The sequence below is a fragment of the Lysobacter yangpyeongensis genome (genome assembly GCF_042655745.1).
GTDB lineage: Bacteria > Pseudomonadota > Gammaproteobacteria > Xanthomonadales > Xanthomonadaceae > Agrilutibacter > Agrilutibacter yangpyeongensis.
Genome location: NZ_JBHSNM010000003.1, coordinates 1 through 56,015, shown reverse-complemented (window position 1 = coordinate 56,015; position 56,015 = coordinate 1). Strand labels below are relative to the sequence as shown.

The 56,015-nt window shown below is 68.5% G+C and carries 54 protein-coding genes and 1 riboswitch (1 of these 55 running past the window's edge); of the genes, 18 read left to right on the top strand and 36 right to left on the bottom strand.

What is annotated here, in order from left to right; all coding sequences use genetic code 11:
* On the top strand, positions 1-372 hold the 3' portion of the coding sequence (locus ACFPN1_RS10575) for a glycosyltransferase (RefSeq protein ID WP_386754929.1). The gene continues 360 nt to the left of window position 1, outside the view; 372 of the gene's 732 nt are visible here — the last part of the coding sequence; its start codon lies off the left edge, out of view; the stop codon is at positions 370-372.
* A gap of 131 nt (positions 373-503) precedes the next feature.
* Positions 504-1,523: a patatin-like phospholipase family protein gene (locus ACFPN1_RS10570; protein ID WP_386754928.1), complete on the top strand. Its 1,020-nt coding sequence runs from the start codon at positions 504-506 to the stop codon at positions 1,521-1,523.
* Between the two features lie 10 nt (positions 1,524-1,533).
* On the opposite strand, the gene thiL is transcribed toward ACFPN1_RS10570, so the two are convergent.
* The 11 genes from thiL to glyA form a co-directional block, all read right to left on the bottom strand.
* A complete protein-coding gene (thiL, locus tag ACFPN1_RS10565; RefSeq protein WP_386754927.1) occupies positions 1,534-2,502 on the bottom strand; it encodes a thiamine-phosphate kinase in 969 nt (322 codons plus the stop codon).
* 25 nt (positions 2,503-2,527) lie between these two features.
* Positions 2,528-2,989 (bottom strand): transcription antitermination factor NusB, encoded by a 462-nt coding sequence (nusB, locus tag ACFPN1_RS10560; protein WP_386754926.1) that lies wholly within the window; start codon positions 2,987-2,989, stop codon positions 2,528-2,530.
* On the bottom strand, positions 2,986-3,453 hold the full coding sequence (gene ribH, locus ACFPN1_RS10555; protein ID WP_386754925.1) for a 6,7-dimethyl-8-ribityllumazine synthase: 468 nt from the start codon (positions 3,451-3,453) through the stop codon (positions 2,986-2,988). Before ribH ends, nusB begins: the two co-directional genes overlap by 4 nt.
* A gap of 68 nt (positions 3,454-3,521) precedes the next feature.
* Positions 3,522-4,643, bottom strand: coding sequence for a 3,4-dihydroxy-2-butanone-4-phosphate synthase (ribB, locus tag ACFPN1_RS10550; protein WP_386754924.1), 1,122 nt, complete (start codon positions 4,641-4,643; stop codon positions 3,522-3,524).
* 107 nt (positions 4,644-4,750) lie between these two features.
* A complete protein-coding gene (locus tag ACFPN1_RS10545) occupies positions 4,751-5,368 on the bottom strand; it encodes a riboflavin synthase (protein ID WP_386754922.1) in 618 nt (205 codons plus the stop codon).
* Positions 5,369-5,499: 131 nt separating this feature from the next.
* A riboswitch (FMN riboswitch) is annotated at positions 5,500-5,659 on the bottom strand.
* Between the two features lie 157 nt (positions 5,660-5,816).
* Positions 5,817-6,569, bottom strand: a complete 753-nt coding sequence (locus ACFPN1_RS10540) for a class I SAM-dependent methyltransferase (RefSeq protein ID WP_386754921.1) — start codon at positions 6,567-6,569, stop codon at positions 5,817-5,819.
* 94 nt (positions 6,570-6,663) lie between these two features.
* Positions 6,664-7,767 carry a bifunctional diaminohydroxyphosphoribosylaminopyrimidine deaminase/5-amino-6-(5-phosphoribosylamino)uracil reductase RibD gene (gene ribD / locus ACFPN1_RS10535; RefSeq protein ID WP_386754920.1) on the bottom strand — a complete coding sequence of 368 codons (1,104 nt, stop codon included), beginning with the start codon at positions 7,765-7,767 and terminating at the stop codon, positions 6,664-6,666.
* Between the two features lie 25 nt (positions 7,768-7,792).
* Entirely contained in the window at positions 7,793-8,197 is a 405-nt protein-coding gene (locus ACFPN1_RS10530; RefSeq protein ID WP_386754919.1) for a hypothetical protein, read from the bottom strand.
* On the bottom strand, positions 8,194-8,712 hold the full coding sequence (gene nrdR, locus ACFPN1_RS10525; RefSeq protein WP_386754918.1) for a transcriptional regulator NrdR: 519 nt from the start codon (positions 8,710-8,712) through the stop codon (positions 8,194-8,196). Before nrdR ends, ACFPN1_RS10530 begins: the two co-directional genes overlap by 4 nt.
* A 2-nt stretch (positions 8,713-8,714) precedes the next feature.
* Positions 8,715-9,122 (bottom strand): four helix bundle protein, encoded by a 408-nt coding sequence (locus tag ACFPN1_RS10520; protein ID WP_386754917.1) that lies wholly within the window; start codon positions 9,120-9,122, stop codon positions 8,715-8,717.
* A 68-nt stretch (positions 9,123-9,190) separates the two neighbouring features.
* Positions 9,191-10,459 (bottom strand): serine hydroxymethyltransferase, encoded by a 1,269-nt coding sequence (glyA, locus tag ACFPN1_RS10515; protein ID WP_386754916.1) that lies wholly within the window; start codon positions 10,457-10,459, stop codon positions 9,191-9,193.
* A gap of 439 nt (positions 10,460-10,898) precedes the next feature.
* On the opposite strand from glyA, the gene ettA reads away from it, so the two are divergent.
* Positions 10,899-12,566 (top strand): energy-dependent translational throttle protein EttA, encoded by a 1,668-nt coding sequence (gene ettA / locus ACFPN1_RS10510; RefSeq protein ID WP_386754915.1) that lies wholly within the window; start codon positions 10,899-10,901, stop codon positions 12,564-12,566.
* A gap of 539 nt (positions 12,567-13,105) precedes the next feature.
* A complete protein-coding gene (gene pyrF / locus ACFPN1_RS10505; RefSeq protein ID WP_386755247.1) occupies positions 13,106-13,918 on the top strand; it encodes an orotidine-5'-phosphate decarboxylase in 813 nt (270 codons plus the stop codon).
* An 8-nt stretch (positions 13,919-13,926) separates the two neighbouring features.
* Here the strand turns inward: pyrF and ACFPN1_RS10500 are convergent, their stop codons facing one another.
* From ACFPN1_RS10500 to xerD, 17 genes are all read right to left on the bottom strand, one after another.
* Positions 13,927-14,781, bottom strand: a complete 855-nt coding sequence (locus tag ACFPN1_RS10500; protein ID WP_386754914.1) for a glycosyltransferase family 2 protein — start codon at positions 14,779-14,781, stop codon at positions 13,927-13,929.
* Between the two features lie 16 nt (positions 14,782-14,797).
* Positions 14,798-15,634 (bottom strand): glycosyltransferase family 2 protein, encoded by an 837-nt coding sequence (locus ACFPN1_RS10495; RefSeq protein ID WP_386755246.1) that lies wholly within the window; start codon positions 15,632-15,634, stop codon positions 14,798-14,800.
* Positions 15,635-15,670: 36 nt separating this feature from the next.
* Complete coding sequence (gene gspD, locus ACFPN1_RS10490; RefSeq protein WP_386754913.1) at positions 15,671-17,962, bottom strand: type II secretion system secretin GspD; 2,292 nt, start codon at positions 17,960-17,962, stop codon at positions 15,671-15,673.
* 9 nt (positions 17,963-17,971) lie between these two features.
* On the bottom strand, positions 17,972-18,775 hold the full coding sequence (locus tag ACFPN1_RS10485) for a hypothetical protein (protein ID WP_386754912.1): 804 nt from the start codon (positions 18,773-18,775) through the stop codon (positions 17,972-17,974).
* A complete protein-coding gene (gene gspM / locus ACFPN1_RS10480) occupies positions 18,765-19,406 on the bottom strand; it encodes a type II secretion system protein GspM (protein WP_386754911.1) in 642 nt (213 codons plus the stop codon). Before gspM ends, ACFPN1_RS10485 begins: the two co-directional genes overlap by 11 nt.
* A complete protein-coding gene (locus tag ACFPN1_RS10475; RefSeq protein WP_386754910.1) occupies positions 19,399-20,574 on the bottom strand; it encodes a PilN domain-containing protein in 1,176 nt (391 codons plus the stop codon). Before ACFPN1_RS10475 ends, gspM begins: the two co-directional genes overlap by 8 nt.
* Before the next feature lie 46 nt (positions 20,575-20,620).
* Positions 20,621-21,496 (bottom strand): type II secretion system minor pseudopilin, encoded by an 876-nt coding sequence (locus ACFPN1_RS10470; protein WP_386754909.1) that lies wholly within the window; start codon positions 21,494-21,496, stop codon positions 20,621-20,623.
* Positions 21,493-22,143 (bottom strand): prepilin-type N-terminal cleavage/methylation domain-containing protein, encoded by a 651-nt coding sequence (locus ACFPN1_RS10465; RefSeq protein ID WP_386754908.1) that lies wholly within the window; start codon positions 22,141-22,143, stop codon positions 21,493-21,495. The genes ACFPN1_RS10470 and ACFPN1_RS10465 overlap by 4 nt, the downstream gene beginning before the upstream one ends.
* A 1-nt stretch (position 22,144) precedes the next feature.
* A complete protein-coding gene (gene xpsI, locus ACFPN1_RS10460) occupies positions 22,145-22,573 on the bottom strand; it encodes a type II secretion system protein XpsI (RefSeq protein WP_386754907.1) in 429 nt (142 codons plus the stop codon).
* Positions 22,570-23,025, bottom strand: coding sequence for a type II secretion system protein XpsH (gene xpsH / locus ACFPN1_RS10455; RefSeq protein WP_386754906.1), 456 nt, complete (start codon positions 23,023-23,025; stop codon positions 22,570-22,572). Before xpsH ends, xpsI begins: the two co-directional genes overlap by 4 nt.
* Before the next feature lie 39 nt (positions 23,026-23,064).
* Complete coding sequence (locus tag ACFPN1_RS10450) at positions 23,065-23,499, bottom strand: type II secretion system protein GspG (protein ID WP_386754905.1); 435 nt, start codon at positions 23,497-23,499, stop codon at positions 23,065-23,067.
* A gap of 253 nt (positions 23,500-23,752) precedes the next feature.
* Positions 23,753-24,970: a type II secretion system protein XpsF gene (gene xpsF / locus ACFPN1_RS10445; RefSeq protein WP_386754904.1), complete on the bottom strand. Its 1,218-nt coding sequence runs from the start codon at positions 24,968-24,970 to the stop codon at positions 23,753-23,755.
* 354 nt (positions 24,971-25,324) lie between these two features.
* A complete protein-coding gene (locus ACFPN1_RS10440; protein WP_386754903.1) occupies positions 25,325-25,663 on the bottom strand; it encodes a GIY-YIG nuclease family protein in 339 nt (112 codons plus the stop codon).
* A 62-nt stretch (positions 25,664-25,725) separates the two neighbouring features.
* Entirely contained in the window at positions 25,726-27,444 is a 1,719-nt protein-coding gene (gspE, locus tag ACFPN1_RS10435; protein ID WP_386754902.1) for a type II secretion system ATPase GspE, read from the bottom strand.
* Positions 27,445-27,655: 211 nt separating this feature from the next.
* Positions 27,656-31,684 (bottom strand): phosphoribosylformylglycinamidine synthase, encoded by a 4,029-nt coding sequence (gene purL / locus ACFPN1_RS10430; RefSeq protein WP_386754901.1) that lies wholly within the window; start codon positions 31,682-31,684, stop codon positions 27,656-27,658.
* A 142-nt stretch (positions 31,685-31,826) separates the two neighbouring features.
* A complete protein-coding gene (locus tag ACFPN1_RS10425; RefSeq protein ID WP_386754900.1) occupies positions 31,827-32,705 on the bottom strand; it encodes a DsbC family protein in 879 nt (292 codons plus the stop codon).
* A gap of 317 nt (positions 32,706-33,022) precedes the next feature.
* Entirely contained in the window at positions 33,023-33,976 is a 954-nt protein-coding gene (gene xerD / locus ACFPN1_RS10420) for a site-specific tyrosine recombinase XerD (RefSeq protein ID WP_386754899.1), read from the bottom strand.
* Positions 33,977-34,000: 24 nt separating this feature from the next.
* Between xerD and ACFPN1_RS10415 the strand changes: the two genes are divergently transcribed.
* On the top strand, positions 34,001-34,468 hold the full coding sequence (locus ACFPN1_RS10415; RefSeq protein ID WP_386754898.1) for an RDD family protein: 468 nt from the start codon (positions 34,001-34,003) through the stop codon (positions 34,466-34,468).
* Positions 34,469-34,775: 307 nt separating this feature from the next.
* Here the strand turns inward: ACFPN1_RS10415 and lptG are convergent, their stop codons facing one another.
* Together lptG and lptF are read right to left on the bottom strand one after the other, a co-directional pair.
* Positions 34,776-35,876: an LPS export ABC transporter permease LptG gene (lptG, locus tag ACFPN1_RS10410; RefSeq protein ID WP_386754897.1), complete on the bottom strand. Its 1,101-nt coding sequence runs from the start codon at positions 35,874-35,876 to the stop codon at positions 34,776-34,778.
* A 13-nt stretch (positions 35,877-35,889) separates the two neighbouring features.
* A complete protein-coding gene (gene lptF / locus ACFPN1_RS10405) occupies positions 35,890-36,975 on the bottom strand; it encodes an LPS export ABC transporter permease LptF (RefSeq protein WP_386754896.1) in 1,086 nt (361 codons plus the stop codon).
* 176 nt (positions 36,976-37,151) lie between these two features.
* Between lptF and ACFPN1_RS10400 the strand changes: the two genes are divergently transcribed.
* The 3 genes from ACFPN1_RS10400 (at position 37,152) to ACFPN1_RS10390 (ending at position 42,361) form a co-directional block, all read left to right on the top strand.
* Positions 37,152-38,630: a leucyl aminopeptidase gene (locus ACFPN1_RS10400; RefSeq protein ID WP_386754895.1), complete on the top strand. Its 1,479-nt coding sequence runs from the start codon at positions 37,152-37,154 to the stop codon at positions 38,628-38,630.
* 144 nt (positions 38,631-38,774) lie between these two features.
* The gene (locus ACFPN1_RS10395) at positions 38,775-39,200 is read left to right on the top strand and encodes a DNA polymerase III subunit chi (protein ID WP_386754894.1); all 426 of its coding nucleotides are present in this window, start codon (positions 38,775-38,777) and stop codon (positions 39,198-39,200) included.
* Positions 39,201-39,406: 206 nt separating this feature from the next.
* Positions 39,407-42,361, top strand: a complete 2,955-nt coding sequence (locus ACFPN1_RS10390; RefSeq protein ID WP_386754893.1) for a valine--tRNA ligase — start codon at positions 39,407-39,409, stop codon at positions 42,359-42,361.
* A gap of 182 nt (positions 42,362-42,543) precedes the next feature.
* Here the strand turns inward: ACFPN1_RS10390 and rimI are convergent, their stop codons facing one another.
* From rimI to pssA, 3 genes are read right to left on the bottom strand one after another with little or no spacing between them, the layout of a single operon-like run.
* Positions 42,544-43,023 (bottom strand): ribosomal protein S18-alanine N-acetyltransferase, encoded by a 480-nt coding sequence (gene rimI / locus ACFPN1_RS10385; protein WP_386754892.1) that lies wholly within the window; start codon positions 43,021-43,023, stop codon positions 42,544-42,546.
* Positions 43,020-43,397: a hypothetical protein gene (locus ACFPN1_RS10380; protein WP_386754891.1), complete on the bottom strand. Its 378-nt coding sequence runs from the start codon at positions 43,395-43,397 to the stop codon at positions 43,020-43,022. Before ACFPN1_RS10380 ends, rimI begins: the two co-directional genes overlap by 4 nt.
* Complete coding sequence (gene pssA, locus ACFPN1_RS10375; protein WP_386754890.1) at positions 43,397-44,167, bottom strand: CDP-diacylglycerol--serine O-phosphatidyltransferase; 771 nt, start codon at positions 44,165-44,167, stop codon at positions 43,397-43,399. The genes ACFPN1_RS10380 and pssA overlap by 1 nt, the downstream gene beginning before the upstream one ends.
* Positions 44,168-44,242: 75 nt before the next feature.
* Here pssA and ACFPN1_RS10370 point away from each other — a divergent pair, with 75 nt between their 5' ends.
* The 4 genes from ACFPN1_RS10370 to ACFPN1_RS10355 all read left to right on the top strand — a co-directional run bounded on the left by ACFPN1_RS10370 (position 44,243) and on the right by ACFPN1_RS10355 (position 47,165).
* Positions 44,243-44,629, top strand: coding sequence for a DUF4124 domain-containing protein (locus ACFPN1_RS10370; protein WP_386754889.1), 387 nt, complete (start codon positions 44,243-44,245; stop codon positions 44,627-44,629).
* Positions 44,630-44,639: 10 nt separating this feature from the next.
* Positions 44,640-44,933, top strand: a complete 294-nt coding sequence (locus ACFPN1_RS10365) for a DUF4124 domain-containing protein (RefSeq protein WP_386754888.1) — start codon at positions 44,640-44,642, stop codon at positions 44,931-44,933.
* Between the two features lie 99 nt (positions 44,934-45,032).
* Positions 45,033-46,748: a proline--tRNA ligase gene (locus tag ACFPN1_RS10360; RefSeq protein ID WP_386754886.1), complete on the top strand. Its 1,716-nt coding sequence runs from the start codon at positions 45,033-45,035 to the stop codon at positions 46,746-46,748.
* 39 nt (positions 46,749-46,787) lie between these two features.
* Entirely contained in the window at positions 46,788-47,165 is a 378-nt protein-coding gene (locus ACFPN1_RS10355) for an H-NS histone family protein (protein ID WP_386754885.1), read from the top strand.
* Positions 47,166-47,447: 282 nt separating this feature from the next.
* Here ACFPN1_RS10355 and ACFPN1_RS10350 read toward each other — a convergent pair whose 3' ends face one another.
* The gene (locus ACFPN1_RS10350) at positions 47,448-48,689 is read right to left on the bottom strand and encodes a threonine/serine exporter family protein (RefSeq protein ID WP_386755244.1); all 1,242 of its coding nucleotides are present in this window, start codon (positions 48,687-48,689) and stop codon (positions 47,448-47,450) included.
* 170 nt (positions 48,690-48,859) lie between these two features.
* Here ACFPN1_RS10350 and ACFPN1_RS10345 point away from each other — a divergent pair, with 170 nt between their 5' ends.
* The 4 genes from ACFPN1_RS10345 to ACFPN1_RS10330 all read left to right on the top strand — a co-directional run bounded on the left by ACFPN1_RS10345 (position 48,860) and on the right by ACFPN1_RS10330 (position 52,623).
* Positions 48,860-49,975 (top strand): MlaE family ABC transporter permease, encoded by a 1,116-nt coding sequence (locus ACFPN1_RS10345; protein ID WP_386754884.1) that lies wholly within the window; start codon positions 48,860-48,862, stop codon positions 49,973-49,975.
* Positions 49,976-50,109: 134 nt separating this feature from the next.
* Positions 50,110-50,913 (top strand): ABC transporter ATP-binding protein, encoded by an 804-nt coding sequence (locus ACFPN1_RS10340; protein ID WP_386755243.1) that lies wholly within the window; start codon positions 50,110-50,112, stop codon positions 50,911-50,913.
* Positions 50,914-51,040: 127 nt separating this feature from the next.
* Complete coding sequence (locus ACFPN1_RS10335) at positions 51,041-51,967, top strand: MlaD family protein (protein WP_386754882.1); 927 nt, start codon at positions 51,041-51,043, stop codon at positions 51,965-51,967.
* A 17-nt stretch (positions 51,968-51,984) separates the two neighbouring features.
* Positions 51,985-52,623 (top strand): ABC-type transport auxiliary lipoprotein family protein, encoded by a 639-nt coding sequence (locus ACFPN1_RS10330; RefSeq protein ID WP_386754881.1) that lies wholly within the window; start codon positions 51,985-51,987, stop codon positions 52,621-52,623.
* A gap of 89 nt (positions 52,624-52,712) precedes the next feature.
* On the opposite strand, the gene ACFPN1_RS10325 is transcribed toward ACFPN1_RS10330, so the two are convergent.
* Positions 52,713-53,300, bottom strand: coding sequence for an alpha-ketoglutarate-dependent dioxygenase AlkB family protein (locus ACFPN1_RS10325; protein ID WP_386754880.1), 588 nt, complete (start codon positions 53,298-53,300; stop codon positions 52,713-52,715).
* A gap of 101 nt (positions 53,301-53,401) precedes the next feature.
* Here ACFPN1_RS10325 and ACFPN1_RS10320 point away from each other — a divergent pair, with 101 nt between their 5' ends.
* Both ACFPN1_RS10320 and ACFPN1_RS10315 read left to right on the top strand, forming a co-directional pair.
* Positions 53,402-55,018 (top strand): electron transfer flavoprotein-ubiquinone oxidoreductase, encoded by a 1,617-nt coding sequence (locus tag ACFPN1_RS10320; RefSeq protein ID WP_386754879.1) that lies wholly within the window; start codon positions 53,402-53,404, stop codon positions 55,016-55,018.
* A gap of 2 nt (positions 55,019-55,020) precedes the next feature.
* Positions 55,021-55,725 carry a sulfotransferase family 2 domain-containing protein gene (locus ACFPN1_RS10315; protein WP_386754878.1) on the top strand — a complete coding sequence of 235 codons (705 nt, stop codon included), beginning with the start codon at positions 55,021-55,023 and terminating at the stop codon, positions 55,723-55,725.
* A 21-nt stretch (positions 55,726-55,746) separates the two neighbouring features.
* Here ACFPN1_RS10315 and ACFPN1_RS10310 read toward each other — a convergent pair.
* A partial coding sequence (locus ACFPN1_RS10310) for an FG-GAP repeat domain-containing protein (protein WP_386754877.1) occupies positions 55,747-56,015 on the bottom strand: 269 nt, incomplete at its 5' end.

Below are 56,015 nucleotides of genomic sequence, written 5' to 3'. Positions count from 1 at the left end.
CGGCACCGCTTCAGCGGCAATTCGTCGGTGGTCCGCTTCCGCGCCGGCGCGCACCGCGGCCTGATCGGCGAAGTCCTGCAGCGCGGCGCGAGCATCCGCACCGACTACCGCGACGAGCAGGAATTCGTCTCCGACTACATGCGCCGGCACGGCGTGCTGCGCTACTGGCCCGCGGGCTGGTGCGCCAGCTTCAAGCACGATTGCGTGCGGCCCCTGCCCTTCGGCCTGTGGCGCGCGCCGCGGTTGCCGGAGGCGGCGAAGGTGGTGGTCTTCCACGGCCGGCCCAAGCCGGACGAAGCCATCGCCGGCGTGGGCTCGAAGTGGTATCGGCCCCTGCTGCCGGCGCCCTGGCTGCGGCATTACCTGGACTGAAATCGGGCCGCTGCCGCTTCATCGCGGCGGCGGTGCGCGGCCTGCCGGCGCCTGACCGGACGCGACGCCGGTAGCGGAAATGCCGCCGCGCCGACGGTATCCTGCGCGCCTCGCGTTCCTCCCCGCTCCGCATGTCCCTTCGCGTCCGCTCGCTCCCGTTCCTCGCCGCATTCACGTTGACCGCCCTGCTTGCTGCCTGCGCCAGCGGCGGCGACAGCCGTCCCGCGCCCGAGGCCATTGCCCCCATGCCAGTACCGGCGCCGGTGAAGCCGATCCGCATCGGCATTGCGCTCGGCGGCGGCGCCGCCAAGGGCTTCGCCCACATCGGCGTGATCAAGATGCTGGAAGCCAACGGCATCGTGCCCGACGTCGTTGCCGGCACCAGCGCCGGCAGCGTGGTGGGTTCGCTCTATGCCAGCGGCATGGATGCGTTCCAGATGCAGAAGACCGCCTTCGGTCTCGACGAAGCGCAGATCCGCGACGTCAGCCTGTTTTCCGGCGGCGTGGTGAAGGGGCAAGCGCTGCAGGACTACGTCAACCAGCTCGTCGGCAACCGGCCGATCGAGCGGATGAAGAAGCCGTTCGCCGCCGTGTCGACGCAACTGGAAACCGGCGAGCGCACCGTGTTCGTGCGCGGCAACACCGGCCAGGCCGTGCGGGCGTCCAGCAGCATTCCCGGCGTGTTCGAGCCGGTGACGATCGGGCAGAAGCACTACGTCGACGGCGGCGTGGTCAGCCCGGTGCCGGTGGACGCCGCGCGCCAGCTCGGCGCGGACTTCGTCATCGCCGTGGACATCTCGACCAAGGTCGATGGCACCAATCCCGGCAGCCTGCTCGGCACGGTGAACCAGTCGATCACGATCATGGGCCAGAAGCTCGGCCAGCAGGAACTCGCGCGCGCCAACATCGTCATCCGCCCCAGGGTCAACGACATCGGTCCGGCGGATTTCGAGCAGCGCAACAACGCGATCATGGAAGGCGAGCGCGCCGCGCTCGCGGCGATGCCGCAGATCCGCGCGCAACTGGCGAAGCTGCGCGCCGATCGCATCGCGGCGGCCAAACCCCGTGAACCGGTGAAGGCACCCTGCAAGCCCGGCCGCTTCGGCGGGCTGTTCGGCAACAAGTGCGACGACGACAGCAAGAACGATTGAGCCGCGCGGCTCAGCCGCCGAAATGCACGTAGCCCGCGTTGGCGGGCAGCCATTCACTGCCGTCTGCGTGCAATGCGCGCACGCGTTCGCCGGCCACCACGCGGCCGATCCGGGTCACCGGTGTCGTGGTTGCGTGCGCCAGCTGTCCGATGGAGTCGCGCGCGGATTCCGGCGCGGTGAAGCACAGCTCGTAATCGTCGCCACCGGTGGCCTGCAGCGCGTGGCGTCGCGGTTCCTCGAAGGCTGCGACGAGATCGGGCGACGCCGGTAATGCATCCAGTTCGATCCGGGCACCCACGTCGCTCGCGGTGCACACGTGCTGCAGGTCGGCGAGCAGGCCGTCGGAGACGTCGATGCATGCATGCGCGAGGCCGGCGATGCGCGCCGCGATGGCGAGCCGCGGCGTCGGCCGGTCCAGGCGCCGGCGCAGCGTGGCATCCACCGCCGCCCCGCTGCGCCATTGCGCCAGTGCACCGGCGGCATCGCCGAGGGTGCCGGTGATCCAGATGTCGTCGCCGACGCGCGCGCCGCTGCGGCGCAGGCCGCGCCCGGGCTCGACGAAACCGTGCACGGTCACGCTGACCGACAACGGTCCGCGCGTGGTGTCGCCGCCGATCAGCGCGACGCGATGCTGCGCGCCCAGTTCGAGGAAGCCGTCGAGGAAGGCATCGACCCAGGGCATGTCTCCCGACGGCAGCGACAGCGACAGCGTGCACCACGCCGGTTCGGCGCCCATCGCGGCCAGGTCGGACAGGTTCACCGCCAGTGCCTTCCAGCCGATGTCGGCCGGCGCGGTGTTGTCGGGGAAATGCACGCCGCGGTTGAGCGTGTCCATGGCGACGACCAGCTGCCGGTCGGCGGGCACCTGCACGATCGCCGCGTCGTCGCCGATGCCGAGCGCCACGTCGTCGCGCACGGCGGCGCGCACGCGGATCAGCTCGATCAGGTCGAACTCCGCGCCGCGGGAAGGTTCGCTCACGGTGCCTCCGGCGCGCGTCGGAACGTCAGCGCGTGCGTCCGGACTGGAATTCCACCGCACGCCAGTCGGCGGCGGCATGGTCGAGCACACCGTTGACGTAGGTGTGGCCGTGCTCGGAACCGAAGCGCTTGGCGGTCTCGATCGCCTCGTTGATCACCACGCGGTACGGCACGTCGCGGCGTTCGCGCAGCTCGTAGGCGGCGATGCGCAGCACGGCGCGCTCGATCGGATCGACCTGCTCGATATCGCGATCGAGGAACGGCGCGAGCGCCGTGTCGAGCTCTTCGCAGTGCTTGTCGACGCCACGTACCAGGTCCTCGAAGTATTCGAGGTCGGCCACTTCGTGCGCCTGCTCATGGGCAAACTGCGCGATCACCTCGCGGGCGCTCGCGCCCGACAGCTGCCAGGCGTACACGGCCTGCAGCGCGCGACGGCGGGCCCGCGAGCGGGCGACGGGATCGATTCCATCGGAACGGCGACGGTTCATGCGAGTTGCTCCAGCAGTTGCGCCATTTCCAGGACCACGAGCGCGGCCTCTTCGCCCTTGTTGCCGTGCGCGCCGCCGGCGCGGGCCTGCGCGTCCTCGAAACGGTCGACGGCGAGCACACCGTTGGCGACGGGCACGCCATGGTCGAGTGCGACGCGCATCAGACCATCGGAACAACCGTCGGCGACCTGCTCGTAGTGGCGCGTGTCGCCGCGCACCACGCAGCCGAGCGCGACGATCGCAGCGTGCGCGCCCTTGCTCGCCAGCGTGCGCGCGACCACCGGCAACTCCCAAGCACCCGGCACGCGGATCACGTCGACCGCTTCCTCGGCGACGCCATGGTCGGCGAAGGTGCGGCGCGCGCCGGCAACCAGTGCATCGGTGATGCGCGGGTTCCAGCGGCTGGCGATGATCGCGAAGCGGGCGCCGGGAGTGGCGCGCATGTCGCCTTCGTAGTGAGGCATTGGCGTAGATCTCGAAGGGGGGCGCAGTTTACCGCGTCGCCGCGGCCGGGGCCGCGAGGACGCGCCGGTCAGTGCGGCAGTTCCACGTATTCGGCGACTTCCAGGCCGAAACCGGCCAGGCCGATCTGCTTGCGCGGCGTGCCCAGCACGCGCAGGCGACCCAGGCCGAGGTCGGCCAGGATCTGCGCGCCGGCGCCGTTGCGGCGCCACTCGGCGAGCGCGTGGCCGCGGCTGGGGCGGGCCTCGTGCGCGGGGTCGGCGTCGGGTTGCGCGCGCACGCGGGCCAGCAGCGCATCGGCATCGGCGTGATCGCCCAGCAGCACCAGGGCGCCACGATCCTCGCGGGCGATCGCCGCCAGCACGTCGCCGACCGCGGGGCCGAAATCGGCGCGGCGCCAGTGCAGCGCATCGGCCAGCGGATTCTGCACGTGCACGCGCACCAGGGTGGGCGTGGCGGCATCCACGTCGCCGCGCACCAGCGCGAAATGCAGCGCATGGCTGAGGCGGTCGCGATAACTCACCAGCCGGAAGGCGCCGTGCTCGGTGTCGATCTCACGCTCGTCGACGCGTTCGATGGTGTGTTCGGTTTCGAGGCGGTAGCGGATCAGGTCTTCGATCGAGCCCATCTTCAGGCCGTGCTCGCGCGCGAAGACTTCCAGTTCCGGACGCCGCGCCATCGAACCATCGGGGTTGAGGATTTCCACGAGCACGCCGGCCGGTTCCATGCCCGCCAGCAACGCCAGATCGCTCGCCGCTTCCGTATGGCCCGCGCGGTTGAGCACGCCGCCGGGCTGCGCCATCAGCGGGAAGATGTGGCCGGGCTGGCTGAGGTCCACCGCGCTCGCATCCGGACGCACTGCGGTGCGCACGGTATGCGCGCGGTCGTAGGCGGAGATGCCGGTGGTGACGCCTTCGGCCGCCTCGATCGAGACGGTGAAGTTGGTGTGGTGCGGCGAGGTGTTGTCGCGCACCATCGGCGGCAGGCCGAGCTGTTTGCAGCGCTCGCGCGTGAGCGACAGGCACACCAGGCCGCGCGCGTGCGTGACCATGAAGTTGATGTCCTGCGGGCGCACGAGCTCCGCGGCCATGATCAGGTCGCCTTCGTTCTCGCGGTCCTCGTCGTCGACGATGACGACCATGCGGCCGGCGCGGATTTCTTCGAGGAGTTCGGGGATGGGGGAAAAGGACATGGCGGCTTTCTGGAAGGGCGGGAAATGGAAGCGGGAATGGGGAACGAAGGAATGACTGCAATCTACGAGTAGCTCGATCTGCGGAAGCGATGGGGGTGTGTCGTTCCCTATTCCCCACTCCCGCCTTTCATTCCCGATCCACCCAGCAACCGCTCCACATACCGCGCCACCAGATCGATCTCGAGATTCACCGCATCCCCGACCTTCGTCTGCGCGAATGCCGTATGCGACACGGTATGCGGGATCAGCGCGACCTCGAAGCCTGCGTCGTCCACTTCATTGACGGTGAGGCTGACGCCATCGACGCAGATCGAGCCCTTCTTCGCGATATAGCGCAGCAACGCGGTGGGCGCGGCGAAGCGCCAGCGTTGCGCACGCGCGTCGTCGGCGATCGAAAGCACGCGACCGAGGCCATCGACGTGCCCGCTGACCAGATGACCGCCGAGGCGATCGGTGGGCCGCATCGCGCGCTCGAGGTTGACCGGGGCGCCGACGGCAAGCGTGCCGAGGGTGGTGAGCGACAGCGTCTCGTTGGAGGCGTCGGCGGCGAACGAGGTCGCGTCGAATTCGACCACGGTGAGGCAGACGCCGTTGACCGCGATGCTCTCGCCAAGCTGCACGGCGTCGAACGGGAGCGAACCCACCTCCACGCGCAGGCGGACGTCGCCCCCGCGCGGTTCGAGCGCGGCGATGCGGCCGACGCCCTCGATGATGCCGGTGAACATCAGCGCACCTCCTTCGCGGAGATGGCGTGCGCATGGGAATGGAAGCTGGACATGTGAACGTTTCCCGCAAAAATCCGGCGAAAAACGCCCCAAGGCATGAGGCACGCGCACGACCGCGAGGCCGGGCGCGGAGCCGTCTTCTTTCATCCGGACTGTGACCGTCGGCTCCGGCATCCGACCGGATCTGCTGACCCTCCGCTGCACCGGAGGCGCTCGCGGGCTCGCGCGAAGGCCCTCGGACCGATCGCGCCTACCGCCGGTGGGGAATTGCACCCCGCCCTGAAGACGTTACGAGTTGTGGCGCCGGCGAACCGGCGGCGCATTCTAGCACCGGGGTTCTGGAGGCCCGGCTCACCGCCATGGAACGGTGCGTCAGGTTGACGGCGGCACCCATCTGCGCGTGCCCACCAGCGTCGCCGGACCACCCTTCCGGGGTCCGGGCCCCGCCCTACGGTTTGCGGCACAGGTGGATGAACAACGGCCAGCGGACGGTGCGGACATCGTCGGGATCGCCCCACGCCGCCGCGAGCGCGGGCGCATGTCGCGCCACCGGGTCAAAGCCAAGATCGGCGCGACATCGCGCCGTCGCCGACATGCTCGCCAGGTACGCCAGGAAACGCGGCAGCGTCCATTCCATCTCCAGCCACGACCGCGACGCCGGGAGGGTGGGAAACGGCCAATCGAACCCGGCGTACTCCGCATCGATCAGCGCGCGCTCGGGCGGCCAGTACGGTTCGATCACTGCCCGGAAGTCCGCGACGGCATCGACCATGCCTTCTGGCGCATCGAAGTCGCCATAACCCCAGGCCGCCAGCACGCCGCCCGGCGCCAGCACGCGCTCGCACTCGCGGAAGAAGGCAGCGCGGTCGAACCAGTGCAAGGCCTGCGCCACCGCGATCAGTTGCACGCTGGCATCGGACAAGGCCGTGCGTTCGCCGGGTTCGACGGCCACGGAGACGTTGCGCGCGCCGGCTCCTGCCCAGTGCTGCGCGACCTGCTGCGCGCTGGGATCGGTCGCGTGCACATGGGCGAAGCGACCCGCCAGGCCGCGCGTGGCCTGGCCGCTACCGCAACCGGGTTCCCAGACGCGGGCGTCGGGCATGGCGTGCGCGGCGAGCAGGTCGAACAACGTTTCCGGATACTCGGGCCGCGCGGCGGCATAGGCGTCGGCAATGCCGGAGAAGTGATCCTTGAAGGTCATGGCGACACCTGCGGAATGCCCTGGGGACCAGGAGGGTACAAGCGCGCGCCGGCGTGTTTCCCGCGTGCGGTGGCCTGCTGGGTTCCGCCGGTAGCTACGTTGCGGCGGCGTCCTCGACCTTCGGCTGCAACAGCAACCGCACGTCGTTGCCGATGCGGCGCGATTCGACGATGGTCAGGTTCAGGCGCTGGGTCATCTCGTCGATGTGCAGGCCGTCGAACAGCGGTCGCGCGCGATCGCCCAGCAGCACGGGCGCCACATACAACAGGATTTCGTCGACCAGCCCGGCGGCGAGGAACGCGCCGGCCAGCGTCGCGCCCGCTTCGATCTGCACTTCATTGATGTCGCGCGCGGCGAGCAGCTTCAGTACGGCGGCCAGATCGAAGCGGCCATCGATCACCGGCGCGGAGGCAGTCTGGGCTTCGATGCCGCGCGGCGGCTTGGCATCGGGCGCGTGGATGTACAGCGTCGGCGCATTGCCTTCGCGCACACGTCCGCGCGCGATCGTCGCCAGGCCCGGATCGAGCACCACGCGCAGCGGCGGCACGAAGGCGGTGTCGTCGTCGAAGCGCACGGTCAGGCTGGGATCGTCCATCAGCACGGTGCCGGCACCGGTGAGGATCGCCCCGGCGCGCGCGCGCCAGCGATGCACGTCGACGCGCGAGGCCTCGCCGCTGATCCATTTCGATTCGCCGCTCGCCAGCGCGCTGCGGCCGTCGAGGCTGGTGGCGAGCTTCACCCGCAGCCACGGTCGCCCGCGTTCGATCCGCGACAGCCAGCCGCGGTTGAGCGCGCGCGCCTGCGCTTCCATCAGTCCGCTTTCCACGGCAATGCCCGCGGCCTTCAGCTTTTCGAAGCCGGCGCCATCGACTTGCGGAAACGGATCGCGCATCGCCGCGACCACGCGCGACACGCCCGCCGCAATCAGCGCGTCGGTGCAGGGACCAGTCTTGCCGACATGCGCGCAGGGTTCGAGCGTGACGTACGCGGTGGCGCCCTTCGCGCGCTCGCCCGCCGCGCGCAGCGCGAGCACTTCGGCGTGCGGCTCGCCGGCCTTGACGTGGAAACCCTCGCCGACGATGTCGTCGCCGCGGGTCAGCACGCAGCCCACCATCGGGTTGGGGCGTGTCGTGTAGGCGCCGCGCTCGGCCAGCCGCAGTGCGCGCGCCATCATCAGGTGATCGGTACTGCTGAACATGTCCTTCCTCGAATCGATCGTGCCGTCAGTCGCGCACATAGCGGCCGCGCTCCGCGCCTTCTTCCCACGGCCAGGCCGGGATGAGCTCATCGCCGTCGATGCGCAGCTGCATGCGCTCGAACCGGGTCTCGGGATACTGCGGTGGGAACCGGAAGTCGTCGGGCAGCAGCACGATGCGTTCGCCCTCCCGCTTCCAGGTGCCACGCGCGGCCAGGTCGAGCGCGCCGTAGGTGAAATACCACTGGAAGCGGCCATCGGCCGCGAGCAGCAGCTCGGAGCCGGTTTCCATGATGCCTTCCAGGTAGTAATGCCCGGTGAGCGCGACGGCCTCGCGCACGGGCGCTTCGGCGCCCGCCTTCGGTTCCGCGCCCCACGCCGCCGGCGTCGCCAGGATGCAGGCCAGCAGGCAGGCGCGGAAGAACGCGTTCACCGCTTGCGGCTCTTGGTCGGCGCCGGCTCGTCCTCGATCAGCGGCAGCTGGCCTTCGGTGGCGTTGTCGTGCTCGAGGCGATCGAGCACTTCGCGAAAATCGGCGACGTCCTCGAAGGAGCGGTAGACCGAGGCGAAGCGCACGTAGGCGACGTGATCGAGCTTGCGCAGTTCTGCCATCACGTATTCGCCGACACGGCGCGAATCCAGTTCGCGTTCGGCGGTCATGCGCAGGTGGTGGACGACCGCGCGCACCGCGGTTTCGATCTGCTCCTCCGACACCGGCCGCTTCTGCAGCGCGCGATCGAAGCCGGAGCGCAGCTTGCGCGCGTCGAACGCCTCGCGGCGACCGTCGCTCTTGATGATCAGCGGCAGCTTGAGCTCGATCGTCTCGAGCGTGCTGAAGCGTTCGCCGCAGGCCTCGCAGACGCGACGACGGCGGATGGTGGCGCCGTCGTCGGAAACGCGTGAGTCGATCACGCGGGTGTCGATGTGCTGGCAGAAGGGACAGTGCATTTCTAGAAGCGGGAATGGGGAATGGGGAATGGGGAACGGTCGCCCTGCTGCAGCTTTCCGCGCAAGGCCTTCCTGAGAGATTGCAGCAGAAGGCTGACCGAAGTTGCCTTTGCTAACACGGGATCTACCAACGCCGGGTCCACCAGCCCAAGGCGTGTAGCGAGCTGGACTTGGGTCTGTATTTCAGCCAACGATCCCTTGGCCATGGAAAGGAAGCGCAAGTAATCCCGCGTCGATTCGCGCGCATTACCCTCGGCGATGCAGGAAGGTACGGATACTGCGGCCCGCTTCAACTGCGTCGCCAAACCGTAGCGCTCCTCGGCAGGAAACTTCACGACCAATTCGTAAACCGCTTCAGCCAAAGCCATCGACGCCTCCCAGACCCGCAAATCGCGAAAATCCGTGACCACTCGACCCTCCCTGAGCCAAGGGAACTCTCGTTCCCTATTCCCTCTTCCCGCTCCTCATTCCCGTCTACTCAGCCGTAAACCGGAAACTCCCGGCACTGCTTCGTCACGTTCTCGCGCACCCCGGCGATGACGTTCTCGTCGGTCGGGTTGTCGAGCACGTCACAGATCCAGTTCGCCAGCGCCACGCAGTCGGGCTCCCGGTAGCCGCGCGTGGTGACCGCCGGCGTGCCGATGCGCAGGCCCGAAGTGATGAAGGGCTTGGCCGGGTCGTTGGGCACCGAGTTCTTGTTGACGGTGATGTGCGCGCGGCCCAGCGCCTCCTCGGCGGCCTTGCCGGTGATGCCCTTGCCGATCATGTCGACCAGCATCAGGTGGTTCTGCGTGCCGCCGGAGACGATCTTGTAGCCGCGGGCGATGATCGTCTTCGCCATCGCCTGCGCGTTCTTCACCACCTGCTGCTGGTAGGCGGTGAAGTCCGGATCCAGCGCTTCCTTGAACGCCACGGCCTTGGCCGCGATCACGTGCATCAGCGGACCGCCCTGGATGCCCGGGAACACGATCGACTGCAGCTTCTTCTCGATCTCCTCGGCCTTGTCGCCCATGCCCGCCTTGCCCGCGACGATGATGCCGCCGCGCGGGCCGCGCAGGGTCTTGTGCGTGGTCGAGGTGACGACGTGCGCGTGCGGCACCGGGTTCGGGTACACGCCGGCGGCGACCAGGCCGGCGACGTGGGCCATGTCGACGAACAGGTACGCGCCGACCTTGTCGGCGATGGCGCGGAAGCGCGCCCAGTCGATCACCTGCGAGTACGCGGAGAAGCCGGCGACGACCATCTTCGGCTTGTGCTCGACGGCGAGGCGCTCGACTTCGTCGTAGTCGATCAGGCCCTGGTCGTTGACGCCGTACTGCACGGCGTTGAGCAGCTTGCCGGAGATGTTGACCTTGGCGCCGTGCGTGAGGTGGCCGCCGTGGGCGAGCGACATGCCCAGGATGGTGTCGCCCGGATTGAGCAGCGCGAAGTACACGGCCTGGTTGGCCTGCGAGCCCGAATGCGGCTGCACGTTGGCGTAATCCGCACCGAACAGCTGCTTGCAGCGGTCGATCGCCAGCTGCTCGGCGATGTCGACGTACTCGCAGCCGCCGTAGTAGCGCTTGCCCGGGTAGCCTTCGGCGTACTTGTTGGTGAGCTGGCTGCCCTGCGCTTCCATCACCCGCGGGCTGGCGTAGTTCTCCGACGCGATGAGCTCGACGTGGTCTTCCTGGCGGCGGTTCTCGTTGGCGATGGCCTGGGCGAGTTCGGGGTCAAAACCTTCGATACGGGCGTCACGCGGGAACATCGGTACTCCGGCGGGGTGTGGGGTGGCGAAGCGCCAAGTTTAACGGGCATTTCGCCCGGGCCTCGGCTCCCGGGCCTCCCATCCTTCTCCCGCTGCGCGGGAGGGTGCCTTCCTTCTCCCCGCTGCGCGGGAGGTGCCTTCGTTCTCCCCGCTGCGCGGGAGGGTGCCTTCCTCTCCCCGCTGCGCCGGGAGAAGGTGGCGCGAAGCGCCGGATGAGGGGCGCGCGCGCAGCGCGCCGCAGATTCCGGACCGCCAGCCCCCTCATCCGCCCCTTGCGGGTCGCCTGTTCCCCGCCTTGCGGGGAGAAGGGATCAAGCCCCGCGACGGAGCGAGCCCGTATAATTCCCCGATCCCGATTTTTTCTTCCGGCCCCTGCCCCGCGCAGGCGGCCGTCGTCTGCCCACCGGCGCCCCGGCGCCGCGCCCGATCGAGAGCCCCGATGTCCTCGCAATACATCTACACCATGAACGGCGTCAGCAAGGTCGTGCCGCCGAAGCGCCAGATCATCAAGGACATCTCGCTGTCCTTCTTCCCCGGCGCCAAGATCGGCCTGCTCGGCCTCAATGGCGCCGGCAAGTCGACCGTGCTGAAGATCATGGCCGGCGTCGACAAGGACTTTAACGGCGAAGCCCGCCCGCAGCCCGGCATCAAGGTCGGCTACCTGGCGCAGGAACCCGAACTCGATCCGACCAAGACCGTGCGCGAAGCCGTCGAGGAAGGCGTCGGCGAAATCCTCAACGCGCAGGCCGAACTGGACCGCGTCTACGCCGCCTATGCCGAGGAAGGCGCCGACTTCGACAAGCTCGCCGCCGAGCAGCAGCGCCTGGAGGCGATCCTCGCCGCCGGCGATGCGCACATGCTCGAGCAGCAGCTGGAAGTCGCTGCCGACGCGCTGCGCCTGCCGCCGTGGGATGCGGTGATCGGCAAGCTGTCCGGTGGCGAGAAGCGCCGCGTCGCGCTGTGCCGCCTGCTGCTGCAGAAGCCGGACATGCTGCTGCTCGACGAACCGACCAACCACCTCGACGCCGAATCGGTCGAGTGGCTGGAGCAGTTCCTCGCCCGCTACACCGGCACCGTGGTCGCGGTGACCCACGACCGCTACTTCCTCGACAACGCCGCCGAGTGGATCCTCGAACTCGACCGCGGCCGCGGCATTCCGTGGAAGGGCAACTACACCGAATGGCTGATGCAGAAGGACGAGCGCCTCAAGCAGGAAGAGAACCAGGAAAAGGCGCGCCAGAAGGCGATCCAGAAGGAGCTCGAATGGGCGCGGCAGAACGCCAAAGGCGGCCGCTCCAAGGGCAAGGCCCGTCTGGCCCGCATCGAGGAACTGCAGTCGGTCGACTACCAGAAGCGCAACGAGACGAACGAAATCTTCATTCCGCCGGGCGAGCGCCTGGGCAACAAGGTCATCGAGTTCAAGAACGTTTCGAAGAAGTTCGGCGACCGCCTGCTGATCGACAACCTGTCGTTCTCGGTGCCGCCGGGTGCGATCGTCGGCATCATCGGCCCCAACGGCGCCGGCAAGTCGACGCTGTTCAAGATGATCACGGGCCAGGAGAAGCCGGATTCGGGCGAGATCGACATCGGCCAGACCGTGAAGCTGGCCTACGTCGACCAGAGCCGCGACGCGCTGACCGGCAACCACAACGTGTTCCAGGAAGTCTCCGGCGGCCTGGACATCCTCAACATCAACGGCATCGAGATCCAGTCGCGCGCCTACATCGGCCGCTTCAACTTCAAGGGCCAGGACCAGCAGAAGCTGGTCGGCACGTTGTCCGGCGGTGAACGCGGCCGCCTGCACATGGCGAAGACGCTGCTGCAAGGCGGCAACGTGCTGCTGCTCGACGAACCGTCCAATGACCTGGACATCGAAACGCTGCGCGCGCTGGAAGATGCGCTGCTGGAGTTCCCGGGCAACGCCTTCGTGATCTCGCACGACCGCTGGTTCCTCGACCGCATCGCGACGCACATCCTCGCCTTCGAGGGCGATTCGCACGTCGAGTTCTTCCAGGGCAACTACCGCGAGTACGAGGAAGACAAGAAGCGCCGCCTGGGCGCGGAAGGTGCGCAGCCGCATCGGTTGCGGTTCAAGGCGTTGAAGTGACGCAGTGGCGCCTTCGCGCGGTGCGCGAAAGCCTTGCCGCCGCGCCGCGCCGCGCCGCGATTGACGTTTTTGTTGTTGTTGCTCTTGCTCGTCATTCCCGCGAACGCGGGAATCCAGTGACTTGGCCCTTGCAGTTGCCGTTGCTTTTGTTGCAGTTGCTGCCTGCTCGTCATCCCGCAGTACCCAACGGACAAGTGTCCGGCTAAGCGGAATCCAGCGACCTTGTTGACTTGCCTCGCGGCAATCAAATGCAAAAGCCAGGACACTGGATTCCCGCTCGACCAGCCGTTTGGCTGTGAAAAGGCCGCGGGAATGCCGTGAAAAGGCCCAAAGACACTGGATTCCCGCTTTCGCGGGAAAGACGAGCAAAGCGGGGAAGGCTGAGACGGCGTAGGCCGGTGCCGGTATGCCACGGCGGCCGGGGCCTTCATCAGGAAGGCGAGCATGGTCAGCTCGATGCCGACTTTCTCGCTTTCCTTCGGGAAGCCGGCAACATGCCGGCCGTACTGATGATCTCCCAATCCGAACGAGGATCGACGATGAGCTTCATGCAGGCATTGCGCACCCGCTGGCACCAGGCCGACTCGCTGGTCTGCGTCGGACTCGATCCGGAACCGGCGAAATTCCCCGCGCAGTTCGCTCATGACCCCGACGCGGTGTTCAACTTCTGCCGCGCGATCGTCGACGCCACCGCGCCCTACGTGTGCAGCTTCAAGCCGCAGATCGCGCATTTCGCCGCGCTCGGCGCTGAAGACGCGCTGCAGCGGCTCATTGCCCACGCCCACGCCGCGCACCCGGGCATCCCGGTGATCCTCGACAGCAAGCGCGGCGACATCGGCAGCACCGCGCAGCACTACGCCAGCGAAGCCTTCGACCGTTACGCCGCCGACGCGGTGACGGTGAATCCCTATCTCGGCCGCGATTCGGTGCAGCCCTTCCTCGACCGCGCCGATCGCGGCGTGGTGATCCTGTGCCGCACGTCGAATCCGGGCGCGGGCGACCTGCAGGATCTCGCCATCGACGGACGCCCGCTGTACCAGCACGTCGCCGACAAGGTCGCGCACGAGTGGAACACCCACGGCAACTGCGCCCTGGTCGTGGGCGCGACGTGGCCGCAACAGCTGCGCGAAGTGCGCATGATCGTCGGCGACGTGCCCTTCCTCGTCCCCGGCGTGGGCGCGCAGGGTGGCGACGTCGAAGCCGTGGTCACCAACGCGAAAACGGCCGACGGCACCGGACTGATCGTCAGTTCCTCGCGCGCGATCCTGTATGCCTCGAACGGACCGGATTTCGCCCAAGCGGCCGCAGCGGCGGCGAAGTCGCTGCGCGACGGGATCAATCGCCACCGCTGACGCAGCGGCTAGCGCCGCCGCATCGCCCGCGCCACCGCCAGCGGGAATCGCAGCCAGATCGCCGTGAAGACCGCAGCGCGCATCGACGCGCTGCGACGCGCCGCCTCGAACTTGCGGAAGTAGCGCCACAGGCCGCGGTGCTTGTGCCACTCCACGAACACCGGTCGCGAGCGCGACGAGACGCCGCGGATGTGCACCACGCGCACGTCGTTGGCCACCGTCACCAGGGCCCCGGCCTCGCGCGCACGCCGGCACAGGTCGAGATCCTCGGCATGCAGCCGGTAGCCGGTGTCGAAGCCGCGAATGCGTTCGAACAGCGCGCGCGGCAGCAGCATCAGCGCCCCCGAAACCGCATCGACCGGTTGCAGGACGCGCGCTTCGTCGACGCCGATCCCGAGCTGGGTTCCCGCGCCGCGCGTCAGCGACGCCAGCATCGCGGCGAAGTCGGGGTCGCGACGCCGGGCCGCCGTATCGCGCACGCCCGCCTCGTCCACCAGATCGGCACCCAACAGCGCCTCGCGCCCCGACTCCCGCGCATGGTCGCGCAGACGCGAGAGTGTCGCGGTTTCGACCAGGCAGTCCGGGTTGACGAAGGCCAGCCACTGCACCTCGTCGGCATCGGCGAGATCGGCTGCGCCCTGGTTGCAGGCCACCGCGAAACCGGGATTGTCCGGATTGGCGATGAAGTGCACGCGCGGGTCACGCGCGGCGTGGCGCTGCACGACTTCCATCGTGCCATCGTCGGAACCGTTGTCGACGACGCGGATCGCCACGACGTCGTGCGCGTCGCGCAGGCGCTGCAGGCATTCGTCGATGGTCTCGGCGCTGCGGTAGGTGACGACGATGGCGGCGATGGCGGTCATGCGGAATGCTGTTGCTTCATGCGAACAGATCGCCCTGCGCGTCGGGCGGCCCAAGGGTGGCGACCAGGTGTTCGAGCCGCTCGCGGGTGGCGCGCAACGGATCCTCCATCAGGAAGTGCGCGACGCGCGCGTGCCACGCCGGCCAGCGCGCGGCGATGACGTCGAGATCGCCATCCGCCGGCAGGCCCTCTCGCAAGCGCGCGACCACGGCGGTCTCGCACAGCACGTTGCGCCAGCCTAGGCCGGAGAAGCGCAGCGACAGGTCGATCAGTGCCGCGTACCAGGAGCCATAGCTGTCGACGTCCAGACCGCCGGCGCGTCGGCGCGCGCTGCCGCGCAGCAGCACCGCATGGGTCAGCGCGGTCGGCAGTTCCGGCGTCGCGCCGGGCAGTGCGGCCGCGGCGCGCGCGAGGCGCTCGGGATCGGCGGGCGGTTCGTTGATTTCGCCGATGCGCGGGAACGATGCGGTTTCGCCGGCATTGCTCCACGGCGTCGCCGAGGCGATCGCGCCATCGGCGCGCAGGCAGGCAGCCAGGCGCGCGAGCCAGCCGGGCAGCGGCGCCGCATCGCTGGCCAGCACCGCGACATCCGCGTCGCCGCACGCGGCCAGCACTTCGTCCAGATGCGCGGTTTCACCCACGCTGCGTTGCCGGCGCGTGTAGTGCGCCTGCAGCGCGGTGCGCGCAAGCCAGCGCTCGACGATGGCCTGGCCGCGCGGACCGCTCTGCGCATCGTCGGCGAGCCACACGCGCGTGCCCGGCGGTGTGTGCGCTTCCAGCGCGGCGAGGCAGGCGTCGAGCGATGCGTCGTCGACGCCCACCGGCACGACGACGACCGGCAGCGTGCTGGTCAGCGAAGGCACCTCGGCGGCGGTTGCCATGCCCCGGAATTACTTCCTCGGATCGCGCGGCTTGCGCTGCAGCGGTTCGAGCGCGCGGAAGCGGGCGCCGTATTCGTCGGTCAGGTCGCGGGCTTCCTGCGGGTTCCTGATCACGCTGGGCGTGATCAGGATGATGGTTTCGTTGCGGCTGGTCGCCGAACCCTGGCGACCGAACAGTCCGCCGATGATCGGAATGCGGCTCAGGCCGGGGAAGCCGGACGCGCCGCGGGTCACGCCGTCGTCGATCAGGCCGGCCAGCATCACCGTGTCGCCCGATTGCACCGCCGCTTCCGTCTTCAGCTTGCGCGTATCGATGCGCACGTTGCCGTTGGCGTCGGGCGTGCCGGTCGGCGCGCTGATTTCCTGCACGATGTCGAGGAACACCATGCCGTCCTTGCTGATGCGCGGGCGCACCTTGAGGATCGTGCCGGTGTCCAGGTATTGCACCTGGCTGATGGTGTTGGTGGTGCCGGCGTTCGGGTTCACCGTCACCGACGAGATCGGGATGCGGCTGCCGACGTTGAAGGTCGCCTCGGCGTTGTTGCGCACGACCACCGATGGCGTCTGCAGCAGCTGCACGTCGGTGACCTGGTCGAGCGCGCTGATCACCGCCGCGGCATTGCGACCGAGGAAGGTCCAGGCCATGCCCGGCGAAATGCCGGCCGGGTTGCCGGTGGCGCCCGCAACGCTGCCGGCCAGCTGGCTCCAGGTGGTGCGGCCCACGGCGCTGGGCAGGCCGGCGTCGGTCACCGCGCGCTCGAAGTACCAGTTGACGCCGTAGCTCAGGTCGCCCTTGAGCTGCACCGTCGCCACCTGCGCTTCGATGTGGACCTGCATCGGCATCACGTCGAGCCGCGCGATCACGTCCTTGATCGACTTCCACGCCGACGGCGTGCTGCGCACCAGCAGCGAATTGGTTTCCTCCACCGCCGACACGCCGACGCGGTCGCCGTTGACGTCGAGCGTGACCGCGGCATTGCCGCTCTGGCGTGCGCCCAGCGACATCTCGCCGCCCGAGCCGGTGGTACCCGTGCTGCCCGTTCCGGTGTCGCCACTGCCCTTGATGTCGGCGGTGCTGCCGTTCGCGCCGTCCTGCAGTTCGACCGATTCCAGGCCCGGCATCAGGCTCGGGGCGCCGGTCGAGCCACCGTTGCCGCCGCGGCCGCTGCCAAAGACTTCGGACAGGCGATCGGCGAGGTCCTTCGCCTTGATGTACTTGAGTTCGTACGAGTACAGCTGGATGTCGCCGCCCGCGCTGTCGATGCGGTCGAGCCATTCCTGGATGTCGTCCAGGTAGCTGGCCTGCGGCGTGATCACCAGCACCGCGTTGGCGCCGTCGAGCGGCATGAAGCGGAACATGCCCGCGACGGGCGACTTGCTCTGTTCGCCGAACACCTTCTCCAGGTCGGCGACGACCTTGTTGGCCTTGCCCGAGGTCAGCGGGAACACGCCCACCGACATGCCCGACAGCCAGTCGACGTCGAAGATCTCGATCGTGCGCAGGTAGTTCTCGAGTTCCGTGCGCGTGCCGGCAATGCTGATGATGTTGCGGGCGTTGTCGACGTTGACCACCGCGTTCGGGCGCGCGTAGGGCTTGAGCACCTTCTCCATCTCGCTCGCGGAGATGTAGCGCAGCGGCACCGTACGCACTTCATAACCGCGTGCCAGCGACGGAGCGCCGGTGCGCGGCGCGACCGCGCCGCTGGCGAGGGCCTGGTCGGCCGGCACGATGTTGTAGCGGCCGCCGCTGTAGATCAGGCGCGCGTTGTTCCAGCCCAGCACCATCTCCAGCAGGTTGAGCGCTTCGGCGGGACTGACCGGCTTGGGCGTGCCCAGGGTGACGGTGCCCTGCACGCCCGGCGCGATCACGTAGTTCTGGCCGAGCATGTCGCCGAGGATCGCCTTGACCACGGCGTGCAGCGATTCGCCTTCGAAATTGAACGTCGCGCCGCCACCAGTGGCCGGCAGGACCGGCGGCGGCGCCGATGCGGCTTCGCGATTGATCACCTGGCCGCTGCCGCGACGGATGCGCGGACGCGGGCCCTGCTCGTCCTCGGGCAGCGGCTGCGCGCCGGTCGTCGTCGTGCCGGGCGTGGTCGCGAGCGTTGCCGGCGTCGTGGTCGTGGCCACGGACGACGTTCCCGCCTGCGCGTGCAGCATGCGCGGATCGGCGTCGCGGTGGACGCTCGCCACCGGCGGCGTGGCGCACGCGACCAGCGCCAGCGCGACCGCCGAAGCGATGGCGGTATTGAGGGCGGATGTCTGGCCGGACCGGCGCGGGAAATGCGAAGGACGATTCATTGGGCGACTCTATTTGACCGGCGGTTTCTGTTGCTGCTGTTGTTGCAGGGCTTCCTGCCGCAGTTGCGCGCGGCGCGCTTCGATGCGCTTGCGGATCGCTTCCATCTGCGCCTGTTCCGTCATCGGCTGGCTGGGTTCGGCGCGGTTCGGAGTGGCAGGGGCCACGACTTCCGGCGGCGGCGGGGCAGGAGCCGCTGCCTGCGCATTCGCCGGCGGTGTGGTCGCATCCATCACCACGGCCGGCTGCCCGGCGGGCGTGGGCTGACCCTGCGTGGCGTCCGTTCTGGTCACGGCGGTCGGCGCTTCGCCGCCGACGCCGTTGTAGACGCGCAGTTCGAGACGACGCTCGCCTTCCGGACCGACGAAGACGGCGCTGCGCGCATCGAGCGACTGCAGATGCCAGGCGGGCAGCGACGCATCGGCTTCGCCCAGCTTGATCCGCAGCGGCGGACCGTTGCCGTCGGGTGGCTGGATGATCGCCATCCGGAACGTCGGCGTGATCATCACGCTGGTGAGCACGTAGTCGAACGACTTCGCCTCCTCCTCGCCCTGCGGCTGCAGCGAGAACGGATGCGGACGGCGATCGTCGGCGAACAGGGGCCGCCCGGCGATCTCGCTGTACTGCGCAAGCGGCCCGAGGCGTTCGCGCACGGTCCTGGGCAGTGCGGGCAGCGGACGCAGCAGCGAAGCGTCTTCCGGCAGCGGCGCGATGCGTCCGCCCATGCCGAACAGCGCGAGCAGCAGCGCGAGCACCGCCCAGACCGCGAGCGTCGCCAGCAACCACGTGCGCGGACTGGCGCTCTCAAAGCGCATCGTCGTCCTCCCCGGGCACATGCGGACGCGTGCGTGATGCGACCGCGGGCGGCGCGCTCGGCGGCAGGTAGCCGTACAGGTCGAAGCTCACGTCCAGTCCGCCCTGCGCACCGCTCTGCCCCGGATTGAAGAACACGCGCTGCCCCAGCACGTTGAGGTTGCCGACGAACAGGCGCGGCGTGCCGCCTTCGAGCGAGTGCAACACATTGGCCAGCTCCGGCGTGCCGCAGCGCAGGCGCACCTGCACGGTGACGCGCGGGTACTTCTCGCGCGAGGGCTCCTGCAACGGCGAGCGGTTGGTGATCTCGCAGGCGCGGCGGCCGGGGCTGGCCTGCGCGACGACGGTTTCCAGACGCTGCACCAGCGCCGCCGTTGCCAGTTCCGGGCTGCGTTCGGGCAGGAAGCCCGGCGTGTGTGCCAGCGCGGCGCGCGCCTGCTGCAGGCGTTGCTGCACCAGCGGTGCCTGGCTGATTTCCATGCGCAGGCGCAGTTCGCGTTCGCGCGCCGCGTCGATGCGGTCGCCGACTTCGCGCATGGGCACGGTGAACCACGGATGCACCAGCACCGCGTAGGCGAGCGCCAGCACGGCCGCGAGCAGACCGAGCGCGAGCCAGCGGTCGCGGTTACTCACCGGAACCTGCACCGGTCGTCTCCTTGGCGGTGGTGGTGGCGGGGCCGAGTTCCGCGGTCAGGGTGAAACGGTCCTTGCGCGTCGTCGGATCGGTCTGCAGCGCGCCCGCCAGCGCCGGCGAACGCCACAGCCGCGAATCCTGCAGGCGCCCGATCAGCGCCGGTGCCTCGTTGCTGAGGCCGATCAGGGTGAGGCGGTTGTCCTCGATCGCGAGCTTTTCCAGGTAAGTGCCGTCTGGGATCCGCCGGCTCAGTTCGTCGATGACTTCCACGGCCGTCGGATAGGCCGCACGCGTGCGCTGCAGGAAGGCCTGGCCTTCGATGAGATTGACGAGTTCCTGCCGCTGCGCGGCGGCGCGCCGCGCGGGACCGGCCTCGCGCGCGATGCGCGCATCGAATTCCTCGGCAGCGACGCGGCGGTTCTGCAGCATCTGCCACAGGGTGAGGCCGATGGCGATCGCGGCGACGGCGGTGAACGCAAGGTTCCAGGTGCGCCACGGGTCGCGCGCACGCTGACGCTGCGACGGCGCCAGCAGGTTGATCTGCAGCGGCACGCCGTCCTGGCCCGCGACATCGATGCCGGCGAGCAGCGGCGCCACCGGACCGAGCGCGGCCAGCTGCGGATCGAGCGCCACGCGCGGCACGGCGATGAGTTCCGCGTCGATCGGGCCATCGCCTTCGCGGCGGGCGATCACGCGCGCGTCATAGGCGACGGCATCGGCGGCGAATGGCGTCTGGCGTTCGATCTCGAAACCGACCACGTCGCGCAGGCGCTCGGCCGCCGCCGCCGGCAGCGGCATGCGACGACGCAACGAACTTCCCGCCGGCAACAGCAGCCAGCGCGGCAGGTCGGACAGGCGCGTGCCCAGGACGGCGGCGAGGGGGTCGGTGCCTGGCTCCATGGCGTCGAGCAGCGGCAGGCTGCCCAAGTCCACGACTTCCGCGCCGCGCTGCAGACGCAGTCGCAACACCTCGCCTTCCACCAGCAACAACAGGCGGCCACGGTCCATGCCCAGCAGCTGCCGCACGCGCGGCGGCACCCAGGAGGCCAGCGCATGCCCCCACCACGACAGGAAGCCGCCCGTGCCGGTCCTGAGCGACGAACCGCTCAACCGGGCACTGAAACGACCTAGACGGTCCTGCAACCGTCCTGCTGCAGGGGTGCTCATCGTGGCGACGCTCCTTCCTCCACTGGCTGATGAAAGCGGCAGGCCATCAATCCCCGACCTGCCAACGCAACGGTGTGTAGGCCATGCCGGGCATCGATCCGCCCGCACGCACCACGGCCCGCAACACCGCTTCGCGACGATCCGCCAGCCGCGCGCGGCTCTCGATACTATACGTGCCGCTGCTGCCGCCCACGAGCGCGCTGCCGTCGGGCAGGGTCGGCGGCGGCAGTCCGGAGGCCGGATTCCAGCGCTGCCGGACCGCGACCACCTCGGCGCCGTCCATGCCCATCGCATCGAGCACTTCGGCCGAAGCGAACGCGGGATCCGGGCGCGTCCGGCCGCTGAACACGGTCAGGTGCGGCGCCATCCGCGCGTAAAGCTCGGGGGTGAAGCCGAGCACCTGCTCGAGTTCGGCGACGCTCTCGAACTCCGCATCCTTGGCGCCGTACGGCAGGCCCGCACTGGCGTAATCGCTGTCCTCGCCCCCGCCGGCCGGCTGCGTGAGGCTGTCCGGATCGCGCCAGTCGACGATCGCGGCCGCGAGTTGCGCGGCGCGCTGCTGTTCGACGTCGAAGCGGCGGATGAATTCCGTCAGCAGCGTCATGTCGGCCTGGTTGAGGTCGATCTTGCCGTTCTCGTCGACGACCTTCACTTCGACGTCCGCATTGACGTAACGCCAGCGGTGCGGGCGTCCGTCGGGCAGCCATTGCAGGCGCGGATCGGTGGCGCCCACGCGCGTCATCGCGTACTCCAGCCCGGCGCGCGCCGCGTTCTCCGCGACCAGCCCGCGCACCAGCACGCGTCCCTGCAGGTGCTCGGTGCGCGCGAGCAGCGCGAAGGCGCCCACCAGTGCCGCGAGCAGCATGATCAGCCACATCACGAGCAGCAGGGCCACGCCGCGCTGGCGGTATGCACGCATCATGGCCCCAGCGCCGCGCTGGTCGTGGTCATCGCCGCCAGCGGCAGCGCCACCACGACGGGAGGCCAGATCTCGCCATTGCCGTCGGTGAGGGTGATTTCCACCATCAGCGGCAGCTGCTCGCCGTTTTCCCACTGGTCCTGCCATTCGCCCAGGCCGCCTTCGGCGGCGTAGGTGCGGTAGCGGAAGCGCGCGGATTTCAGGCCTTCGACGAGTATTTCCGGCGGCCGCAATTCGTCCTCTTCGATGGTCTGCCCTGCCTGCACCATGCCGAGCGCGAGCGTGATGCGCCTGTCGCCATCGTCGATGCTGAAGTCGTGCAGATACGGACCGCCACGCCCGAGGTAGTCGGGCAGGTCGGCGACGAAGCGCATGCGGTCGGACTCGCCGAGGAAGCGCTGGGTCTGGCCGGTGGAGGCATCGAAGGCGAACGGCACCGCACGCGCGCCCTCCAGCCGCCGGCGCAGGAAGCCCTCGACTGCGCGCAGGCGCTCGCTGCGCGCGGCGATGGCTTCGCCGCGCTGCGTGGTTTTGGTCGCTGCACCGAGCGTGGCGAAGGCGAGCGTCAGCCCCGCCGCGAGCAGCACGGTGGCGATCAGCACTTCAATCAGCGTGAAGCCGCGCATGGCGCGCATCTGCAGACCCCGCATGTCAGGGCTCCAGTCCGGCCGGCATCACGCGCAGCGTGCGCAGCAGCAGGCGCTGGCCCGGGCCGCCTTCGCCCCACTCGATGCCGAGGCGGACTTCGAGCAGTTGCGGCGCCGACGGGTCCAGCGGCACGTCCGCCGGCCGCGCCGGATCGTTCCAGCGCTGGATGTCCAGCGCCCAGCGATAGCGTCCGTCCTCGAGTTCGCCGTTCTCCGATCCCGGCTTGATCGGCACGCCCACGCCCACCTGCGCCATCAGCGACTGCGCATGCAGGGCCGCGCGTCCCGCATCGGCGGAACCGCGCACCTGCCGCGCAGCACCCGACATCGCACCGAGCAGCAGCGTCAACGCGCCGGCGAGCAGCGCGAAGGCGACGATCACCTCGATCAGGGTGTAGCCGCGCTCACGCGACCGCACGACGCGCGCGTTCATCGCTCCACCTCGCCACGACGCAGCCGCACCTCGCCGGTGAGCCAGGTCACGTCGATGTTCATCGCCGCCTGCTTCGCGCTCAGCTGCACGCGGCCGCCAGTGGACGCGCCATCGGGAAAAAACACGATCGCGCCCTCGCCGCGACGCGGCTGCACTTCACGCGCGCCGATGAAGCGGACGCCGAGCTTCTCCGGGATCTCACCGCGCCGGTTGCCCGGCGCGGTCCAGACCCGCTGCTGCGGATCGATGGTGAAGCGCTGTGGCTTGCCGGTCGCGATCGCCTGCGTGCGCGTGTAGCGCAGCTGCGCGGTGATCTGCTTGGCTTCGCTGCGCAGCTGCATGCCGGCGAAACCGCCGGTCAGCGCCGCCGCGGCCATCACGCTGATCGCGGCGAGCAGCGCGATCACGAGCAGCATCTCCAGCAGTGACACGCCACGGGCCTGGTATCGCATCCGCTGCCTCATCGCGCCTGTCGCGCATCGCGCCTGCGCTTATTCGAACTTGAAGTCGGCGTCGGTGCTGGTGCCGCCCGGCTTGCCATCCTTGCCGAGGAAGATCAGATCGAAGTCACCGTTCTCGCCGGGCACGCGGTATTCGTAGGGATGGCCGAAGGGATCCTTCAGCTCGGTCGCCTTGGCGTAGGGACCGAGCCAGCCGTTCGCATCGCCCGGGGCGGTCACCAGTTCGTCCAGCGAATTGGGCAGGCGACCGGTGTCCATGCGGAAGGATTCGACCTTGCCCGCGAGCGTCTGCACGGCGGACTTGCCAAGGTTGTAGTCGCCACGGTCCTTGCCGCCGATGACGCGGCTGCCGACGAAGGTCAGCACCGCGCCGATCAGCACGATCACGATGATGATCTCGATCAGGCTCATGCCGCGCTGCCGGGCGGCGGTGGCGAAGCGGGGATTCGAACGCAGGTTACGCATGATGGTTTCCAGGATTGGGGTTTCTGGGAGCCGTGGCCCGCGGCTGGTGGATCCAATGGTAAGTGGAGCGTGCGGCGTTGTTTCAATGTCCGGGATGGTGGTTCATGTTTCGGGCCGATGGTGGACGTGCGCTGGCGGCCTTCCAGGTCTCCTCGCGCGCCGCGGCGCGCTCATTCCTGCCGCTCGCTGCCCTTCTCGCGGCGCGGCCGGGCGTTCGGCAGGCCGCGCGGCAGTGCCGCGCGAGCGGCCTGCCTCACCCAATCGCGTTGGTCAGGTCGTAGAGCGGCAACAGCACCGACATCACGACCACGCCGATCACGCCCGCGAGCACCACGGTCACCACCGGCACCAGCGCGGCGAGCATGCGGTCCAGACTCAGCGCCGTCTCCTGTTCGAAGGTCTCGGCGGTCTTGACCAGCATCGCGTCCAGCGCACCGGATTCCTCGCCCACCGAAATCATCTGCAGGGCCAGCCGCGGGAAGCGCTTGCCGCGCGCCAGCGCGGTGGACAGGGCCACGCCGTTCTTGACCTCTTCCGCAGCGGTTTCGACATCGGCGGCGAGCACCCGGTTCCCGAGCACGTTGCGACCGATGCCGAGCGCGGTCAGCAAGGGCACTCCGTTGCGCACCAGCGTGCCCAGCGTGCGGGCGAGGCGGGCGGTCTCGATCTTCGCCACCAGCGTGCCCGCGAACCGGCGCTGCAGCAGCCACGCATCGAATTTTTCCCTGAACGCGGCTTCGCGGCGCTTGCGATCGAACCACCACAATCCCGCCGCCGGTACGAGCAGCAGCAGGAACCACCAGTCGCGCACGAACATGCCGATGCCGATCACGATCTTCGTGAACACGGGCAGCTCGGCGTCCAGGCTTTCGTACATCGCGGCGAACTGCGGCACCACGTAGCCCATCAGGAACAGCAGGCTCAACCCGACCATCGTCAGCAGGATCGCCGGATAGATCAGCGCATTGACGACCCGGCCCTGCAGCGCGCGCGCACGCTCGAGGTAATCGGCCAGCCGCGACAGCGTCTCGTGCAGGCTGCCGCCGGCTTCGCCCGCGCGGACCATGTTGACGTACAGGCGCGAGAACGTGCCGTGCTGGCGGTCCAGCGCGGTGGACAGCGCACTGCCGCCGCGCACGGCGTCGCGGATGTCGGCGATGGTGCGCTTGGCGACTTCGTCCTCCGGCAGTTCGAGCAGGATGCCCAGCGCGCGGTCGAGCGGCTGCCCCGCGCCGAGCAGCGTCGCCAGCTGCTGGGTGAACTGCACCAGTCGCGCACCGGCGAACGGCTTGGGCTTGAACAGGCCCTTCCACAACGCCGCGCCGCGCGCCTCACTGGCGAGCTTGGTCTCGACCGGCAGATGCCCCTGTTCCTGCAGGCGCGCGACCACTTCAGCGGTCGTGGCAGCCTCCATCTGGCCATCGAGCAGTTCGCCACGGGAGTTGAGGGCCTGGTAGTGGTAGAGGGGCATCTCGGGGAATCGGGAATCGGGAATCGGGAATCGGGAATCGGGAATCGGGAATCCGGGAATCCGGGAATCCGGGAATCCGGGAATCCGGGAATCCGGGAATCCGGGAATCCGGGAATCCGGGAATCCGGGAATCCGGGAATCCGGGAATCCGGGAATCCGGGAATCCGGGGAACGGGGAACGGGGAACGGGGAACGGGGAACGGGGAACGGGGAACGGGGAACGGGGAACGGGGAACGGGGAACGGGGAACGGGAGCGTTGCAGTTGCAGTTGCAGTTGCAGTTGCAGTTGTTGTTGCAGTTGTTGTTGCAGTTGTTGTTGCAGTTGCTGTTGCTGTTGCTGTTGCTATTGCTCGTCATTCCCGCGAAGGCGGGAATCCATGGACGTTGGCCTTCGGTGCGATGCCTGCAATATCTGGCCAAAGGTCACGCCACGACGGATTCACCATATCGATCAGCCGCAGTTTCCAGTCTCGATTCCACTTCTTGATCCGCTTCTCCCGCTGAATCGCAGACTCCATGGTTGGATGCTCCTCGAACCACACCAGCCTTGTCGCTCCATACCGCTGAGTGAACCCGGTCACAACATGCTCCCGGTGCTGCCATGTCCGGGACACCAAGTCGCTGGTGACGCCCACATACAAGGTTCCGTTCCGGCCGCTTGCCAGGATGTATACATGCGGAAACTTCTCCATTCTCTTTCGTCCTTGAAAGAAGCAATGTCCATGGATTCCCGCCTTCGCGGGAATGACGGCTCTCAGGCGTCCTCCGTCACCCGCAGCACTTCCTCGATCGTCGTCTCGCCCGCCAGCGCCTTGGCGATGCCGTCCTCGTACATCGTGCGCATGCCGTGCTGGCGCGCGATCTGCTCGATCTCGCCCATGCCGGCATGACGCATCACGGCGCGGCGCAGTTCGTCGTTCATGACCAGGAACTCCATGATCGTGGTGCGGCCGAGGTAGCCGGTCGGCGCGATCGCGGAGCCACGCGGGTGGTAGAGGTAGATCTCGCCCTCCGGCTGGTAGCGACGCAGACCGAACTTCTCGATTTCCTCGGGCGAAGCCGGATAGCGCTCCGCATGCGTCGGCTCCAGCCGGCGCACCAGGCGCTGCGCGAGGATGCCGTTGATCGTGGAGGTCAGCAGGTAGTCCTCCACGCCCATGTCGAGCAGACGGGTGATGCCGCCGGCAGCGTTGTTGGTGTGCAGCGTCGACAGCACCAGGTGGCCGGTCAGCGCGGACTGGATCGCGATGCGGCACGTCTCCAGGTCGCGCATCTCGCCGATCATGATGATGTCCGGATCCTGGCGGACGATCGAACGCAATGCATGGGCGAAGTCGAGGCCGATCTGCGGCTTGGCCTGGATCTGGTTGATGCCTTCGATCTGGTATTCGACCGGATCCTCGACGGTGATGATCTTGACGTCCGGCGTGTTGAGCTTGCTCAGCGCGGTGTACAGCGTGGTCGTCTTGCCCGAGCCGGTCGGGCCGGTGACGAGCAGGATGCCGTGCGGCTGGTCGAGCACGTGCTGGAACTGCGGCAGGAAGTGGTCGGTGAAGCCGAGGCGCTTGAAGTCGAACACCACCGTCTCGCGATCGAGCAATCGCATCACCACCGACTCGCCGTGCGAGGTCGGCACCGTGCTCACGCGCAGGTCGAGCTCCTTGCCCTGCACGCGCAGCATGATGCGGCCGTCCTGCGGCAGGCGCCGCTCGGCGATGTTGAGCTTGGCCATGATCTTGACGCGCGAGATCACCGCCGCGGTGAGGTTGGCCGGCGGCGATTCGCCTTCCTCGAGCACGCCGTCGATGCGGTAGCGCACCTTCAGGCGGTTCTCGAACGGCTCGATGTGGATGTCCGACGCGCGCAGTTCGACGGCGCGCTGGATGATGAGGTTGACCAGGCGGATGACCGGCGCTTCCGACGCGAGGTCGCGCAGGTGTTCGACGTCGTCGACGTCGCCCGCGCCCTCGCCTTCGGCGGTTTCCACGATCGCGCCCATCGCGCTGCGGCCCTGGCCGTGCCAGCGCTCGATCAGGTCGTCGATCTCCGAACGCAGCGCCACCAGCGGGCGCACTTCGCGCTGGGTCGCCAGGCGCAGGGCATCGAGCAGATAGGCATCCTGCGGGTCGGCCATCAGCACATCCACGCTGCGTTCGCTTTCGGCGACCGGGCACACGTGGAACTGCTTCATGAACTTGCCGGTGAGCACGACGCCTTCCGGCGGCAGCTCGGGCGCGTCCTTCGCGCTCACCAGCGGCAGGTCGAGCACGGCGGCGACGGTTTCGGCGTGGTCGCGCTCGGACACCAGACCCAGCCGTGCCAGCAGCGACAGCAGGCTGCCGCCGGCTTCTTCCTGCAGGCGGCGCGCACGGGCGAGATCGGTGTCCTTCAGGCGCCCCTTCTCCAGCAGCGCGGCGACGATGCGCTCGTCGATGCCGGGGTCGATGGTCATGTCGTTGACGACTGCGTTCACGCTATCCAGGCCCAAAGGCCCCCTCCGCGACAAGACCCCGACTTTAACAGGTCGGGCGAGTCCGACCGGTCGTGCCGGGCGAACGGGGCGCGTAATTCCCGCCGGTCAGGAAGGCGAATCGAACGCACAGCCCCCGCCCGGGGGAGGTGCGTTGCGACGGGTTACGGCAGGCGTCCGGCGGGCGGCACGGCGCCGCCCGCGGCTTCGTCGATCAGCCCACCCACACCCGCGCATTGCGGAACATGCGCTGCCACGGCGACTCGTCCGCCGGCGACCGCAACCATTCGCGCGGCGCCCAGCTGAAGTTGGCGTTGCGCAGCGTGCGCTCCGGATGCGGCATCAGGATGGTCACGCGGCCGTCGTCGCTGCACAGGCCGGCGATGGAATTGGCCGAACCATTCGGATTGGCCGGATAGTTCGTCGCCGCGCTGCCGTCGCCGTTGATGTAGTTCAGCGCGACCGCGACGCGCGTGGCGTCGCCGGTCGCCTCGAACGAGGCGCGGCCTTCGCCGTGCGCGACCGCGACCGGGATGCGCGAACCCTGCATGCCGGCGAGGAACAGCGACGGCGAGTCGGCGACTTCCAGCAGCGCCACGCGGCCTTCGTACTGCTCGCTGGCGTTGCGCAGGAACTGCGGGAAGTGTTCGGCGCCCGGGATCAGATCCTTCAGCTGCGACAGCATCTGGCAGCCGTTGCACACGCCGAGCGCGAAGGTGTCCTTGCGCTGGAAGAACGCGGCGAATGCCTCGCGCAGCGCGGAGCGCTCCAGCACCGACGTCGCCCAGCCGCGGCCCGCGCCCAGCACGTCGCCGTAGCTGAAGCCGCCGCAGGCGACGAATCCGCTGAAATCGTCGAGCTTGAAGCGACCGTGGATCAGGTCGCTCATGTGCACGTCGAAAGCCTCGAAGCCGGCGCGATCGAATGCGAACGCGGTTTCCACCTGGCTGTTCACGCCCTGCTCGCGCAGGATCGCCACCTTCGGCCGCACGTTCGTGTTGATGAAGGGCGCGGCGACGTCGTCGGCCGGATCGAACGTCAGCTTGGGCTTCAGCCCGGGCGCGGCGAAGTCGCGCGCGGCGGCGCGCTCCTGGTCGGCGGCCTCGGGGTTGTCGCGCAGCTTCTGCATCGCGTGGGTGACCGACCACCAGGCGTCGAACAACTCGTCCCAGCGCCATTCGGCCAGCGTGTTGCCGTCCTGGCGCACGCGGATCGCCGGCGCCGTGCTCGGACGCGCGATGCGCTGCGCGCAGTCGATCAGGCCGTGGCGCGCGACGAGGTCGGCGAATTCGGCCCGGTCTTCGGTCGCGATCTGCACGACCGCACCGAGCTCCTCGTTGAACAGCGTGCGCAACGCATCGCTGCCGCGATCATCGCCCCAGCCGTCGAGGTCGATGTCCAGGCCCAGGTGCGATGCGAACGCCATTTCGCACAGCGCGGCGAAGGCGCCGCCGTCGCTGCGGTCGTGGTAGGCGCGCAGCAGGCCCTGCATGCGTGCGTCGCGGATGAGTTCGAAGAACGCGCGCAGGCGCTGCGGATCGTCGAGATCGGGCACGGCCGGATCGTCGCGGTCGGACGAACGCCCGGCGAACGCCGGCAACTCGCCCGCGCCGGCCTCGGGGAAACACTGCGCCAGGATCGAACCGCCCATGCGCTGCTTGCCCGCGCCCAGGCCGATCAGCCACAGCTCGGAGTCTTCCTCGCGCGAGAGGAGCGGCGTCAGCTGCTCACGCACGTCGCTGACCGGCGCGAACGCGCTGACGATCAGCGACACCGGCGACACCGATTTGTGCGCCTCGCCGTCGTGGTGCCACTGCGCCTGCATCGACAGCGAATCCTTGCCGACCGGGATGCTGAGGTCGAGCGCCGGGCACAGTTCCATGCCCACCGCCTTGACCGCGTCGAACAGCAATGCGTCCTCGCCGGGATGGCCGGCCGCGGCCATCCAGTTCGCGGAGAGTTTGATGCGGTCGAGCGATTCCACCGGCGCGGCGGCGAGGTTGGTGATCGCCTCGCCCACGGCCATGCGCGCGGCGGCCGCGGCATCGAGCAGCGCCAGCGGCGTGCGTTCGCCGATGGCCATGGCTTCGCCCGCGTGGGTGTCGAAACCGGAGAGCGTGATCGCACAGTCGGCCACCGGCATCTGCCAGGGACCGATCAGCTGGTCGCGCGCGGTCAGGCCGCCGACGGTGCGGTCGCCGATCGTGATCAGGAACTGCTTGGCGGCGACGGTCGGATGCGCGAGCACTCGCAACGCGGCCTCGCGCAGGTCGATGCCCTGCCAGTCCAGCGCGGGCCACGGCGCGGGCGACGGATGCTTGGTGTCGCGATGCATCTTCGGCGGCTTGCCGAAGAGGACGTCCATGGGGAAATCGATGGGGTGAGGATGGCCCGCTTGCGCGGCACCGCCGCGCGGGTCATCCGAACGCCCGGCGCGCTGCGCCGGGCCGGGAACTTCCCTTCCACCCGCGGCTTCGCTTCCGTAGACGCTTTCGACGGTCGCGCCGTAGCCGACGACCAGGTGTTCCTCCGCCGTCGCGTACCCGACGACCGCGAAGGGACAGCGCTCGCGCTCGCACAACGCGGCGAACTCGGCGACGCGATCGGCCGGCACGCCCAGCACGTAGCGCTCCTGCGATTCGTTGCACCACAGCTGCATCGGCGAGAGCGAGGGATCGTCCTTGGGTATCTTGTCCAGGTCGATCACGCCGCCGACGCTGGAGTCGTGCAGCAGTTCGGGGATCGCGTTGGACAGGCCACCGGCGCCCACGTCGTGCGCGGTGACGATCGGATTGTCCTCGCCCATGGCGACGCAGCGGTCGATGACTTCCTGGCAGCGCCGCTCCATTTCCGGGTTGTCGCGCTGCACGCTGGCGAAATCGAGTTCTTCCGCGCTTTCGCCGGACGCCACGGAACTCGCCGCGCCGCCGCCCAGGCCGATCAGCATCGCCGGACCGCCGAGCACCACCACGGCATCGCCGGGACGCAGCGAGTGCTTCTGCACCTGGGTGCGGTCGATCGCGCCCAGGCCGCCGGCCAGCATGATCGGCTTGTCGTAGGCGCGTGCGTGCGTCCCTTCGTCGAGCTCGAAGCTGCGGAAGTAGCCGGTGAGATTCGGGCGGCCGAATTCGTTGTTGAACGCGGCGCCGCCGAGCGGGCCGTCGAGCATGATTTCCAGCGCGGGGGCCATACGCGGATTGAGCGCGCGCGGTGCCTCCCACGGCTGCGGCAGCGTCGGGATGCGCAGGTGCGACACCGAGAAGCCGCACAGGCCGGCCTTGGGACGGCCGCCGCGACCGGTCGCGCCTTCGTCGCGGATTTCGCCGCCGTTGCCGGTGCTGGCGCCGGGGAACGGCGCGATCGCGGTCGGATGGTTGTGGGTCTCGACCTTGATGCAGAACGCCGATGGCAGTTCGGCTTCGCTCGCATAGGCCTGCGTGCCGGGCTGCGGACGGAAGCGGCGCGCCGGATAGCCTTCGACCACCGCGGCGTTGTCGCTGTACGCCGACAGCGTGTACTGCGGCGTCGCGGCGTGGGTGTTGCGGATCATCTTGAACAGCGAGAGCGGCTGTTCACGGCCGTCCAGCGTCCAGGAGGCGTTGAAGATCTTGTGCCGGCAATGCTCCGAATTCGCCTGCGCGAACATCATCAACTCGACGTCGGACGGATCGCGTCCGAGCGCGCCGTAACGCTCGCGCAGGTAGGCGATCTCGTCGTCGGCCAGCGCCAGGCCGAGGCGCGCGTTGGCTTCTTCCAGCGCGGCGAGCGGGATGCGCTCCAGTTCGCCGCGCGCGGGTACCGCGAAGAGCGCTTCGGCGTCGTCGCGCGCGTCCAGCAGCGACTGCGTCATCGGGTCGTGCAGCAGCCTGGCCAGCGCTCCCTGCGTCGGCGCGTCGGCCGGCCAGCCGGCCAGGTCGTAGCGCAGGCCGCGCTCGACGCGCTTCACCGGCTGTCCGGCGCCCTGCAGGAGTTCGGTGGCCTTGCTCGCCCACGGGGACAGCGTGCCCAGACGCGGGGTCACATAGCGGGACACCGCGCCCTCCGCGCGCGCGGCTTCCTCGAAGCCGCCTTGGAGGATGCGGGCGAGGATCGCGCGATCGGGGACGGCACCGGCTTCGGGCAGGACCCAGTAGGTCCACCAGGCGCCGGTCAGGCGGAGGTCGGGATGGACGGCTTGGAGGCGGGCTTGCAGGCGTTCGCGGCGGAACGAAGACAGGGCGGATGCGCCCTCGAGGACCATCATGTCCGGGGAACCGTGGGATACGGGCCGGCTATTGTAACGGAGCGCGGAACCCGGGCCGCCGGGTCGGCGAAAACCGCCCGGGAGCCCGAAAAAACAACGGAGGCCGAAGCCTCCGCTGTGGGTACCAGGTTACGAGCCCGGGTCAGCCGCCGGTCGAGGCCACCGGATCGGTCGCGCCCGCGGGGGCCGCGACGCCGCCGTGCGCCAGACGGTCCAGCGCTTCGCGCAGGCGCTGCGGCGGCAGGTAGCCGCCGACCGTGGTGCCGTCCTCGGCGATGATCATCGGCGTGCCGGTCAGGCCGGCGCGCTGGCCGATGTCGTACTGCATCGTCACGGTGTTCTTGCAGTCGCGGGCAGGCAGCGGCCGGTCGTTCTTGGCGTCGGTCAGCGCCTTCTTGCGGTCCGGCGCGCACCACACCGAAATCATCTTCTTGTGGTCCTCGCTGCCCAGGCCCATGCGCGGGAAGGCCAGGTACTGCACCGCGATGCCCTGGCGGTTGTATTCGGCGATCTCACTGTGGAACTTGCGGCAGTAGGCGCATTCGACGTCGGTGAAGATCGACACCGTGTACTTCGGATTCGGCGGCGCGAAGACGATGCGCTCGCTCACCGGAATGGCCTTGAGCAGATCCTTGCGGATGCGGGCCAGCGTCTGCTCGCTCAGGTCCTGCTTGGTCGTCGCGTCGAACAGCGCACCCTGCGGTCCGGGCAGGAACAGGTAGCGGCCGTCGTCGCTCACGTAGACGACCTGACCCTGCACGACGACCTCGCGGAAGCCGGGCAGCGGCGCGGCGTTGACCTTCTCGATCGTGACGCGCGGATTCAGCGCATGCACGGCGGCGATGGCGCGTGCCTCGGGCGTACCGGCGGCAGCGCGCGGAGCCAGCCCGGCCGGAGCGGCCTGACCCGCACTGGCGGCCTGAGCCCCCGGCGCCTTGGCGGCGGTGGCGCCTGACTGGGGCCCCTGCGCGCAGGCGGACAGGCTGATCGCGCCCAGCAGGGCAAACAACATGAGTTTCATGGGAATCCTTGCGTGAATGGCCGGCGCTTTGGAACGCCGTAAATGCGCGGAGTTTCCGGGATTGTCGCATGTGCGACAGACGGTGCACCCCGGCGGTCCGGCGGCGCCTGGGGTCTGGATCACGGATTGCGCAAACTGCGGTGGGCCGGGCGTTCGCGCCTGAGCCGTCGCCGATAGGGCGACGGGTGGTCGCACTTCGGGTGCTGTGTCGCTGCCATCCATGGCGCAGCCTTGTTGGCTTCGGATCGTCCGGCCCGGCCATCCATGGCCGGGCGTTCGCGCCTGAGCCGTCGCCGATAGGGCGACGGCTCGGGCGCTCACCCCCTCGGGTGGTGTTTGGCGTGGAGTTGCTTGAGCTGCTCGCGCGCCACCAGGGTGTAGATCTGCGTGGTCGACAGCGAGCTGTGGCCCAGCAGCATCTGCAGCGCGCGCAGGTCGGCGCCGTGGTTGAGCAGGTGCGTGGCGAAGCTGTGACGCAGGCCGTGCGGGCTGATCTTCGCCGGATCGATGCCGGCGGCGCCGGCGTAGCGCTTCACGAGTTGCCAGAACTGCTGTCGCGTGGGCGCTTCGCCGCTCGCATTGAGGAACAGCGGCGCCAGCGCGCGCTTGCCTGCGAGTTGCGGACGCGCCGTGGCCAGGTAGCGTTCCAGCCAGTGCTGCGCTTCCTCGCCCAGCGGCACCAGCCGTTCCTTGCTGCCCTTGCCGGTCACCCGCAATACGCCCTGACGCAGGTTGACCGCCGTGGCCGGCAGGTTCACCAGTTCGCTCACGCGCAAGCCGCACGCGTACATCAGCTCGAACATCGCGCGATCGCGCAGGCCCAGCGGCGTGCCGATATCGGGACTCGCCAGCAGCGCATCGATCTGGCTCTCGCCCAGGGCCTTGGGCAGCGAGCGCGGCAGCTTCGGCGGATCCAGCAGCGCGGTCGGATCGTCGCTGCGTGCGCCGCTGCGCACGCGGTACGCATAGAACGCACGCAAGGCCGACAGCAGGCGCGCATTGCTGCGCGGCGAGTAGCCGTTGCGGCTGCGCCAGGCGAGGTAGTCGAACAACCGGGCCCGATCGGCGCCGTCTACACCACCACTGCGGCCGTCGCACCAGCGCGCCAAGCCTTCGAGGTCGCGCCGGTAACTGTCCTGGGTCTGCCGCGACAGGCCGCTTTCCGCCCAGGCCGCGTCGAGGAAGTCCTTGATCGCAACGGCATCGTCGTCGCGCAGCGGCGGCAACGCCATGATTTGCGTGCGACGTTCGGCAGGCGTGTGCGGACTCATGGACGAAGCTTATATGCTGGTGCGATGACTGCATCCGACACACCCGCGACCGGAACTCCGCCGGCACGACCCACCGCCCTGATCGGCTGGCGCCTGCTGGCCATGCTGTATGACTTTTTCCCGGTGCTCGGCCTGTGGTTCCTCACCGGCGCGCTGGCGATGCTCGTCCACGGCGGCGAACCCATCTACGGCGACACGCTGGCCGGCTGGCTGGAACTGCTCGCGCTGTGGCTCGTCACCGGCACGTACGCGACATTGAGCTGGCGCCGTGGCGGCCAGACGCTGGGCATGCGCCCTTGGCGATTGCGCGTGACCGCCGCTGACGCGAAACCGGCGTGGCGGCAACTGTGGATCCGCTACGCGGTCGGCACGCTGTCGCTGCTGCTGGCGGGTGCGGGATTCTGGTGGGCGTGGTTCGATCGTGAACGGCGTACGTGGCACGACCGGGCGAGCGGGACGGGGATGGTGCAGGAGGAGAGGAAGCAGGCGTAGGGCCCATGGCGCTGCAGTAGCGCATTGGTGGTGCTCGCCTTGCGCGATACCGAAAGGCTGCCAGCCATGGCTCCCCGCGCGCTGCGGCGCGCTGGACTCTGTCGCGGCTTGAGCGCTATCGCGGCGCGGCGTTCGCGGCCGCAGCCGTCGCCGATAGGGCGACGGCTAGGCGCATTCGCTTCGATCAGTCGCTCGCTGCCGTCCATGGCGAAGCCCGCCCGGCTTCGGATCGTCCTGCCCGGCCATCCATGGCCGGGCGTTCGCGGCCGCAGCCGTCGCCGATAGGGCGACGGCTAGGCGCGGCCGCTCACCCCGACCTTCTTCGGAAGAGGAACCAGGACACGGCCAGCATCACCAGCGTCGGCATCACGTATGCGACGCGGTAATCGAAGTGATACACCTGCGCCAGGCGCACGCACTGCTGCTGCAGCAGCCAGAAGCCGAGCGAGAACACGATGCCGATGAACAGGCGCTTGCCCATGCCGCCGCTGCGCAGCGTGCCGAACGCGAATGGCACCGCCGCCAGGCACAGGGCCAGGATGTTCAGGGCGTAGAACCAGCGGCCCCAGTAGATCACTTCGAACTCGGACGCATCCAGGCTGTTGCGCTGGCGGTATTCGATCGCCTTGCGCAGCTCGCCGGCGGCGAGATAGCGCGGCTTGTCGGTGCCGGCGGTCAGCGCGACCGCATCCAGCTTCGACGCCCAGCGTTCCTCGCGGATCTTCTCCTGCGTGACCGACTTGGGCTCGAAGTTGGTGCGGGTGACGTCGCGCAGCAGCCAGCCGCCGGGGCGGTGCTCGGCGACCTTCACCAGCGCCAGCGATTTCAGGCGGCCGTCGGCGGCGAATTCGTACAGGCGCACGTCGCGCAGCTCGAGCCAGCGATCGGTGCCGTTGTCGCGCTCCTCGCCGCCGTTGGCGTTGAGGATGACGTCGCCTTCGCGCGCCCACAGGCCGGAATAGCGCGCCACGATCATGTCCTTCGATTTCGCGCTGGCCTTGAGCGCGTTGGCGCGGCGCTCGCCCCACGGGCCGGCGGTTTCGCCGCTGACCACCATCAGCAGGGTCAGCACGGCCAGCGCGCCCGCGACGGCGACGCTCAGGCGACGCCGCGACAGGCCGACGGCACGCAGCGCGGTGAGCTCCGACGACGCCGCGAGCTGGCCCAGCGCCATGAGCGCGCCGACCACCGCGGCGTAGGGAAACAGTTCGTACAGCCGCCGCGGCAGCGTGTAGGCCATGTAGGCGATCGCCGTGGCGATGCCGTAATTGCCCTTGCCGATGTCGCCGAATTCGCCGACGAAGCTCAGCATCAGGTCGAGGCCGAGCAGCACCGCCCACACCAGCAGCACCGTGCCGAAAACGACGCGGCCGACGTAGAAATCGTGGATCTTGGGAAAGGGTTTCATCGCCCGGTCGGCCTCATGCCTGCGCCAGCCTTGCCCGACGCATGCGACCGTCGAAGAAGTACAGCCACAACGCGATCGCCAGCAAGGGCAGCACCAGCCACCACAGCCCCAGTTCCGCGGGAATCCGGCCCTTTTCCAGCCACTTGGTGCCCATCAGCATCAGGTTCATGCCGATCATGTAACCCAGGAAACCGGTCATGACGCGCCCGTAGCGCGCCTGCCGCGGCATGCTGCGCGCCAGCGGAATCGCCATCAGGGCGAAGGCCAGCGTCAGCAGCGGCGGCGCGATGCGCGAGTGCAGCTGCGCGCTGGCTTCCCGGCGCTTGTCGCCGAACAGCTTCGTGGTCGGCAGGTATTCGGGATTGTTGGGATCGAAGTTCGACTCGCCGGCCGGCATCGCCACTTCGTTGCGCTGGTAGCTGAGCAGGCGGTAGTCCAGGCCGCCTTCGCGCGGGCCCTCGACTTCGAAACCGTTGTTGAGGGTCAGGTAGCGCTCGCCCTTCTCGTCCACGGTGACTTCGCCGTCGTTGGACGTGGTCACGTCGAGGCGGTCGCCCTTCTGCCGATAGACGAAGACGCGGCTGAAGCGGCTGCCGTCGGGGCTCATCTCGCCGACGAAGATCACCCCGTTGCCGCCCGGCATCTCGGTGAAGGCGCCCGGCTCCAGGCCGGCGACGATCAGGTTGCGGTTGGCGGAGGCGACCATCTGCCGCGACACCCGCTCCGCCCAGGGCCCGAGCCACAGCGAGCACATCGCCACGACGGCCACCATCGGCACCACCAGCAACAGCAACGGCTTGAGCAGCCGCCGCGGCCCGACGCCCACGGCGGCGATCACCGGCATCTCCGAATCCCGGTACAACCGGCCCATGCCCAGCATCAGACCCAGCATCAGCGCCAGCGGCAGGATCAGCGGCAGCCAGTTCAGCATCACCAGGCCCAGCTGCGGCAGGAGCATCCCGACCGGAATCCGCCCCGTGGCCATGTCGCGCAGGACGTCGGTGAAGACACCGCCGAAGGCAACGATCATCAGCACCACGCCGGCGGCGAAGGTGGACTGGACGAACTCGCCGAAGAGGTAGCGATCGAGCTTGGGCATCAGGGGGGCTGGTAGACTTTGGGTTTGGTCCGGGCAGGTCCGGGCGGTGCTTCCGTCCCGTCCACCCTGCCGGTCGCGACCGATCCGCGATTGTAGCGGCGCACCCCGTCGGATGTGCCCTTTGCGGTTCGGCGCGAAGCCGGATCGATTCTTTCCTGTCCCCCGGAATCTGTTGGATGACCCTCGAATTCGACCTGAACCTTGATGCCGCCGCGACCGTTGCCACCGATTGCGTGGTCGTCGGCGCCTTCGCCGACCAGAGCCTGAGCCCGTCGGGCCGCGCCCTCGACGACGCCAGCGGCGGCCGCCTGCGCGCCCTGCTCGAGCGCGGCGACATCAGCGGCAAGACCGGCAAGACCGCGCTGCTGCACGACGTGCCGGGCGTTACCGCACCGCGCGTGCTGGTGGTCGGCCTCGGCGATGCCGGCAAGTTCGGCGTGCCGCAGTACATCAAGGCCGTGGCCGATGCGGCGCGCGCGCTCAAGACCGGCCCGGTCGCCAGGGCCCTGCTCACCCTGAGCGAGCTGGAAGTGAAGGGTCGCGACCAGGCCTGGAACATCCGCCAGGCGGCGATCGTCTCCGACCACGCCTGCTACGCCTACACCGCCACGCTGGGCGCGAAGAACAAGCGCCGCGAGGAAACCGGCCTGAAGCACCTCTCGGTCCACGGCGAGGACAAGACCGCCCTCGCCCAGGGCAAGGCCATCGCCGCCGGCGTCGCCTTCACCCGCGAACTGGGCAACCTGCCGCCCAACATCTGCAACCCGGGCTACCTGGCGCAGCAGGCGCAGGAATTCTGCGGCCGCTTCGACAAGGCCGAATGCGAGGTGCTCGAGCGCGAGCAGATGCAGGAACTGGGCATGGGCTCGCTGCTCGCCGTCGCGCGCGGCTCGGCCAACCCACCCCGGCTGATCGTGATGAAGTGGAACAACGGCGGCGACGCCAAGCCCTTCGTCCTCGTCGGCAAGGGCATCACCTTCGATACCGGCGGCATCAACCTGAAGACGCAGGGCGGCATCGAGGAGATGAAGTACGACATGTGCGGCGCCGCCAGCGTGATGGGCGCGTTCGTGTCGGCGGTCGGCATGCAGTTGCCGATCAACCTCGTCGTGATCGTACCGGCGGTCGAGAACATGCCCGACGCGGATTCCTACCGCCCGTCCGACGTCATCACCTCGATGTCCGGCAAGACCATCGAAGTCGGCAACACCGACGCCGAAGGCCGCCTGATCCTGTGCGATGCGCTGACCTACGCGCAGCGTTTCGAACCGCAGGCCCTGCTCGACGTCGCCACCCTCACCGGCGCCTGCGTGATCGCGCTGGGCAAGTACGCGACCGGCCTGATGTCGAAGCACGACGACCTGGCGAACGAACTGATCGCCGCGGGCGAGAACGTGTTCGACCGCAGCTGGCGCCTGCCGCTATGGGACGAATACCAGTCGCTGCTCGATTCCACCTTCGCCGACGTCTACAACATCGGCGGCCGCTGGGCCGGCGCGATCACCGCGGGCTGCTTCCTCGCGCGCTTCGCCGAAGGCCAGCGCTGGGCGCACCTGGACATCGCCGGCGTGGCCAACGACGAAGGCAAGCGCGGCATGGCGACGGGGAGGCCGGTCGGTCTGCTGAGCCAGTGGCTGCTGGATCGGGCGGCCTGACTCGTCCGAAGGCGGGAATAGGGGAATGAAGAGCGGGAATAGGGAACGACGCTACTTCGCAGCCTTCGCGCTGCGGCACGTCGCGGCTCGCTCGCGTTCCCCCTTCCCTCTTCCCGCTTCTTACTCCCGCATCTGACGCATTCCATGCCCCGCGCCGACTTCTACCTGATCGCGAAGGAGCGCTTCCGCGCCGAACCGCTGCGCCTGGTGTGCGAACTCGCGCGCAAGGCGCACGACGCGGGCCTGTGGACGCTGGTGCTCGCGCGCGACGCGGCGCAGGCCGAACAGATCGACGATCTGCTGTGGGACATGGGCGATGACGTCTACATCCCGCATCAGATCGCCGGCGCCGACCTCGACGAGGACGAAGCCGCGGTGCTGATCGCGCCGCCGGAAGCCGATGCACCGCTGCGCCCGCTGGTGATCAACCTGCGCGACGCGGCCGTGGAAGGCAGCTTCGACCGTGTGCTCGAAGTCGTGCCGGCCGACGAATCCGCGCGCGGCCCGCTGCGCGAGCGCTGGAAGCAGTACCAGGCCCGCGGGCTGGAATTGAAGAAGTACGACATGTAAGAGAGGTCCGGCGCGCCCGCATGCGGGCACGCCGACTTCGTCATCCCGGCGCAAGCCGGGATCCATTTTGACTTTGCCTTGTTCGTGCGTGTACGCGACGCAAGGGCAACAAATGGACCCGATTTGCATTGGGATGACAGGAACAGCAACAGCAAAATGGATCCCGGCTTGCGCCGGGATGACGAGCAAAAGCAAAAGCACGTGCCATGACCCAGACGCTCTCCTCCAGCTACGACCCCACCCAGTTCGAGACCCGCCTGTACCAGCAGTGGGAGAGCAGCGGCGTATTCAAGCCGCGCGGCGAGGGCGAGCCCTACACCATCCTGCTGCCGCCGCCGAACGTCACCGGCACGCTGCACATGGGCCACGCGTTCCAGCACACGCTGCAGGACGCGCTGATCCGCTACCACCGCATGCGCGGCTACGACACGCTGTGGCAGATGGGTACGGACCACGCCGGCATCGCGACCGAGATGGTGGTCTCGCGCAACCTCGCCGCCGAAGGCAAGGGCGAGACCCGCGATTCGCTGGGCCGCGACGGCTTCATCGCCAAGGTGTGGGAGTGGAAGCAGCAGTCCGGCGACACCATCGAGCGGCAGATGCGCCGCCTGGGCACCTCGGGCGACTGGAGTCGCAGCACCTTCACCATGGACCCGATGGCGGCCGAAGCCGTAATCGAGGCCTTCGTGAAGCTGCACGAGCAGGGCCTGATCTACCGCGGCAAGCGCCTGGTCAACTGGGACCCGGTGCTGAAGACCGCGATCTCCGACCTCGAGGTCGAGAACAACGAAGTGCCCGGCCACATGTGGCACTTCAAGTATCCGCTCGCCGGCGGCGAAACCTACGAGTACATCGAGCGCGACGCCGACGGCAACGTCACCCTGCGCGAAACGCGCGACTACATCTCGATCGCCACGACGCGCCCGGAAACCATGCTCGGCGACGGCGCGGTCGCGGTGCATCCCTCCGACGCGCGCTACGCGCCCATCGTCGGCAAGCTGTGCGAGATCCCGGTCGGCCCGAAGGAACTGCGCCGCCTGATCCCGATCATTACCGACAATTACCCGGATCCGGATTTCGGCTCGGGCGCGGTGAAGATCACCGGCGCGCACGACTTCAACGACTACCAGGTCGCAGCGCGCAACAACATCCCGATGTACGCGCTGATGGACGACGCCGCGCGCATGCGCAGCGACGGCCTGCCGTACGAGGAAAGCGCGCGCATCGCCGGCGAGATCGCCCGCGGCGAACGCCCGGCGGGCGACGTCACCGAGCTCAACCTGGTGCCGACCGAACTGCGCGGCCTGGACCGCTACGAAGCGCGCAAGCGCGTGGTCGAGGCGATCACCGCCGAAGGCCTCGCGGTGACCGACGCCGAGGGCAACCCGCTGGTCGAATCCAAGCCGATCATGCAGCCCTTCGGCGACCGCTCCGGCACGGTGATCGAGCCGTACCTCACCGACCAGTGGTTCGTGAAGATGGACGGCTTCGCCACGCGCGGCCTCGACCTGGTCGAGGAAGGCCACATCGAATTCGTCCCGGCCAACTGGATCAACACCTACCGCCACTGGATGGAAAACATCCAGGACTGGTGCATCAGCCGCCAGCTGTGGTGGGGTCACCGGATTCCGGCGTGGTACGACGCGCAGGGCAACATCTACGTCGGCCGCAACGAAGCCGAAGTGCGCGCGAAGCACGCGCTCGGCGCCGACGTCGTCCTCAACCAGGACAGCGACGTGCTGGAGACCTGGTTCTCCTCGGCGCTGTGGCCGTTCAGCACGATGGGCTGGCCGAATGCGGAACTGATGGAGCAGCGCGGCTACGACCGCTACCTGCCCTCGTCCGTGCTCGTCACCGGCTTCGACATCATCTTCTTCTGGGTCGCGCGCATGATCTTCATGACCGACCACTTCACCGGGCAGGTGCCGTTCAAGGACGTCTACATCACCGGTCTGGTGCGCGACGCGCACGGACAGAAGATGTCGAAGTCGAAGGGCAACATCCTCGACCCGATCGACATCATCGACGGCATCTCGCTGGACGCGCTGCTCGCCAAGCGCACCAGCGGCCTGATGCAGCCGAAGATGGCGGAGAAGATCGACAAGGCCACGCGCAAGGAATTCCCGGACGGCATCCCCGCCTTCGGCGCCGACGCGCTGCGCTTCACGATCAGCGCGCTGGCCGGGCACGGCCGCGACATCAAGTTCGACCTCGGCCGCGCCGAGGGCTACAAGAACTTCTGCAACAAGCTGTGGAACGCCGCGCGCTTCGTGTTGATGAACACCGAAGGGGCGAGCTTCACCGGCGCGCCGCAGCCGCGCACCGACGCCGAGCGCTGGATCCTCGCGCAGCTGGCGAAGACCGCCGCCGAGGCCGAAGAGCATTTCGCGACCTACCGGTTCGACCTGCTGTCGCAGGCGCTGTACGAATTCGCCTGGAACGGCTTCTGCGACTGGTTCGTCGAGTTCGCCAAGCCGGCGCTCAACGGCGACGACGCCGCGGCGGCCGACAGCACACGCCACACGCTGTTGTACGTGCTGGAGCGGTTGCTGGCGCTGCTGCATCCGTTGATTCCGTTCGTGACCGAGGAGCTCTGGCAGGCGGTGGCGCCGAAGCTGGGCATCTCCGAAACCACCGTGATGCTGCGTCCGTACCCCTCGCCGGCCGATTTCGACACCGCCGACTACGCCGGCGCCGAAGCCGACATCGACTGGCTCAAGGCGATGGTGTCGGCGCTGCGCCGCGTGCGCAGCGAGTTGAACGTCCCTCCGGCAAAGCAGGTGCACCTGCTGCTGGCCGAAGGCACGCACGCCGACCACGAGCGCGCGCGCCGCTTCGACTCGCAGCTGCGCTTCCTCACCCGGGTCGAGCGCATCGACTTCATCGCCGATGCGAAGAGCGCGCCGGCGTGCGCCGCGGCGGTGGTCGGCGAGCTCAAGCTGCTGGTGCCGCTCGAAGGCCTGGTCGATCTGGGCGCCGAACGCGTGCGCCTGGACAAGGAAATCGCGCGCGTCGCCGGCGAGAAGGAAAAGAGCGAAGCCAAGCTGGCGAAGTTCACCGACAAGGTGCCGGCCGCGGTGGTCGAACAGGAGCGTCAGCGCCTGGCCGACTGGACCGTGCAGCTGGATGCGTTGCGGGCGCAGCGGGCGAAGCTGGGATAAGCCGTTCGCCTTCCATCGTCTTCCTTGCGAAGGCGGTCACCTCGTCGTCCCAGCGAGCGGTTCACCCCATCGTCGTCCCAGCGCAAGCCGGGACCCGTTTTGACCTTCGCTTTGCCTTGCGGGTTTCCTGACCCGCCTGCGTTGTTGCCCGGACACGCCACGACGGCGGGTCAAGACCCGCCCTACGGCGACAACAACTCCATCGCCATCACCAGCGCATCCTCGCGCCCGTCCTTCGCGGGGTAATAACGCGGGCGGCGGCCGATCTCGTTGAAGCCTTCGTCGTGGTAGAGCGCGATGGCGTTGGCATTGGACGGCCGTACTTCGAGGAAGACGCGCGCCACATTGCGGCTGCGCGCCAGTTTCAGCAGCGCATGCAGCAGGCGGCGGCCATGGCCCCGCCCCTGCAGTTCCGGCGCGACGCAGATGTTGAGCACGTGCGCTTCGCCGGCCGCGATCGACATCAGGTAGTAGCCGGCGATCCGCTCGCCCTCGTGCAGCACCCACGCCGGGTAGTCCGCGCGCAGGCAGTCGCGGAAGATGCCGACGGTCCACGGGAACTCGTAGGCCCGCGCCTCGATCATGTGCACCACGGGCAGGTCGTTCTCGCGCATCGGGCGCAACGACAGCGGCAACGGCGAATCGGAAACGCGTGCGTTCATTGCGGGGTCCGACGGCGCAGGCTGCGCAGGCGCGGCCACAGATCGCGGCGGGCGGCGGGATTGCCGCGCAGCGTCGCGAGGTCGGGCAGCGCCTGCAGGAATTCAGGGTCGCGCTCGTCGCGGTCCGCGGCCCGCGCCAGTGCGCGCAACAGCACGGCGGGTGCGGGCGCGGCTGCACCGACCGAGGCGCGCCGCGCGGCCGCGTTTGCGTCTCCGGCCTCGTTCCGCAGCTTCACCGACGCGTCCGTGCGCGCCGGTCGCGCGGGCTCCGCCGGCGCGATCTCTTCCATCGGTCCCGCCCTCAGCACCTCGTGCCCCAACGCACGCAACCATTCGCGCTGCTCGGGGCTCCACGGCAGTCCGGAGGTGGCCATCAGGCCGCGCTCTCCGGCGGCAACCGGCGCATGCGGCGCCACAGGGCGTGGGTCGGCCCGGACAAGGCGTACAGCACGCCGATCGCGAGCAGCACAGCCGGCGGATCGATCGCGATGGCCACGAGCACCACCAGCACGACGAGCACCACCAGGAACGGCATGCGGTCGCTGCGGGGCCCGCTGCCCTTGAAGCTGAAATAACGCAGGCGGCTCACCATCAGCAGCGCGGCGGCGACGGTGACGCCCAGCGCGAACCAGCGCAGTTCCTCGCCCGAATACCCGTTGTCGTGGCAGGTCCAAACGAAACTCGCCACCAGACCCGCCGAAGCCGGGCTGGCCAGGCCGATGAACCAGCGCTTGTCCACCTGCCCCACCTGCGAGTTGAAGCGCGCCAGGCGGATCGCCGCGCAGGCGGCGTAGAGGAAGGCGGCGATCCAGCCGATCTTGCCCGGCACCACGCCGTCCAGCCGCGTCGCCGCCAGGGCCCAGTGGTACATGACCAGGGCCGGCGCGAGACCGAAGCTGATCAGGTCGGCCAGCGAGTCGTACTGGACGCCGAACTCGCTCTGCGTGTTGGTCAGGCGCGCCACGCGCCCGTCCAGGCCATCGAGGATCGCGGCGATGAAGATCGCGATGCAGGCGTTCTCGAAGCGTCCCTGGGTCGCGGCGATGATCGCGTAGAACCCCGCGAACATGCCGCCGGTCGTGAACAGGTTGGGCAGCAGGTAGATGCCGCGGCCGCGGGGGCGCGGGGTGTGCGATTCGTCCATGTCCGCGAGTTTAACGCTTGCCTGCGCACCGGCAGGGTGCTGCAATCGGTTACCGCCGCTGATCCGAGCACTCGCATGCCCAGCCGCACGAGCCGCACCCTGTTGGCGATCGCCACCCTGGTGGTCGCCCTTCCCGTCCTGGCCGGCACCGTCTACCAGTGGAAGGACGCCAAGGGCGTCACGCACTACTCCGACGCGCCGCCGCCCTCGCACGAGGGCGTGCAGAACCGCCACCTCAAGGACGCACCGCCCGCACCGGCGACATCGTCAGAGGCGTCGGCCAGCGAAGACCCGAACTGCGTCACCGCCCGCACCAACCTGGTCCAGCTCAAGCGCGACCAGCCGGTCGGCCTGGATGCCAACGGCGACGGCAAGCCGGACAAGGTCATGGACGCGGAGGAACGCGCACAGCAGGTGCAGCAGAACGAACGCATGATCAAGGCCTTCTGCGACAAGTCCTGAGGCACCCCGCATGCGACTGGGTTGGGCCCTCGTCTGCGGCCTCGCACTGGGCGCCGCGGCCTGGTGGTGGACGACGCGCGATGAACGCGAGCACGCGCGCATCGAACACGAGCGCAAGGCCGCCGCGGCCGCCGAAGCCGCACGCCCCCGGCTGTATCGCTGGCGCGACGACAGTGGCGTCCTGCACATCACCGAGCAGCCGCCGAAAGGACGCAAATACCAGCGGATCGAGCGCGAGCCATACGACGGGATCGAAGTGCACGGCGATCGACGCGCCGACCTGCCCGACTCGCCCGGGCCATAGCACCGCCCTATCGTCGACGCCGGCACTTCCGCGCTCCCCGGGGTGCCATCCCCCAGCGCATGGCAAAATGCCCGCTTCCATTTGCCTGAAGCCGCACCGATGCGCCTGTCGCAGTTCCATCTCCACACCGTCAAGGAAACGCCTGCCGAAGCCGAAGTCGTCAGCCACAAGCTGATGCTCAAGGCCGGCATGATCCGCAAGCTCGCCGCCGGCCTGTACACCTGGAGCCCGCTGGGCCTGCGCGTGCTGCGCAAGGTCGAGACCGCCGTGCGCGAAGAGATGAACGCCGCCGGCGCGATGGAACTGCTGATGCCGACCGTCCAGCCGAAGGAGCTGTGGGAAGAGACCGGGCGCTGGCAGAAATTCGGCGGCCAGTTGCTCAAGATCAAGGATCGCAAGGAGGCCGAGTACTGCTACGGCCCCACCGCCGAGGAAGTCATCACCGACTACGCGCGCAACGAGCTGTCCAGCTACAAGCAGCTGCCGGTGAACTTCTACAACGTCCAGTGGAAGTTCCGCGACGAGATCCGGCCGCGCTTCGGCGTGATGCGCGCGCGCGAGTTCCTGATGAAGGACGCGTACTCCTTCCACGTCGACGACGAATCGCTCGCCGCCGAATACCGGAACATGTACGACACCTACGGCCGCATCTTCACCCGCCTGGGGCTGAAGTTCCGCGCCGTGTTCGCCGACACCGGCGCGATCGGCGGCACCGCCTCGCACGAATTCCACGTTCTGGCCGACTCGGGCGAGGATGCGCTGGCGTTCTCGAGCGAATCGGATTACGCGGCGAATGTCGAACTGGCCGAGGCGCTGCCCCCCGGTCCGCGCCCCGCCGCCGCCGAAGCGATGCGCAGGATCGACACGCCCACGCAGAAGACCTGCGAGGACGTCGCCGCGCTGATGGGCATCCCGCTGCAGCGCACCGTCAAGTCGGTGGCGCTGATGGGCGTGGATGCCGAGGGTCAGCCGCAGTTCGTGCTCGCGCTCGTGCGCGGCGATCACGTCGTCAACGAGATCAAGCTGGCCAAGCTGGCGGGCCTGGGCGAATACCGCCTGGCCACCGAAGGCGAGATCGATACGCACCTGGGCAGCGAACCCGGCTTCCTCGGCCCGGTGAACCCGAAGCAGAAGCTCCGCATCGTCGCCGACCGCAGCGTCGCCGCGATGGCCGACTTCGTCGTCGGCGCCAACGAGAAGGGCGTCCACCTCGCCGGCGTCAACTGGGGCCGCGACCTGCCCGAGCCCGACGACGTCGCCGACATCCGCAACGTCGTCGAAGGCGATCCCTCGCCTGACGGCAAGGGCACGCTGGGCTTCGCCCGCGGCATCGAGGTCGGCCACGTCTTCGCGCTGGGCCGCCGGTATTCCGAAGCGATGCAGTGCACCGTACTGGATTCCAGCGGCAAGCCGGTGATGCCGGCGATGGGCTGCTACGGCATCGGCGTGTCGCGCATTGTGGCGGCGGCGATCGAACAGAACCACGACGCCAACGGCATCATCTGGCCCGAGGCGATGGCGCCGTGGCGGGTCGCGGTGTGCGTGATCAATCCGAAGAACGACACGAACGTCGCCACCGCAGCCGAGGCGCTGTACCGCGAACTCAACGCCGCCGGCATCGATACCGTGCTCGACGATCGCGGCCTGCGCCCGGGCGCGATGTTCGCCGACATCGAGCTGATCGGTATTCCGCATCGGGTGGTGGTGTCCGAACGCGGGCTGGCGGCGGGTTCGTTCGAATACCGCCATCGCCGCGCCAGCGAGGCGGAAAGCCTGGATCGCGCGGCATTGCTGGCGCGGCTGGGCGCGGCATAATCGGCCGCTGGCTCGAAATCCACGGCAAACGGAGGATCCATGTCGATCGACATCACCGGCCTGTCCGCGAAGGAACTGGACGCGCTGATCAACCAGGCGAAGAAGCGCAAGTCGACGCTGAGCCGGCGCAAGCCGATCGCGGCGGTGCGACGCAGGCTCACCGACATGGCCAGGGCCGAGGGCTACACGATCGCCGAGCTGTTCGGCGGCGCAGCCGTCACCCGGTCCACGGCGAAACCCGCCGGCACGGCGAAGCCGCGCAAGACCACCAAGGGCTACAAGCTCGGCAAGGTCGCGCCGAAGTACCGCAATCCGGCCAACAGCGCAGAAACCTGGGCCGGCCGTGGCAAGCCGCCGCGCTGGCTGGCGACGTACCTGGACAACGGCAGGAAGATCGAGGAGTTCCTGATCCGCTGATCGGGTTTGAATGAGGTCAAAAGCGCCGGCGCAAGCCGGCGTTTGCTTTTCGCTCGTCATTCCCGCGAAAGCGGGAATCCAGTGTCTTGGCTTGGTTTTGCGTTCCCGCCTTTCAGGTCAGAACAGGCGAAAGGCAAAGGCACTGGATTCCCGCTTTCGCGGGAATGACGAGCAACTACAGAGACACCGGACAATCAGACGTTCGTCGGCCCGCTTGGGCAGAAACGATGAACAGCAGTAATCAGACGTTGCCCTACCCGCTTCCGCGGAAATGACCGGCAACTACAGATTCCGCCCCGGCGCCAGCAGCAGATTGCCGAACACCAGCCCCGCCACCAGCGCCAGCAGGATGTTGGCGACCGCCAGCAACGCATCCTGGCCGACCACCGTGTCCTGCTGCTGGATCATCGTCAGCAGCCCGCGCAGGCTGGTGCTGCCGGGCACCAGCATGATGATCCCTGGGACGCGGATGATCGCGCCCGGCCGCTTCCCCCAGCGCGCGTAGGCATTGCCGATCGCGGTCATGAGCAGCGCGGCGAGGAAGATGCCCGCCGGGCTGCCGAACGCCTCGCCGGCGTAGCGCGCAATCAGGTAGCCGCCCGCGGCGGCGAGCATCACCCGCAGGTAATCGCGCCGGTTCGCGCGGAACAGCACGGCGAACGCGAACGTCGCCAGCAGCAACGAGCAGCCTTCGACCCAGCCGGGCTGCGGACGCAATGCCTGCACCTGCGGCACCAGGCCGATGAAGTCGGCGACGTACAGTGCGATCACCGTACCGATGGTGAGCTTGAGCACCGTGGTCACCGCGCCGGCAAACCGCGCCGTGCCCGAAACGAGGTGCTGGCTGGTGAGTTCGTTGACCGCGTTGGTCAGCGACATGCCAGGCAGCAGCACGATCAGCGAGGCGATGATCACCGTGTTCTGGTTGAGCGGCGCGACCAGGCTCGCGACCAGCGCCGTGACAAAGGCCGCCAGCATCGCCGCGATCGCGTCGCTGGCCTCTTTCAGCCGCGGTCGCGCGGCGGAGTAGTCGACCAGCGCGCCGATCATCAGGCCGTTGAGACCGGCAACGACGATGTCCAGCCACGGCAGGCGCAGCAGTCCCGCGATCGCGGTCGCAGCCAGGCCGAAGCCGAACACCTGCATGATCCGACTGCGTCGGCTGGGCGGCCGGTCGAGCGCGCTCATCAACGCGTGCGCATCTCGCAGGCCAAGGCGCCCGGCCATCACTTCCTCGGCGATGCGATCGGTCTCGGCCAGGCGATAGAGATCGGTGTCGCCCAGCGGCAGGCGCAGCACGCGGGTGACCTCGCTTTCGCCTTCCGGCCGCTGCGGATCGCTGAAGGTCAGGATCATGCCGGTGGGGTTCGACCAAGGCTCGCAGGCGACGTGGAGCTGGCGCGACACGGCGGTGATCGCCCCTTCCAGGCGCTGCGCGGTCGTGCCGTACAGGTGCAGCCGCTCGGCCAGTTCGACGAGGAAGGCGACGCGGTCGGCGAAGCTGATGGACGCGAAGGACACCATCGATGCGGTCAAGGATGCGAACCGTTGCGGAGTGCGCGAAGCATCGCACGCCGCGGCGGCAAGAGGCACCCGCCATGCCGCATCCGCCCGTGTGCGTACATGGCCTGCACGCCGCGGCCACGCGCGTCGTGGACCATTCCGGCGCCCGCGCCTGTATCCTGCCTCACGCCATGATCGCCCCGACCATGCCCCGACCGCAGCTCGTCGCCGAAGGCAGTCCGTCGCACCTGCGGCTCAGCGGGCCATGGACGCTCGAGCACTCGGAAGGCATCAGCGCGGCGCTGTCGGGCGCACCGCGCGACATCGCCGCCGTCGACGCCACCGGGATCGATCGGCTGGACTCCCTGGGCGTACTGCAACTGCTGCGCTTCTCGCGCCGCCGCGGCTTCGACTTCGACCGCATCGCGTTCCGCGACCAGCACCGCAACCTCGTCGCGGCCATCGAGGACGTCGCCGACGACCGCCCGCGCAGGAAGCGCGAATACGGCATCGCGGCCGCGCTCGCGCGCCTGGGCTACGCGGTCAGCGACAATGCCGGCGAGGTGCGGGCGCTGATCGGCTTCTTCGGCGAGACGCTGGTGAAGCTGGTGCGCACCTTCAAGGAACCCTCGCGCTTCCGCCCCACCGCCACCGTGCACCACATGGAGCAGGTCGGCCTCGATGCGGTGCCGCTGGTGGCGCTGCTGTCCTACCTGGTGGGCGCGGTGATCGCGTTCCTGGGTTCCAACATCCTGCGCGACTTCGGCGCGACGATCTATGTCGTCGAACTGGTGAGCATCGCCTTCCTGCGCGAATTCGGCGTATTGCTCACCGCGATCATCCTCGCCGGACGCACCGCCAGCGCCTTCACCGCGCAGATCGGCGCGATGAAGAGTCGCGAGGAAGTCGACGCGATCCGCACGCTGGGCCTGGATCCCATCGACCTGCTGGTAATCCCGCGCGTGCTGGCGCTGCTGGTGATGCTGCCGCTGCTGACCTTCATCGCGATGATCTTCGGTTTGCTGGGCGGCCTGACTGTCGGTGCCTACGGACTCGACATTCCGCCCCCGCAATACCTGGCGCGCATGCACGACACCATGGAACTCCGGCATTTCGTCGTCGGCCTGGTGAAAGCGCCGTTCTTCGCGCTGGTGATTGCACTGATCGGTTGCCTGGAAGGGCTGCAGGTCGAAGGCTCGGCCGAATCGGTCGGCGAACGCACCACCTCGAGCGTGGTGCAGACGATCTCGCTGGTGATCGTGCTCGACGCGATGGCGGCGATCTGGTTCATGCAGATGGGCTACTAGTCGGGATTCGGGATTCATTCAAGGAAAAAGGCAAGGGCGTTCGCATTGTGATTCGGGATCCGAAAATCGACGGAGTCGGGGCCGCTGCCGGATCGGCGGGGACGGCGCCTGCCGGTTCGAATCACGAATCACGAATCCCGAATCCCGGCTCCCCCATCATCCGCGTGCGCGGCCTGGTCAACCGCTTCGGCGAGCAGGTCGTGCACGACGGACTCGATCTCGATGTGCAGCCGGGCGAAATCCTCGGCGTGGTGGGCGGTTCGGGGACGGGCAAATCGGTGCTGATGCGCTCGATCCTGGGGCTGCGCGAACCCGATGCCGGCGAGATCGAAGTGCTGGGCATGGACGCGCGCAGCAAGACCGCCGATGCGCACCGCGAGATCGAGCGCAACACCGGCGTGCTGTTCCAGGACGGCGCGCTGTTCTCCTCGCTCACGGTCGGCGAGAACGTGCAGGTGCCGCTGAAGGAATACCACCGCGAGTTGCCCGATTCGCTGCGCTACGAACTGGCGCTGCTGAAGGTGAAACTCGCCGGCCTTCCCGCCGATGCGGTCAACAAGCTGCCCTCGCAGCTCTCCGGCGGCATGCGCAAGCGCGCGGGCCTGGCGCGCGCGCTGGCGCTGGATCCGCCGCTGCTGTTCCTCGACGAGCCCACCGCCGGGCTGGATCCGATCGGTGCGGCGGCCTTCGACCATCTGATCCGCACGCTGCAGCAGGCGCTGGGCCTGACCGTATTCCTGATCACCCACGACCTCGACACGCTCTACGCCATCTGCGACCGCGTCGCCGTGCTCGCCGACCGCAAGGTCGTCGTGTGCGCGCCGATGGCGGAGGTGGAGCGTTACGATCACGCCTGGGTACAGGAATACTTCCACGGCCCGCGCGCGCGCGCGGCCCGGAAAGCCGGGAATCGGGAATCGGGAGTGGGGAATCGTTGAAAACCATCCGCTGCCCTGCAATCTCTTCACCGGTAACCTGCCACCGTCGGCGCGGGCGTTGCTGCGCCATGCATGTCGTGAAGATCGGCCATTCCCGACTCCCCGTTCCCGATTCCCGGCTCTGACCATGGAAACCAAGGCCAACTACGTCCTGATCGGCGCCTTCACCATCCTGGTGACGCTGTTCCTGCTGCTGTTCGCGCTGTGGGCCGCGAAGTATTCGTCCGAGAAGGACTGGATGCAGTACGCGGTGATCTTCGAGGAGCCGGTGACCGGCCTGAGCGAAGGCAGCCCCGTGCTCTACAACGGCATCTCGGTGGGCACGATCGAATCGCTGCGCCTGTCTCCCGACGACCCGCGCCGCGTGCTGGCCACCATCCGCATCCAGGCGCGCACGCCGGTGAAGACCGACACCCGCGCGAAGATCTCCACGCCCAGCCTTACCGCGCCACCGATCATCCAGCTCACCGGCGGCAGCCCCGAAGCGGCGCTGCTGGCCGATGTCGACCACCGCGAGATCCCGGTCATCAGGACCGAAGCCTCCGCGCTGCAGAACATCGCCGACACCGCCAACAAGCTGGTCGCGCGGATGGACGAGTTGTTGAGCGAGCAGAACATCAAGCGCATCTCCAACTCGCTGGCCAACATCGAGGCGATGACCGGCGCGATCGGCGACCAGCGCGAGGACATCCGCGCGATGATCGTCAGCGCGCGCCGTTCCAGCGAGCAGCTGGAGAAAACGCTCGCCACCACCAACACGGCCGTGAGCGACATCGACCGCGAACTCGTGCAGAAGCTGCCCGGCCTGATTGCCCGGCTGGACGGCACGCTCGCGAAGCTCGATTCGGCGGCATCCGGCGTCAACGGCATCGTCACCGACAATCGCGCGGCGATCAGCAGCTTCGCCAACGACGGCCTGGGCCAGCTGGGGCCGACCCTGGCCGAACTGCGCGGGCTGTTGCGCGAATTGCGCCGCATCAGCGACCGCCTCGACAACGGTCCCACGCAGTACCTGCTGGGCCGCGATGCACCGAAGGAGTTCGAGCCGAAATGAAGAGGGAACCGCGCCGCATGTCCACCGCATCGCTACGCATCGCCGCCTGGGGCCTGCTGGTCCCGATGCTGCTGTCGGGCTGCACTTCCCTGCTCGGCGGTTCCCGGCACCCAACTTCGATCTACGCACCGGAAGTCCATCGCATCGACGCGCAGGGCTGGCCGCAGGTGCACTGGCAGCTGGCGATGGGCCGCACCACCGGGGCGCGCACCGCCGACAGCCTGCGCATCTTGGTCCGTCCCGCCCCTAACGAAGTGCAGGTCTACAAGGATGCGCAGTGGGCGAAGTCGCCCGGCGACATGCTGGAGGACGGCGTGCTGCATGCGCTGGAGGATTCCGGCCGCATCGCCGTCGTCGCGCGCCAGGGCAGCGGATTCGCCGCGGACTATCGCCTGATGCTCGATGTGCGCCGCTTCGAATCCGACTACGCCGGTGGCGCCGTACCGTCGGCCACGATCGAGGTCACCGCCAAGCTGCTGCATGTGAAGGACCAGCAGCTCGCTGGTTCGCGCACGTTCCTGCAGACGCAACCGGCGGCGACGACCGCGGTGGCGGACGTGGTGGCGGCGTTCGACCAGGCGCTGACTGCCGTGACCGGCGAACTCGCGGGCTGGACGCTGGCCACTGGCGAACAGCACGAACGCTCGACGCATTGAACTTGCGTCGATCCTTGAATTGCGGTAACGGCCCGTAGCGCGCGGGGGTCGGGCGCCCGCGCGGCATCCACCCGATCGGCAACCGGTGGCTACGCCGGGTGGATCTGCCGGAAGGTCAGGTTGATGCGCGGACCCACCGGCCTGGTCGTACGCGGCAGCGCATGGCGGTAGTGGCGCTGCGTGGCGCCTGCCATCAGCAGCAGGCTGCCGTGCGGCAGTGCGATCGCCAGCTTCTGCTGCGTCTGCCGATGCTTGAGCACGAAACGCCGCGCCGCGCCGAGGCTGACGGATGCGATGACCGGCGACGCGCCCAATTCCGGTTCGTCGTCGCTGTGCCAGCCCATGCAGTCGTGGCCGTCGCGGTAGAGATTGGCAAGCACGCTGTTGAAGCCGACGCCCGTTTCGTTCTGCAGGCGATCGCGCAAAGGCCGCAACAGCGCGGGCCACGGCCGCGGTTCGAACAAGGTGCCGGAGTAGCGGTACGCCGTACCCGGATCGCCGATCCAGCAGCTCAGCCGCGGCGACGCATGTTCGCGACCGAACAGGCGGATGCGGTGGGCTTCCCAGGGGACGCGGTCGCGCAATTCGAGCAGCAGCCTGTCGGCCCCCGTCGCTTCCAGCCAGGCTGGATCGAGGGCGATTTCCGCATCGACAAGGGGCAGCGGCTGCAGCGGCATGGATCGACGCTAGCACGCGCTTTGGGGCCGCGATTTGCCCGGCCCGGCCGGAGCCGCGAAAATTGCCGGATTCACAGCCACGCCCCTCCGCGGAGCCACCAATGACCGACGCCCCCGAAATTGAACGCGATGTCATGGAATACGACGTCGTCACCGTCGGCGCCGGTCCGGCCGGGCTTGCCTTCGCCATCCGGCTCAAGCAGCTCAACCCGGAGATCTCGGTCTGCGTGATCGAGAAGGCCTCCACCATCGGCGCGCACATCCTGTCGGGCGCGGTGATCGAACCGGGCCCGCTGGATGCCCTGCTCCCGGGCTGGCGCGACAATCCGCCGCCGATCTGCGTGCCGGTCGCGAAGGACGAGTTCTGGATGCTGAACAAGACCGGCGGCCGCAAGCTGCCGGTGCCGCCGCAGATGCACAACCACGGCAACTTCATCGTCAGCCTCGGCGCGCTGTGCGCGTGGCTGGCGCCGCAGGCCGAGGCGCTCGGCGTCGAGATCTATCCCGGCTTCGCCGCCGCCGAGACCCTGCACGACGAAAGCGGACGGGTCGTCGGCGTGCGCATCGGCGACATGGGCGTGGCGAAGGACGGCTCGCACAAGCCCGGCTACACCGCCGGCATCGATATCCGCGCCAAGGTCACGGTGCTCGCCGAAGGCGCGCGCGGCCACCTGACCAAGCGCCTGATCGGCAAGTTCAAGCTCGACGCCGACTGCGATCCGCAGGGCTACTCGATCGGCATCAAGGAACTCTGGCAGGTACCCGAAGATCGCGTGTCGCCGGGCAAGGTCGTGCACACCCTGGGCTGGCCCGCCGACAACAAGACGTACGGCGGCAGCTTCCTCTACCACCTGGACAAGGGCCGCATCGCGCTGGGTTACATCAGCGGGCTCGACTACCGGGATCCGGAATACAAGCCGTGGGAAGCCTTCCAGCAATGGAAGAACCATCCGATGGTGAAGCCGCTGCTCGAGGGCGGCAGCATCGTCTCCGCCGGCGCGCGCGCGATCGTCACCGGCGGCTGGCAGTCGCTACCCAAGGTGGAGATGCCCGGCGCGCTGCTGATCGGCGACACCGCGGGCCTGCTCAACGTGCCCAAGATCAAGGGCACGCACCAGGCCATCCGCTCGGGCATGCTCGCCGCCGAACACCTGGCGGCGACGCAACTGGCTCCGGACGGATTCGACGCGAAGCTGCGTGCCTCGGACGCGATGGCCGAGCTGAAGAAGGTCCGCAACATCAAGCCGGGCTTCAAGCGCGGCCTGTGGTTCGGCCTGCTGAACGCGGCCTGGGAAACCGTCACCATGGGACTCTCGCCCTGGACGCTGAAGAACAAGGCGGACTGGTGCTCGCTCGACAAGCTCGGCGAGCATGAGCAGCCCAAGCGCGATTACGTCGAGCGCAGCCTCGCCCCGCGCGATCGACTGGCCGGCGTGTATTTCGCCGCCACCGAGCACGACGAAGACCAGCCGGTGCACCTGCATGTCGCCGACACCAGCATCTGCGTGACCCGCTGCGCGGAGGAATACGGCAATCCGTGCACGCGCTTCTGTCCGGCCGGCGTGTACGAGATCGTCGACGATGCCGCGGGCAAGCGCCTGCAGATCAACGCCGCCAACTGCGTGCACTGCAAGACCTGCGACATCAAGGATCCGTACGAAATCATCACCTGGGTCACGCCGGAAGGCGGCTCGGGGCCGAATTACCAGAACCTGTAAGCATGGTCATTTCCCACCGGCACAGGTTCCTGCACTTCGTGATTCCCAAAACGGCGTCAGCGACGCTGAGGCAATCGCTGGCGCCGTTCGCCGACATCGGCTGGCCGGTATCGAAGTACCAGCAGCACGTGACCATTGCGGCCTTCCTGCGCTCGGAGCACGCCCCGCTGTTTCCTGACTACTTCAAGTTCGCATTCGTCAGGAATCCGTACGACCGGATCTATTCCGGATATCTCCAGGACCGATACGCAGCCGAGACCTACCCGCGCTGGATACGCGCGAAAAAGCCTCTGTTCGACGAGATCGGCGATGATTTTTCAACGTATTTCAACGAGTACGCCCTGAAGGCCGACCTGGAGAACGACTGGCAGTGGATCTGCTTCTGCCCAATGAGCGCATTCACCGTCGACGCAGGCGGCAAGCTGGCCATGGACTTCGTCGGCCGGGCCGAGAACCTCGCCCAGGATATCGCGACACTGGCATCCCGCCTGAGGCTTCCGCTGGAAAAAGCCCCTGACGAGAACGTCCGCCAGGGATTGTGCAGTGCGGAGCCGAAATACCTGCCCCATTTCGACCGCAGGACGATCTTCGCGGTGAATGCGACCTATCGGCGCGATTTCGAGTTATTCGGCTACCCGATGCTCGATCCGGATTCGTTTCCCGAGCGCGCGCAAACTCTTCCGATCGGAACTGCGCCGCGCGGCTAGCAGCCGCGCGGCGCGGGGCAATCACGGCCGAATGAACCAGCCCGCTCCGGTTTCGAATGTCAGGTTGTAGCGCGTCGCGGAGTTGGAATTGTTCCAGACCACGTTGCCGCCATTGGCACGACGCCACAGGATGTCGTCGGCGCCGTCCGCCGAATAGTCGCCCACCGCGGCGACAATCCAGTCGCTTGCCATTGCCGTCAGCACGCGACTGGTGGCCCCGTTGCCGCGATACCAGATCTTGTTATCCCCCGCGAGGGAGCGCCACAGCAGATCGTCATTCCCGTCGCCGT

Coding starts and splice junctions, on each gene's coding strand:
- ACFPN1_RS10425 (WP_386754900.1), bottom strand. CDS start 32,705: ATGAAACTCATGTTGTTTGCCCTGCTGGGCGCGATCAGCCTGTCCGCC.
- ACFPN1_RS10415 (WP_386754898.1), top strand. CDS start 34,001: ATGACTGCATCCGACACACCCGCGACCGGAACTCCGCCGGCACGACCC.
- ACFPN1_RS10380 (WP_386754891.1), bottom strand. CDS start 43,397: ATGGCCACCTCCGGACTGCCGTGGAGCCCCGAGCAGCGCGAATGGTTG.
- ACFPN1_RS10450 (WP_386754905.1), bottom strand. CDS start 23,499: ATGCGTAACCTGCGTTCGAATCCCCGCTTCGCCACCGCCGCCCGGCAG.
- ACFPN1_RS10370 (WP_386754889.1), top strand. CDS start 44,243: ATGCCCAGCCGCACGAGCCGCACCCTGTTGGCGATCGCCACCCTGGTG.
- ACFPN1_RS10540 (WP_386754921.1), bottom strand. CDS start 6,569: ATGACCTTCAAGGATCACTTCTCCGGCATTGCCGACGCCTATGCCGCC.
- ACFPN1_RS10355 (WP_386754885.1), top strand. CDS start 46,788: ATGTCGATCGACATCACCGGCCTGTCCGCGAAGGAACTGGACGCGCTG.
- ACFPN1_RS10360 (WP_386754886.1), top strand. CDS start 45,033: ATGCGCCTGTCGCAGTTCCATCTCCACACCGTCAAGGAAACGCCTGCC.
- ACFPN1_RS10320 (WP_386754879.1), top strand. CDS start 53,402: ATGACCGACGCCCCCGAAATTGAACGCGATGTCATGGAATACGACGTC.
- ACFPN1_RS10365 (WP_386754888.1), top strand. CDS start 44,640: ATGCGACTGGGTTGGGCCCTCGTCTGCGGCCTCGCACTGGGCGCCGCG.
- ACFPN1_RS10545 (WP_386754922.1), bottom strand. CDS start 5,368: ATGTTCACCGGCATCATCGAGGGCGTCGGCCGCATCGCCGCGCTCGAA.
- ACFPN1_RS10400 (WP_386754895.1), top strand. CDS start 37,152: ATGACCCTCGAATTCGACCTGAACCTTGATGCCGCCGCGACCGTTGCC.
- ACFPN1_RS10465 (WP_386754908.1), bottom strand. CDS start 22,143: ATGCGGGGTCTGCAGATGCGCGCCATGCGCGGCTTCACGCTGATTGAA.
- ribD (WP_386754920.1), bottom strand. CDS start 7,767: ATGTTCAGCAGTACCGATCACCTGATGATGGCGCGCGCACTGCGGCTG.
- ACFPN1_RS10325 (WP_386754880.1), bottom strand. CDS start 53,300: ATGCCGCTGCAGCCGCTGCCCCTTGTCGATGCGGAAATCGCCCTCGAT.
- ACFPN1_RS10330 (WP_386754881.1), top strand. CDS start 51,985: ATGTCCACCGCATCGCTACGCATCGCCGCCTGGGGCCTGCTGGTCCCG.
- glyA (WP_386754916.1), bottom strand. CDS start 10,459: ATGTTCCCGCGTGACGCCCGTATCGAAGGTTTTGACCCCGAACTCGCC.
- ACFPN1_RS10390 (WP_386754893.1), top strand. CDS start 39,407: ATGACCCAGACGCTCTCCTCCAGCTACGACCCCACCCAGTTCGAGACC.
- ACFPN1_RS10485 (WP_386754912.1), bottom strand. CDS start 18,775: ATGCGCTTTGAGAGCGCCAGTCCGCGCACGTGGTTGCTGGCGACGCTC.
- lptG (WP_386754897.1), bottom strand. CDS start 35,876: ATGAAACCCTTTCCCAAGATCCACGATTTCTACGTCGGCCGCGTCGTT.
- ACFPN1_RS10500 (WP_386754914.1), bottom strand. CDS start 14,781: ATGACCGCCATCGCCGCCATCGTCGTCACCTACCGCAGCGCCGAGACC.
- ACFPN1_RS10395 (WP_386754894.1), top strand. CDS start 38,775: ATGCCCCGCGCCGACTTCTACCTGATCGCGAAGGAGCGCTTCCGCGCC.
- pyrF (WP_386755247.1), top strand. CDS start 13,106: ATGAGCTTCATGCAGGCATTGCGCACCCGCTGGCACCAGGCCGACTCG.
- xerD (WP_386754899.1), bottom strand. CDS start 33,976: ATGAGTCCGCACACGCCTGCCGAACGTCGCACGCAAATCATGGCGTTG.
- ACFPN1_RS10475 (WP_386754910.1), bottom strand. CDS start 20,574: ATGAGCACCCCTGCAGCAGGACGGTTGCAGGACCGTCTAGGTCGTTTC.
- ribB (WP_386754924.1), bottom strand. CDS start 4,643: ATGTCCTTTTCCCCCATCCCCGAACTCCTCGAAGAAATCCGCGCCGGC.
- xpsI (WP_386754907.1), bottom strand. CDS start 22,573: ATGAACGCGCGCGTCGTGCGGTCGCGTGAGCGCGGCTACACCCTGATC.
- rimI (WP_386754892.1), bottom strand. CDS start 43,023: ATGAACGCACGCGTTTCCGATTCGCCGTTGCCGCTGTCGTTGCGCCCG.
- ACFPN1_RS10470 (WP_386754909.1), bottom strand. CDS start 21,496: ATGATGCGTGCATACCGCCAGCGCGGCGTGGCCCTGCTGCTCGTGATG.
- ribH (WP_386754925.1), bottom strand. CDS start 3,453: ATGCCTCACTACGAAGGCGACATGCGCGCCACTCCCGGCGCCCGCTTC.
- xpsH (WP_386754906.1), bottom strand. CDS start 23,025: ATGCGATACCAGGCCCGTGGCGTGTCACTGCTGGAGATGCTGCTCGTG.
- lptF (WP_386754896.1), bottom strand. CDS start 36,975: ATGCCCAAGCTCGATCGCTACCTCTTCGGCGAGTTCGTCCAGTCCACC.
- purL (WP_386754901.1), bottom strand. CDS start 31,684: ATGATGGTCCTCGAGGGCGCATCCGCCCTGTCTTCGTTCCGCCGCGAA.
- nrdR (WP_386754918.1), bottom strand. CDS start 8,712: ATGCACTGTCCCTTCTGCCAGCACATCGACACCCGCGTGATCGACTCA.
- ACFPN1_RS10345 (WP_386754884.1), top strand. CDS start 48,860: ATGATCGCCCCGACCATGCCCCGACCGCAGCTCGTCGCCGAAGGCAGT.
- nusB (WP_386754926.1), bottom strand. CDS start 2,989: ATGAACCGTCGCCGTTCCGATGGAATCGATCCCGTCGCCCGCTCGCGG.
- xpsF (WP_386754904.1), bottom strand. CDS start 24,970: ATGCCCCTCTACCACTACCAGGCCCTCAACTCCCGTGGCGAACTGCTC.
- pssA (WP_386754890.1), bottom strand. CDS start 44,167: ATGGACGAATCGCACACCCCGCGCCCCCGCGGCCGCGGCATCTACCTG.
- ACFPN1_RS10315 (WP_386754878.1), top strand. CDS start 55,021: ATGGTCATTTCCCACCGGCACAGGTTCCTGCACTTCGTGATTCCCAAA.
- ettA (WP_386754915.1), top strand. CDS start 10,899: ATGTCCTCGCAATACATCTACACCATGAACGGCGTCAGCAAGGTCGTG.
- ACFPN1_RS10570 (WP_386754928.1), top strand. CDS start 504: ATGTCCCTTCGCGTCCGCTCGCTCCCGTTCCTCGCCGCATTCACGTTG.
- ACFPN1_RS10440 (WP_386754903.1), bottom strand. CDS start 25,663: ATGGAGAAGTTTCCGCATGTATACATCCTGGCAAGCGGCCGGAACGGA.
- gspD (WP_386754913.1), bottom strand. CDS start 17,962: ATGAATCGTCCTTCGCATTTCCCGCGCCGGTCCGGCCAGACATCCGCC.
- ACFPN1_RS10335 (WP_386754882.1), top strand. CDS start 51,041: ATGGAAACCAAGGCCAACTACGTCCTGATCGGCGCCTTCACCATCCTG.
- ACFPN1_RS10350 (WP_386755244.1), bottom strand. CDS start 48,689: ATGGTGTCCTTCGCGTCCATCAGCTTCGCCGACCGCGTCGCCTTCCTC.